The 57,671-nt window shown below is 60.4% G+C and carries 50 protein-coding genes (1 of these 50 only partly in view); 30 read left to right on the forward strand and 20 right to left on the reverse strand.

All coding sequences use genetic code 11. From position 1 onward, the window contains the following. Window positions 1-277: 277 nt before the first annotated feature. Window positions 278-835 (reverse strand): NADPH-dependent FMN reductase, encoded by a 558-nt coding sequence (locus AOA62_RS15880; protein ID WP_017136924.1) that lies wholly within the window; start codon window positions 833-835, stop codon window positions 278-280. 228 nt (window positions 836-1,063) lie between these two features. On the opposite strand from AOA62_RS15880, the gene AOA62_RS15885 reads away from it, so the two are divergent. After that, a complete protein-coding gene (locus AOA62_RS15885) occupies window positions 1,064-1,300 on the forward strand; it encodes a hypothetical protein (protein ID WP_017136925.1) in 237 nt (78 codons plus the stop codon). Between the two features lie 60 nt (window positions 1,301-1,360). Here AOA62_RS15885 and AOA62_RS15890 read toward each other — a convergent pair whose 3' ends face one another. Both AOA62_RS15890 and gspG read right to left on the reverse strand, forming a co-directional pair. Beyond that, window positions 1,361-1,705, reverse strand: coding sequence for a hypothetical protein (locus AOA62_RS15890; RefSeq protein WP_026013696.1), 345 nt, complete (start codon window positions 1,703-1,705; stop codon window positions 1,361-1,363). 103 nt (window positions 1,706-1,808) lie between these two features. Further along, complete coding sequence (gene gspG, locus AOA62_RS15895; protein ID WP_099549127.1) at window positions 1,809-2,255, reverse strand: type II secretion system major pseudopilin GspG; 447 nt, start codon at window positions 2,253-2,255, stop codon at window positions 1,809-1,811. Between the two features lie 153 nt (window positions 2,256-2,408). On the opposite strand from gspG, the gene AOA62_RS15900 reads away from it, so the two are divergent. After that, a complete protein-coding gene (locus AOA62_RS15900) occupies window positions 2,409-3,314 on the forward strand; it encodes a LysR substrate-binding domain-containing protein (RefSeq protein ID WP_099549128.1) in 906 nt (301 codons plus the stop codon). Between the two features lie 155 nt (window positions 3,315-3,469). Beyond that, entirely contained in the window at window positions 3,470-7,687 is a 4,218-nt protein-coding gene (locus AOA62_RS15905; RefSeq protein ID WP_099549129.1) for a glycosyltransferase family 32 protein, read from the forward strand. Between the two features lie 49 nt (window positions 7,688-7,736). Here AOA62_RS15905 and AOA62_RS15910 read toward each other — a convergent pair whose 3' ends face one another. The 5 genes from AOA62_RS15910 to AOA62_RS15930 form a co-directional block, all read right to left on the reverse strand. After that, window positions 7,737-8,318: a GNAT family N-acetyltransferase gene (locus AOA62_RS15910; protein WP_026013697.1), complete on the reverse strand. Its 582-nt coding sequence runs from the start codon at window positions 8,316-8,318 to the stop codon at window positions 7,737-7,739. A gap of 8 nt (window positions 8,319-8,326) precedes the next feature. After that, window positions 8,327-10,582 (reverse strand): arginine/lysine/ornithine decarboxylase, encoded by a 2,256-nt coding sequence (locus AOA62_RS15915; protein ID WP_099549130.1) that lies wholly within the window; start codon window positions 10,580-10,582, stop codon window positions 8,327-8,329. A 201-nt stretch (window positions 10,583-10,783) separates the two neighbouring features. Continuing rightward, on the reverse strand, window positions 10,784-11,524 hold the full coding sequence (gene dnaQ, locus AOA62_RS15920; RefSeq protein ID WP_169987818.1) for a DNA polymerase III subunit epsilon: 741 nt from the start codon (window positions 11,522-11,524) through the stop codon (window positions 10,784-10,786). A gap of 79 nt (window positions 11,525-11,603) precedes the next feature. After that, complete coding sequence (gene rnhA / locus AOA62_RS15925; protein WP_017136932.1) at window positions 11,604-12,056, reverse strand: ribonuclease HI; 453 nt, start codon at window positions 12,054-12,056, stop codon at window positions 11,604-11,606. 31 nt (window positions 12,057-12,087) lie between these two features. After that, window positions 12,088-12,846 carry a class I SAM-dependent methyltransferase gene (locus tag AOA62_RS15930; protein WP_017136933.1) on the reverse strand — a complete coding sequence of 253 codons (759 nt, stop codon included), beginning with the start codon at window positions 12,844-12,846 and terminating at the stop codon, window positions 12,088-12,090. Between the two features lie 65 nt (window positions 12,847-12,911). On the opposite strand from AOA62_RS15930, the gene gloB reads away from it, so the two are divergent. The 18 genes from gloB to AOA62_RS16020 all read left to right on the forward strand — a co-directional run bounded on the left by gloB (window position 12,912) and on the right by AOA62_RS16020 (window position 38,042). Then, the gene (gloB, locus tag AOA62_RS15935; RefSeq protein ID WP_099549131.1) at window positions 12,912-13,679 is read left to right on the forward strand and encodes a hydroxyacylglutathione hydrolase; all 768 of its coding nucleotides are present in this window, start codon (window positions 12,912-12,914) and stop codon (window positions 13,677-13,679) included. 98 nt (window positions 13,680-13,777) lie between these two features. Next, window positions 13,778-15,184 carry a transglycosylase SLT domain-containing protein gene (locus AOA62_RS15940; RefSeq protein WP_056859491.1) on the forward strand — a complete coding sequence of 469 codons (1,407 nt, stop codon included), beginning with the start codon at window positions 13,778-13,780 and terminating at the stop codon, window positions 15,182-15,184. A 236-nt stretch (window positions 15,185-15,420) separates the two neighbouring features. Continuing rightward, on the forward strand, window positions 15,421-17,250 hold the full coding sequence (locus AOA62_RS15945) for an extracellular solute-binding protein (RefSeq protein ID WP_017136935.1): 1,830 nt from the start codon (window positions 15,421-15,423) through the stop codon (window positions 17,248-17,250). Then, window positions 17,247-19,079 (forward strand): extracellular solute-binding protein, encoded by a 1,833-nt coding sequence (locus tag AOA62_RS15950; protein ID WP_099549132.1) that lies wholly within the window; start codon window positions 17,247-17,249, stop codon window positions 19,077-19,079. Before AOA62_RS15945 ends, AOA62_RS15950 begins: the two co-directional genes overlap by 4 nt. Beyond that, the gene (locus AOA62_RS15955) at window positions 19,080-20,153 is read left to right on the forward strand and encodes a microcin C ABC transporter permease YejB (protein WP_099549133.1); all 1,074 of its coding nucleotides are present in this window, start codon (window positions 19,080-19,082) and stop codon (window positions 20,151-20,153) included. It begins immediately after the preceding gene. Between the two features lies 1 nt (window position 20,154). Continuing rightward, entirely contained in the window at window positions 20,155-21,174 is a 1,020-nt protein-coding gene (locus tag AOA62_RS15960) for an ABC transporter permease (RefSeq protein WP_012723835.1), read from the forward strand. A 1-nt stretch (window position 21,175) separates the two neighbouring features. Next, complete coding sequence (locus tag AOA62_RS15965; RefSeq protein WP_099549134.1) at window positions 21,176-22,786, forward strand: ABC transporter ATP-binding protein; 1,611 nt, start codon at window positions 21,176-21,178, stop codon at window positions 22,784-22,786. A gap of 235 nt (window positions 22,787-23,021) precedes the next feature. Beyond that, the gene (locus tag AOA62_RS15970; protein ID WP_010210937.1) at window positions 23,022-23,303 is read left to right on the forward strand and encodes a peptidylprolyl isomerase; all 282 of its coding nucleotides are present in this window, start codon (window positions 23,022-23,024) and stop codon (window positions 23,301-23,303) included. A 130-nt stretch (window positions 23,304-23,433) separates the two neighbouring features. Continuing rightward, window positions 23,434-25,296 carry an extracellular solute-binding protein gene (locus tag AOA62_RS15975; protein ID WP_099549135.1) on the forward strand — a complete coding sequence of 621 codons (1,863 nt, stop codon included), beginning with the start codon at window positions 23,434-23,436 and terminating at the stop codon, window positions 25,294-25,296. Continuing rightward, the gene (locus AOA62_RS15980; protein ID WP_056859497.1) at window positions 25,296-26,354 is read left to right on the forward strand and encodes a microcin C ABC transporter permease YejB; all 1,059 of its coding nucleotides are present in this window, start codon (window positions 25,296-25,298) and stop codon (window positions 26,352-26,354) included. Before AOA62_RS15975 ends, AOA62_RS15980 begins: the two co-directional genes overlap by 1 nt. Beyond that, the gene (locus AOA62_RS15985) at window positions 26,354-27,376 is read left to right on the forward strand and encodes an ABC transporter permease (RefSeq protein ID WP_056859498.1); all 1,023 of its coding nucleotides are present in this window, start codon (window positions 26,354-26,356) and stop codon (window positions 27,374-27,376) included. Before AOA62_RS15980 ends, AOA62_RS15985 begins: the two co-directional genes overlap by 1 nt. A gap of 10 nt (window positions 27,377-27,386) precedes the next feature. Continuing rightward, complete coding sequence (locus AOA62_RS15990; RefSeq protein WP_017136941.1) at window positions 27,387-28,958, forward strand: ABC transporter ATP-binding protein; 1,572 nt, start codon at window positions 27,387-27,389, stop codon at window positions 28,956-28,958. A gap of 101 nt (window positions 28,959-29,059) precedes the next feature. Beyond that, a complete protein-coding gene (locus AOA62_RS15995; RefSeq protein ID WP_099549136.1) occupies window positions 29,060-30,466 on the forward strand; it encodes a sigma-54-dependent Fis family transcriptional regulator in 1,407 nt (468 codons plus the stop codon). Between the two features lie 289 nt (window positions 30,467-30,755). Beyond that, complete coding sequence (locus tag AOA62_RS16000; protein WP_099489563.1) at window positions 30,756-32,147, forward strand: GntP family permease; 1,392 nt, start codon at window positions 30,756-30,758, stop codon at window positions 32,145-32,147. A 7-nt stretch (window positions 32,148-32,154) separates the two neighbouring features. Next, window positions 32,155-32,928, forward strand: coding sequence for a 3-hydroxybutyrate dehydrogenase (hbdH, locus tag AOA62_RS16005; RefSeq protein WP_099549137.1), 774 nt, complete (start codon window positions 32,155-32,157; stop codon window positions 32,926-32,928). A 161-nt stretch (window positions 32,929-33,089) separates the two neighbouring features. Further along, window positions 33,090-35,048, forward strand: a complete 1,959-nt coding sequence (locus AOA62_RS16010; RefSeq protein ID WP_099549138.1) for an acetoacetate--CoA ligase — start codon at window positions 33,090-33,092, stop codon at window positions 35,046-35,048. Window positions 35,049-35,185: 137 nt separating this feature from the next. Next, a complete protein-coding gene (locus AOA62_RS16015; RefSeq protein WP_099549139.1) occupies window positions 35,186-37,723 on the forward strand; it encodes a PAS domain-containing protein in 2,538 nt (845 codons plus the stop codon). Window positions 37,724-37,766: 43 nt separating this feature from the next. Continuing rightward, the gene (locus tag AOA62_RS16020; protein WP_010564624.1) at window positions 37,767-38,042 is read left to right on the forward strand and encodes a peptidylprolyl isomerase; all 276 of its coding nucleotides are present in this window, start codon (window positions 37,767-37,769) and stop codon (window positions 38,040-38,042) included. A gap of 120 nt (window positions 38,043-38,162) precedes the next feature. Here the strand turns inward: AOA62_RS16020 and AOA62_RS16025 are convergent, their stop codons facing one another. The 8 genes from AOA62_RS16025 to AOA62_RS16060 form a co-directional block, all read right to left on the reverse strand. After that, window positions 38,163-39,068 carry a sugar kinase gene (locus tag AOA62_RS16025; RefSeq protein ID WP_099549140.1) on the reverse strand — a complete coding sequence of 302 codons (906 nt, stop codon included), beginning with the start codon at window positions 39,066-39,068 and terminating at the stop codon, window positions 38,163-38,165. A gap of 118 nt (window positions 39,069-39,186) precedes the next feature. Next, window positions 39,187-40,395, reverse strand: coding sequence for an amino acid deaminase (locus tag AOA62_RS16030; protein ID WP_099549141.1), 1,209 nt, complete (start codon window positions 40,393-40,395; stop codon window positions 39,187-39,189). A 9-nt stretch (window positions 40,396-40,404) separates the two neighbouring features. Continuing rightward, window positions 40,405-41,169 carry an IclR family transcriptional regulator gene (locus AOA62_RS16035; protein ID WP_017135913.1) on the reverse strand — a complete coding sequence of 255 codons (765 nt, stop codon included), beginning with the start codon at window positions 41,167-41,169 and terminating at the stop codon, window positions 40,405-40,407. Between the two features lie 166 nt (window positions 41,170-41,335). Further along, window positions 41,336-41,725: a RidA family protein gene (locus AOA62_RS16040; protein ID WP_010210958.1), complete on the reverse strand. Its 390-nt coding sequence runs from the start codon at window positions 41,723-41,725 to the stop codon at window positions 41,336-41,338. A 15-nt stretch (window positions 41,726-41,740) separates the two neighbouring features. Then, window positions 41,741-42,523, reverse strand: coding sequence for an amino acid ABC transporter ATP-binding protein (locus AOA62_RS16045; RefSeq protein ID WP_017135914.1), 783 nt, complete (start codon window positions 42,521-42,523; stop codon window positions 41,741-41,743). Next, window positions 42,520-43,182, reverse strand: coding sequence for an amino acid ABC transporter permease (locus AOA62_RS16050; RefSeq protein WP_099549142.1), 663 nt, complete (start codon window positions 43,180-43,182; stop codon window positions 42,520-42,522). Before AOA62_RS16050 ends, AOA62_RS16045 begins: the two co-directional genes overlap by 4 nt. 11 nt (window positions 43,183-43,193) lie before the next feature. After that, the gene (locus AOA62_RS16055) at window positions 43,194-43,856 is read right to left on the reverse strand and encodes an amino acid ABC transporter permease (RefSeq protein WP_017135916.1); all 663 of its coding nucleotides are present in this window, start codon (window positions 43,854-43,856) and stop codon (window positions 43,194-43,196) included. 52 nt (window positions 43,857-43,908) lie between these two features. After that, the gene (locus AOA62_RS16060) at window positions 43,909-44,757 is read right to left on the reverse strand and encodes a transporter substrate-binding domain-containing protein (protein ID WP_017135917.1); all 849 of its coding nucleotides are present in this window, start codon (window positions 44,755-44,757) and stop codon (window positions 43,909-43,911) included. Window positions 44,758-45,133: 376 nt separating this feature from the next. Between AOA62_RS16060 and AOA62_RS16065 the strand changes: the two genes are divergently transcribed. Continuing rightward, entirely contained in the window at window positions 45,134-45,481 is a 348-nt protein-coding gene (locus AOA62_RS16065) for a co-chaperone YbbN (RefSeq protein WP_017135918.1), read from the forward strand. Here the strand turns inward: AOA62_RS16065 and AOA62_RS16070 are convergent. From AOA62_RS16070 to rpiB, 3 genes are all read right to left on the reverse strand, one after another. After that, entirely contained in the window at window positions 45,429-47,006 is a 1,578-nt protein-coding gene (locus tag AOA62_RS16070) for a TerC family protein (protein WP_099549143.1), read from the reverse strand. The two genes, AOA62_RS16065 and AOA62_RS16070, sit on opposite strands and share 53 nt — an antisense overlap. Before the next feature lie 369 nt (window positions 47,007-47,375). Then, a complete protein-coding gene (locus AOA62_RS16080; RefSeq protein WP_017527998.1) occupies window positions 47,376-48,356 on the reverse strand; it encodes a sugar-binding transcriptional regulator in 981 nt (326 codons plus the stop codon). 63 nt (window positions 48,357-48,419) lie between these two features. Continuing rightward, complete coding sequence (gene rpiB / locus AOA62_RS16085) at window positions 48,420-48,881, reverse strand: ribose 5-phosphate isomerase B (RefSeq protein WP_016969738.1); 462 nt, start codon at window positions 48,879-48,881, stop codon at window positions 48,420-48,422. Between the two features lie 283 nt (window positions 48,882-49,164). Between rpiB and AOA62_RS16090 the strand changes: the two genes are divergently transcribed. The 7 genes from AOA62_RS16090 (at window position 49,165) to dhaL (ending at window position 56,554) form a co-directional block, all read left to right on the forward strand. Beyond that, window positions 49,165-50,652 (forward strand): sugar ABC transporter ATP-binding protein, encoded by a 1,488-nt coding sequence (locus AOA62_RS16090; RefSeq protein ID WP_099549144.1) that lies wholly within the window; start codon window positions 49,165-49,167, stop codon window positions 50,650-50,652. Next, window positions 50,649-51,626: an ABC transporter permease gene (locus AOA62_RS16095; protein WP_017135922.1), complete on the forward strand. Its 978-nt coding sequence runs from the start codon at window positions 50,649-50,651 to the stop codon at window positions 51,624-51,626. The genes AOA62_RS16090 and AOA62_RS16095 overlap by 4 nt, the downstream gene beginning before the upstream one ends. Before the next feature lie 34 nt (window positions 51,627-51,660). Then, window positions 51,661-52,668 (forward strand): substrate-binding domain-containing protein, encoded by a 1,008-nt coding sequence (locus AOA62_RS16100; protein WP_017135923.1) that lies wholly within the window; start codon window positions 51,661-51,663, stop codon window positions 52,666-52,668. Window positions 52,669-52,807: 139 nt separating this feature from the next. Continuing rightward, a complete protein-coding gene (locus tag AOA62_RS16105; RefSeq protein ID WP_099549145.1) occupies window positions 52,808-53,563 on the forward strand; it encodes an SDR family oxidoreductase in 756 nt (251 codons plus the stop codon). A gap of 27 nt (window positions 53,564-53,590) precedes the next feature. Then, window positions 53,591-54,706: an alcohol dehydrogenase catalytic domain-containing protein gene (locus tag AOA62_RS16110; RefSeq protein WP_099549146.1), complete on the forward strand. Its 1,116-nt coding sequence runs from the start codon at window positions 53,591-53,593 to the stop codon at window positions 54,704-54,706. Between the two features lie 195 nt (window positions 54,707-54,901). Continuing rightward, the gene (locus AOA62_RS16115) at window positions 54,902-55,903 is read left to right on the forward strand and encodes a dihydroxyacetone kinase subunit DhaK (RefSeq protein ID WP_099549147.1); all 1,002 of its coding nucleotides are present in this window, start codon (window positions 54,902-54,904) and stop codon (window positions 55,901-55,903) included. A 3-nt stretch (window positions 55,904-55,906) separates the two neighbouring features. Continuing rightward, window positions 55,907-56,554, forward strand: a complete 648-nt coding sequence (dhaL, locus tag AOA62_RS16120) for a dihydroxyacetone kinase subunit DhaL (RefSeq protein ID WP_017135926.1) — start codon at window positions 55,907-55,909, stop codon at window positions 56,552-56,554. Here dhaL and AOA62_RS16125 read toward each other — a convergent pair. Beyond that, window positions 56,511-57,410, reverse strand: a complete 900-nt coding sequence (locus AOA62_RS16125; RefSeq protein ID WP_099549148.1) for a LysR family transcriptional regulator — start codon at window positions 57,408-57,410, stop codon at window positions 56,511-56,513. The two genes, dhaL and AOA62_RS16125, sit on opposite strands and share 44 nt — an antisense overlap. 150 nt (window positions 57,411-57,560) lie before the next feature. Between AOA62_RS16125 and AOA62_RS16130 the strand changes: the two genes are divergently transcribed. Further along, on the forward strand, window positions 57,561-57,671 hold part of the coding region annotated (locus AOA62_RS16130; RefSeq protein ID WP_099549149.1) for an MFS transporter (this coding region is incomplete at its 3' end). The annotated region continues 1,344 nt past the right edge of the window; 111 of 1,455 annotated nt are visible.

The raw sequence follows: 57,671 nt of genomic DNA on the forward strand, positions 1-57,671 counted from the left end.
TCGCCCCGTCAACCACGCTGGCCGAACGCAGGCTTGAATCCGTGGGCAACCCGGCAGGACGCCGGGTTAGCCGCGCTGGGCCAAGGATGGCCCATCGCGGCGGCCCACGGATTCAAGCCTTCGTTCTGGCACACCGAGCCTAAGCGAGGTGCCGAGTGGTGGGGCGAGGACTTTTTGGTTACCTTTTTGGTCCTTCAAAAAGTGACCCGCCGTCAGGGCGGAACCCTAAGTAGCCGTTACCGCAGCAACGGATATGTACACCGCCCTCCCATAGCTATCAACCCAACTGTTTCTCAACCCACTTACCATACCCATCAATAAAAGCCTGCAAAAACGGCCTGGTCTTCTCCGACACCTTACCCGCCTCATCAAACACGCTCCCCGCCCCGCCCAGGTACGCTTCGGGCTGCTGCATGCAAGGTACATCCAGAAACACCAGCGACTGACGCAAATGATGGTTCGCCCCAAACCCACCAATAGCCCCCGGCGACACACTGATGATCGCCCCAGGCTTACCCCCATAGACACTTTGCCCATAAGGACGAGACCCAACGTCAATGGCATTCTTCAACGGGGCCGGCACGGAGCGGTTGTATTCCGGTGTCACAAACAACACCGCGTCGGATGAGCGTACTTGCTGACGGAAAGTACTGTAGGCTGCGGGCGGCGCAGTACCGTCGATGTCTTCGTTGTAGAGCGGCAAATCGCCAATTTCCACAATGTTCAACTTGAGGTTGGCAGGGGCCAGTTCGGCCAATGCCAACGCGACCTTACGGTTGATCGACTCTTTTCTAAGGCTGCCAACCAGGACGGCAATCGTATAGACCTTGCTCATTGAGGTTTTCCCGACATCTGACTAAAGGAGCCTTTAGTTATAGAGCCTTCGTGACGCGTTAACCAGCGGGTTTTGATAATCCCGAAGCTGTTTGCCACGCACTCACCAGCGTAGGAAGCGTCTGAAAACATCAACGAATAGTATTTTTTTCCCATAGGTAAACTACCCCGCTCCATGACGGTCTACAGAACCGCAAATCGAGTGTTTATCTCCAGAGGTTCTAAACAGATGGCTGCAGTACTTGTCGGACAGTTCCATGCCAGAGACGCGGAAGGACGCGTGTATTCGGTGCATGAGTTCCAGGAATCCAACCCGGCGCAGGACAGCCAGGCTGGCTCGACGCCTACCACCACCTACAAGCTGGCCATTGGCGACCGTGTAGAAAAATTGGAAGGCGATGAATTCAAATTGATCCAGTCGGGGACTATTATCGTCCGCGAATCGCAAACCACCCTCGCGTCATAAGATCCCGCCTTATCGACCTGCTCAGTCCTGGCCATTACTGGCGTTGACTGGGCCGGGGGATCACGGCCGGCGCATCTGCGTTACCTCCACGTCCTGCTCACCGTCCAGCTGCTTGAGCGTTACCAGCAACCGCCCCCGCTCCCCTTCAACGGCATACAGCGAACGCTTGTAGCCCGGCGTGCCGTAAGCGGGATACGCCACCACCTGCCTGACCAGCGCAATCTCCAGCACAGCCCCCACCTGCTCGCTCACCTGTTCCTGGGAACGGATAAACGCCTCAAGGGCGTGGTTTTCCGGGGTGCGTTCGTCTTGATTATTGAGGAGATAAGCAGCCACGCAGCCAATGGTCACCAAGACCAGCAGCTGTTTGGCCCTTACCCCGAAAAACGTCGAGGGTAGAGGCATGTGAGACCAGACCTGTTGTTGTTTTAAGTGCCGGGTGAGCGGCATTGGTCGTTGATGATCAGATGCGTCATTCTAATCAGGTCGATGGGGAATGCCAGGTGATTCAGTGGTCGCCGTAGGTAATATCCTTGTTATCGCCGACGCCGCCCAGGGTTCGGTCCTTGCCGAATGAAAACAGGTCGAAGGGGGTGTTGGGCTGGGTCGCCGGGTAGTGGTACTGATAGGCAATGCCCCAAGGGTCGGTCAATAACTCATCCTTGACGTAGGGTCCTTTCCCATTGGCTGATACCGCAGGTTGCACGGTCAGCACCTCCAGGCCCTCCTCATCCGTAGGATAGCGGCCGGTATCCTGATGGAACTGCTCGACAGCCTTGCCCAGCTCAGCCACCTGCGCCTTGGCAGTGGCGATTTCCGTCAGCGTTACATCCCCAAACAAGCGCGGCCCCAGCGCCAAGGCCAACAAGCCAATAATGACCAGCACCACCAGCACCGCCCAGCGCGTGAAGCCGCGCTGGGTGAGTATTTTTCCGCTTAAGCGACTTGATGGCATGTTGAGGCTCCCCTTTCCCTCGATTGATACACTCGTTGTATACCCTGCCCGTGACAGTGACATACCCACTAACGGTAGCCAACACTCACCCATGCCTGTGCTCTTTTTTACCCAGGCATTGAAACCCCATCGCACTGAACATAGACTCCGGCGATGCGTTTACGTCATATCGAAGTGATTCAGGCCATCTTGCAGACCGGACATCTCGGCACCGCCGCCGAATGGTTGCAACTCCCCGTGGGCGATGTGGACGCAACCCTCAAGGACGCTGAGCAGCAATTGGGCTTCATGCTGTTCGCCAGTGTGCGCGGGCGCTTGCAAGCGACGCGCGAAACCCTTGAGCTGCAGGCTGAAATCGCCCACCTCTATGAAGCGCTGGAGCCGTTGCAACGCCTGGCCGGGCGCCTCAAACATCATCACGCCCCGCCCTTGCGCGCCTTGTGCACGCAGCCCTTGGCTAACCAATTGTTGCCGCAAAGCCTGGCTATGCTGCGCCGGCGCTTTCAGGACACACCGTGCACCCTGTCGAGCCAACCGACCCGGGAGATCGTCAGGAGCCTGCTGCTGCGCGAAGCCGACGTGGGCCTGAGCCTGCATGATCCGCAGCACCCACAAATCCAAAGCACCGTACTGGCCCAAGGCAAGCTGCAACTGCTCGCGCCCCATGGCTGGCTCAAACCCAAGCAAAAGTACATTGCACTGCAGGACCTGGCCGGGCAGTCAATGATCGGGCTGGAAGGTCACGACCCGCTAAGTCGTCTGCTGGACGCAAAACTGCAAGCCCTGCGCCCACTGCCGTTGGTGCAGACACGGGTGCAGACCTACCAGATGATGCGCAGCATGGTGGAGGCCGGAGCGGGTCTGGCGATTGTCGATCCGTTTACCGCCTTCGGCGCGCGGGAAGCTGGGCTGGATGCGTGCCCGTTATCGCCGCCGATGCCTGTGGTCCTTTACGCATTGACGTTGAAGGAATCTGAACCTGCTCCGGCGTTGAATGCACTGTTGGAAATCGTCGCCGACAAGGCCGAAACCTTGCTGACCGTTACTGCATCCACCTGACCCCGCCCTGCGCACCATCTAGTGCGCTTTCACCGACATAAATTCTAAAAACTCCCGCTGGAACCTTGTTCTAGAAGCGTCGCACTCACAGAAGCAGAAAGCACAGCCGAGTGCTTTCCACTGGACGACATACTCTAAACAAGGAAGCGTTTTCTATGACTACCCTCCATTCTGTCCTTACTGATCGAGCCCTTCAAAACCCTGCCAGTCTCAACCCACCGCAGGACGCCGGTGCGTTAACTAGCGCTCAACCGAATTCGATTGAAGCCTCAGCCAACGATGCAACCCCTGGCACCCTGGACAACCCGGCAGCGCTTAAAAAAGCTTTTGCCGATCGGTGTAACTGGGAAACCCTGGCGGCAAAACTGCGCACAAGCCTGGAAGAACTGCACGCCGCCTTCCCGCCCCCCCTTTCCAGTGAGCAACAAAGCCTGCTCGAAGGCCGGCTGACGTCGCACTGGAACAGCGCCTCAATACCGGTCTGTGAAGGCTCCAGCTACTATCAAAAGCACAATCTGGCGCCGACCAGCATCGTCAAATTGGGCACATACCTCAGCGGCAGCGACTTGCCCCTGCCCAAAACCCTGAACGCGTTGCAGGCCCTTTATCAGCTAGCGACAAAGCACGTTCAGACCCCGCCCCTGGGCAACTTCAGCGGCGCGCTGTCCTGGCCGATCCCGCTCTCGGCGCAAGACAAACAAGCCATCATCGACCTGCTGAACGCTCCTGACTCAACGCTGCCGGAACTGCCACTGACTGATCCAAAAGGCGTGCTGGGCTATCTGTTGTCCGCGTGCGAGTTGTCCAGCAATGATTTCAAATTCACCAGCAGCGCAGTAGAAACGCTGCTGGGATCGGCCAAGGCGCAAGCGCTGGGCCAGGCCATTCAAACCCGGTTGGGCGGCATTGCAACGAACACCAGCGTCAATGACTATTTGTTGGCTGCGATTCATCTGGGGCTGAATCCCCAATCCGTGGGCACTCCGGCGCGTAACCGCGTTGCCGGCTTTGATCTTGGGCAACGCCAGCATTGGTACCGACCGGCCACGGTCGTCATCGAGGGTTTGAGCCGTCATCTGGTGGCAACAGGCCGAGCCTCTGCGGCATCGGCTCAACTGGCGGCCCGCATGTTGTTGGCCCACTGCGCCCCTGAATACCTGGTCAAGGACATTCCGGCGAGCGTGACCTACGGCAGCATTCCCTGGACACAGTTGACGATCGCCGCCGCCAAGCTGGAAGCTGAATCGCCGGGGCGCACACTCACAATGACCTACAGCGAAGTGCTCGCCGCCGCAGAGGGCATCGACATCGGCACACCGCTCTCGCAGCATATCCATCGCGAAGCGTTGCACAATTGGGGTGAAGTCAAAGGCTACTTGAATGCAGGCACGACGCCCGACGACACGCAGATGCACACTGTGCAAAGTACCTTTAGCGCCCAGCAGCAAACCTTGCAAGACATCAGCCGGGCACTCGCAACCCCCATCCCGATGCGTGAAGACCTGGGAATGGATCTGCTCAGGGAGAAATTTCCAGGCATATCCGATGAGGTCTTCAAGGCGAAAAACCTCACGAAAGCCCGACTGATCGAAGGACGCCCCGGTCGCTTCCCCGGAACATATTCAATGCTCGATGTCGTCATGCACGGCGACAAAGTCAATAATGATGACAGCGAACATTGGGTCACCAATGACAAGCGTATCCCCATCAAGCAATTTTGCGCGCTTTCCGATAGCGGCGAACTTTCCGTCGCAGACACCTTTACCCAACGCTACACATCGGCCATAGCAGAGTTGGAAAAAGGCCACTCGGGGATGACCCAATACCTGATTTCGACGGTGACACCCGAAGATAAAGAAAACTTCGATGATGGAAAACTCGAGTTTTTTCATACCGACAGCTACCTCATCGGCCTCGATTTCTCGACCAAAAGCCTGATCCAAAAAGGCCATACGCTGGATGTGAAAATCACCCGTGGGGGACAGGTCAATATTTACCGCATCGATACACGCGCCGGGACCATTTCCAAACACAATTACCTGGCTCACATTTACTCGCCACCCTACACCCGGCTCGATAATCGAGACGCCAACACACTGCATAGAACCGTACGATTCAACCCGTTCGAAGACGAGCATGCCGAGCAGGCCAAGGAAAAGCCGGCGACCACAGTAACACCACAGGTCTTCGATTCAGACCGCACCCGCTACATCGCCAAAATACTCACCAAACGCATGGACTTGCAGGGCGATGAGCTACTGCAACATGCCCGAGGAACAACGTCTTACGACAAAACCAGTGCCGCCAACAAGGCCATCGGGGAGTTTTTCCTGAATATGATTCCGTTCAGGTCTGCGATTGTTAACTTCACGCAGGGCAATATCGGTGAGGGTTTGCTTGACCTTGGCATGGACGTGATCGGTCTGGTGACTCTGGGCGCCGGCAAGGCAGCACATGCGAGTAAAGCCCTCGCCAAAGGCGTGGCCGGCCTCAAGGGTGCAGCAAGAACCGCCCGGTTTCTGGGTACCGTCGCAATCGACGCGCTCAACCCGTTGGGTGGTGCGGGCGATTTGCTCAAAGGTATCAGCCGCTGGACCTGGTCCAAGGGAAAGAGCGTATTCAATACCCTCAAGGGCGCCAGCGGCAGCTACGACGTGCTCAAAGCCGCCAGCACACAGCATGGCTTGGTTGCCATAGGCTCCTCCAGGGTTGCTGGTGAAATGCTGGAAGGTGATGCGTTGTTCCAGGGCGGTAAATGGTATGCCTTCGATGCAGCCAAGGGGCGTCCCTACGGTTCACCGTTGAAAGATTTCCAGCCTGCGGCGGCGGCGGCCGGTGAGAGCGTCAAAGTCTTTGATAGAACCTCGCTGCTTGAATATGAGGCCATCGTTTCCCCGGACCTGCTGCAGGTTAAAGGCTTGCAGGCGAATATCTACGTCGGCCCGAACAACAAAGAATATATAAAAGTCAACGGCAAGCTTTATCAGTCCACCATCAAGGATGGCCAGCGGGTTATCCAACACCCCAGTGCCGCCCGAGACAACATTGTGGTCCGGGACCTGGGCAGCGCCGGCTGGGAGCCTCGCGCCACTGCCAATCGCTTATTGGGTGGTAACTCCCCGTCACCCTGGAAACTCGATGAAAACACCTACGTCGTACCGGTAGACGACGTAAAAATAACCACGGGTTCCTCATACCCCTTCACCATCAATTACCGAGGCATAAACTATGTCACCACCTTTGATACCAAGGTGGGTGCCTGGATGGCCGGTTCGGGTAACGCCAACGGCGTCACCACCGAGTACTTCTGGAGAAGCGCAAAGAACAAGTGGCAGATGGGACCCTTGGAGGAATATAAAAATGCCCAGAAGATCCCCGAGCACAACTTCAGGTTTATCGATGCAACCCCACCGGCTATCTTGCAGAAGTCCAGCAATATCAGGCCCATCCCAACCAACATTCACTACTTCTGGGCCGGCGGCGAAATACCCGACAAGCTGATCAAGAATATCGCGACCAACGCCGAAAAAATGCCCGGTTTCAAATCCATTGTGCACGTCGACGCCGACACGCCAGAGTTGCTGCAGACCATCAAACTCAAGCTGGAAAAGGATGCGCCCGGCGTCACCGTCATGAATTTGCATGAAGAAGACTTTTTCCAACCCTTGAAGAACACCGAACTGTATGCCTACTTCCGCAGAGGCCAAGGAAAAAACCTTGCCGCCACTTCCGATGTAGCTCGCTATCCGTTGATGAATAAATATGGTGGCATTTATCTCGACACCGACGACACCATCAAAGGCGCGGTGGGATCCGCCGGTTTGAACGCGGGTGACTCGGATATGCTGCTCAGCAAACCAGTCGCTCACAAAATCACTGACTACAAACCCTTCTACAACACCAGTAACTTCGCCACGCAACCGGATAACCCGGTGGTCACCGAAATGATCGCCGAGATGAACCGGCGCTTCACTGAAAACAAAGCGTATTTTGCGGCCAACCGCCCGACACTTTCCAGAGAGGTCAACGGCGGGTTCACCTACACTTCAGATTTTCTGGAGTACGAAGGCAAGATCTTTGAGACCGTCGGCCCGAACCTGCTTGACGATGTACTGAGGTCCAAGCGACCGGACATTTACGATGCGGGATTCGATGGAATGAGCAAAGAAAAAATGCAGCAGGTCAAACATGGCGCGGTGCCCGGTATACCGTTCAGCCTGGAAGACGACATTCACCAGTACTACGCCAATAAAGGCCTGAGTGAGCCGGATGGGCTAAAACAGAGTCTGGAGCAAGCCAAGAAGCACTACCGCTCACTCCGTGACCAGTTGCAGGTTACCATTGGTGCCGAACATTCGTGGATCGATTCATGACTTAGCCTGCCGCACCTCAACGCGGCCTGAACGCCAGGGGCAAGGGCATTCAGGCCGTCTGCCGCTCAGACGTGAACAACCGATACCAGAAAATTGCCACTTCGCGGGTTTGCGGGTCAATCCCGCGATAGCGCAATTGATCGATCCCACCCATCACATACCCGCAGCGCTCATACAAACGGCAAGCGCCGAGGTTATTGTTCTGGGTTTCGAGCATCATGCCCGGCAAGTTCTTCTTGCGGCTCCAGAACTGCGCCACATCCAGCAATGCCTTGGCTACACCATGGCGCCGTGCAGGCATGGCCACCGCCAGCTCGTCGACATGGGCAAAACCATTCCAGTTGGTGCTGACCACAATGTGCCCCACCGCGCGATCATCCAGGTACGCCATAAAAATCGCACTGTCGGGAGCATCGCGGAAACTGGCGAACTCTTCCGGGTCGATGCCGTAACACTTGCGGTACGGCAGAATGCGCTCCAGCGCCCATTGGTCGACGCGCTTGCCCATCTCCGGTACGCCATAGGCGCTGACCTCAAAGCTGAAATCATTGCCCCACACGTAGGCGTCAAAGCCTTCGTCGGCGACCCGAACGCTGAGCCCCGGATACTTCGGGTTCATTACAGCTTGCATAAACATCCTTAACCCTTGATGCAATCGACGGTGTAACAACGGCCACTGCCGTCATCTTCGTGTTGCAACCCATGAACATCGGCGACAAAACCGGGGAAACTGCTATCGAACGTACGGGCAAATGCCAGATAGTCGATGATCGAGCGTGTCGACTCGGTAAAGCGCTCGCCCGGCATGATCAACGGGATGCCCGGCGGATAAGGCACCAGCATCACGGCTGCGATGCGTCCTGGCAAGGCGTCAATGGAAACGGCTTCGACTTCACCCCTGACCAGTTGGTCGTAGGCATCGGCCGGTTTCATCGCAATTTCCGGCAACACGGTGTACATCCGCTTGAGGTGCTTGGCGGTGGCGTTGCTGCGGTAACAACTATGCAATTGGTCGCACAGGTCACGCAAACCCAGGCCTTGATAACGTGCCGGGCCTTCTTTGAACACCGAGGGTAAACAACTGGCCAGGCTGGCATTGGCGTCGTAGTTGCGCTTGAACTCCAGCAATTCGGTGAGCAAGGTACTCCATTTGCCTTTGGTAATGCCCATGGAGAACAACACCAGGAAGGAATACAAACCGGTCTTTTCCACCACCAGCCCCCGTTCCCAGAGGAATTTGCTGACCACTGCGGCGGGAATTCCGCAGTCGCTCAAGGCGCCACCGGCGTTGAGGCCGGGCATCACCAAGGTGACTTTGATCGGGTCCAGCAACACATAGTCTTCGGCCACATCGCCAAAGCCATGCCAGTCATCCTGCGGGTGCAACAGCCAATCCGCGGTGGCGACCCGGTCGATGCCGGCCACCGACGGTGGTTGCCAGATGGAGAACCACCAGTCTTCGGCAGCAATATGCTGGCGCAGGTTGGCCAGGGCACGGCGAAAGCTCAGGGCTTCGTCGAACATCTCCTGCAACAGCGAGCGCCCGGCCGGGCCTTCCATCATCGCCGAAGCCACATCCAGCGAGGCGATGATGCTGTATTGCGGCGAAGTGGAGATGTGCATCATGAAGGCTTCGTTGAAGCGGTCGCGGTCCAGCTGGCGCGCGCCACCGTCCTGCACGTGGATCATCGACGCCTGGCTGAAGGCCGCGAGCAATTTGTGGGTCGAGTGGGTAGTGAATACCAGCGGGCTGTCGGCAGTGCGCGAAGTACCCATGCCATAGCGGCCGGCGAAAAACTCATGAAAGGCCGCGTAGGCGTACCAGGCCTCGTCGAAATGCAACACCTCGACACTGTTGCCCAGTTGCTGTTTGATCAGTTCGGCGTTGTAGCACAGGCCGTCATAGGTGGAGTTGGTGACCACCGCCAGTTTCACTTTCGCCGGCCGACCACGGGTCAAGGGGCTGGCTTCAATTTTGGCGCGGATCGACTCGGGGCTGAATTCGCTTAAGGGGATTGGGCCGATAATCCCCAGTTCATTGCGCTCCGGGCACAGGTACAGCGGGATCGCGCCGGTCATGATGATCGAATGCAGCACCGACTTGTGGCAGTTTCGATCCACCAACACCAAGTCATCGCGCCCGACCATGGAATGCCAGACGATCTTGTTGGCCGTCGAGGTGCCGTTGATCACAAAGAACGTGTGATCGGCGCCAAAGTTACGCGCCGCGCGGGCTTCGGCTTCGGCCAAGGGCCCGGTGTGATCGAGCAATGAACCCAGCTCCGGCACCGACACGGACAAGTCCGAACGCAGGGTGTTTTCGCCAAAGAATTGATGAAACGCCTGCCCCACCGGGCTTTTGCGATAAGCCACACCGCCGCCATGGCCGGGGGTGTGCCAGGAATAGTTGGAATCGGCCGTGTGCTGCACCAGCGCTTTGAAGAACGGCGGCAACAAGCCATCAAGGTAGGCGCGTGCAGCGCGAGCCACTTGGCGGGCCAGAAACGGCACGGTGTCTTCGAACAGGTACAGAATGCCGCGCAGTTGGTTGAGCTCGCTCATGGCATCGGCCGGCGCGTTTTCCAGGGTGACCTGCTCGCCCAGGGCAAAGATCGGCAGGTTGGGCGCCCTCACCCGCGCCAGGCGAATCAGCTCGACCATGTTTTGCAGCAGGTGGGTGTTTTCGCCAGCGCCCTCGGCGGCAATCAACATGCACGCCAGGCCATGATGGGTAGAAGCCACCAATCGGCCTTCGGCGTAATCCACCGCAGAAAAAATACTGAAGCCCTCTTGTTCCAACTCCCTGGCGATGCCTCTGACCCTATCACCGGCAACGGTGTCGGCCTTGATGTCACGGTGCACGATAAGAACAGGGAACTTCAGGTCTTTGTACATGAGTGCTTTGAGTCCTGAGGGCTATGCACTCAGGGTAGAAGCTGGGAGGGGATGTGGCGAATGAAGATTTTACAGACGACGCAAATCTACTGTGGGAGCTGGCTTGCCTGCGATGCAGGCACCTCGGTACTTCAGGCACACCGAGTTGATGCCAACGCAGGCAAGCCAGCTCCCACATTTTTTAATCGTGTTCAGCCGTGATTATTGCTGAGTCAGTTGCGACCACAACGCCGGCGCGCCCGCCGACTTGGCAATCGCTTCCAGGCGCGCCGCATGCTCAGCCAGATCCTGCTCGCTGGCACGGATGATGGTGGTCGGCTTGCGATCCGCCGCCAAACGGCGGATTTCCGAAGGACGGTTGCCCGAACCTTCCGCCGAGCCGCTGCCATCGGAAGCATTACCGGCCAGGGACAGGCTGGTCTGCCCGCCGGTCATGGTCAGGTAAACGTCGGCGAGAATCTCGGAGTCGAGCAAGGCGCCGTGCAATTCACGGCCAGAGTTATCAACCCCATAACGTTTGCACAACGCATCCAGGCTGTTGCGCTGGCCGGGGTGACGCTCACGGGCCATCATCAAGGTATCGAGAATCGAGCAGTGCTGGGAGATATCCGCACGCTCGGTCTGCCCCATCAGGGCAAACTCGTTATTGATGAACCCGACGTCGAACGCCGCGTTATGGATGATCAGTTGAGCGCCGTTGATGAACTCGAAAAACTCGTCCGCCACTTCAGCAAAGCGCGGCTTGCCCTTGAGGAATTCATCCGTAATACCGTGGACGCCAATTGCGCCCTCGTCACTGTCACGATCCGGTTGCAGGTAGACGTGAAAGTGACGCCCGGTGAGGCGGCGACCCATCAATTCGACACAGCCGATTTCAATGATCCGGTGACCATCGGTCACCGGCATGCCGGTGGTTTCGGTATCGAGTACAACAGATCGGATGGCCATCAGGGTTCAGCTCTCAACGGTGGTGTGCAGTGTGATGTGAATCAAGGGGCGCGATGTTAACACGTCAGTCGGCTCAGCTCTGTTTGTAGCCCCGAACTTCATCCACGCCACGGTTGGCCAATTGATCGGCGCGCTCGTTGCCCGGGTGGCCGATGTGCCCGCGTACCCATTTCCAGGTGATGTCATGGCGGTTGCATTGCTCATCGAGGAGTTGCCACAGGTCGGCATTCTTTACCGGCTCTTTGGCCGCGGTTTTCCAGCCGCGCTTCTTCCAGTTGACCATCCACTCGTTGATGCCCTTCATCACGTATTGCGAGTCGGTCACCAACAGCACGTCACAGCGACGCTTGAGTTCTTCCAGGCCGCGAATGGCGCCCATCAGCTCCATGCGGTTGTTGGTGGTGTTGGCTTCGCCGCCCCACAGTTCCTTCTCCACACCTTTGCACACCAGCAACGCGCCCCAGCCGCCGGGGCCAGGGTTGCCCTTGCAGGCGCCATCGGTGAAGAGTTCTACGGTATCGGTCATCAGTTGCTCGGTCTTCAATCAAAAAGAGGGGTTACGGTTCGCTCTGCTTGCGGTTGACCTTGGCCATCGGCATCGGCACCAGCTTGCCCATGGGCTGACGCGCCACCTGACGCACCGGCCGCAGCCCGACCACGATCTTGCGCGCGACCAATAAATAGAAGCCACCGCCCGACAGTTGCCAGGCACCCGCCCGGCGCTCCCAGCCGGCCAGCCGCCCTTGCCACTTGGCAGACGCAAGCGGCGGACGATAGCACCCGAAGCGGCGTTTCTCCAGCGCGAAGCCCAGCAGGTTCAACCAGTCGCCCACCCGCGACGGCGCGATGCAACGCGCCTGGCGCAAGCCGTCATGGGCGAACACATGGCGCAGGCCCCAACTGCTCCAGGGGTTGATGCCGATGATCAGCAAATGGCCACCTGGGCGCACGCTGCTGGCGGCCTCGCGCAGCAAACCGTGGGGCGACAGGCAGAAATCCAGGCCGTGCTGCAGCACCACTACATCGGCGGCATGTTCGCTCAGCGGCCAGGCCTGTTCCTCGCACACAATCTCGACCCCAGGCAACGGCGCGCCCAGGCGCACATTGCGTTGCACCTGCGGCGCAGCGGGCGGCGTCTGGGCCGACGGGCCGTAGTGCACCAGGTAGCCACCAAAGAACCGGCCCAGCTCGTCTTCGAGCATGCGCCGCTCTTCGTCCAGCAAAAATTGCCCGATCGGCCCGGACAGCCAATCACGGGCTGCGCTGATCAGGGCCAGCCATTCAGGATCGGCCTGGGCGAACGCTTTATCAGTCATTGCATTCTCCAATTCGCCTAGACGTTCTAAGATGCACCAAAGTGTTCAGCTTGGCGAATCGAAGAATGATACAGATCAGTGCCCTGCCCGCCTTCACCGATAACTACATCTGGTTGTTACAAGACCCTGATACCCTACGCTGCGCCGTGGTCGACCCCGGCGATGCCGCGCCGGTGCTGGCCTGGCTCAAGCAAAACCCTGGGTACAGGCTCAGCGACATCCTGATCACCCACCACCACCATGATCATGTCGGCGGCGTCGAACAGCTCAAACATGAAACCGGCGCCAAGGTTTACGGCCCGGCGAACGAAAAGATCCCGGCGCGGGACGTGGCCCTGCACGATAACGCGCGCATCAACGCGCTCGGCTGGGACTTCGACGTTTATAGCGTGCCCGGCCACACCCTCGGCCATATCGCCTATTACCACCAGGGCGTGCTGTTTTGTGGCGATACCCTGTTTGCCGCCGGCTGCGGGCGCCTGTTCGAAGGCACCCCGGAACAAATGCACGCCTCGCTAGCGCGCCTGGCCGCCCTGCCCGCCGACACGCTGGTGTACTGCACCCATGAGTACACGCAAAGTAACCTCAAATTTGCCCACGCCGTGGAACCGGACAATGCCGATATCGCCGAACGCGTCGAGACCGTCAAGCAATTGCGCGCCCGTGGTGAAATGACACTTCCCTCCAACCTGGCCCTGGAAAAACGTACTAACCCTTTCCTGCGTACCGCCGAAACATCCGTTAAACAAAAAGCGGACGAACGGAACGGTCGCGACAACCGCACTGGGGCCGAGGTGTTTGCTAGCTTGAGGGCTTGGAAAGATAAGTTCTAAGCGGATGCAATCTGATACGGAATTTCTGAATGGTTGACCGGAACCAAAGCGCTTTCTAGAATCGCCCGACATTTTTGCCCGGAACTTACTTCCAGCCAATGTCGTCATCTATTCGTAAATCCATTTCTTCAGACGCATTGACCCGCCTGGCTCAAGCCGTGGCGGTGGCCGTTTCCGCGACTCTGGCGGGCTGCCAATCGACCAATTTCGCTGCACAATCCACCGTGCAACCCAAACCCAATCTTGCTGCCAAGATCAAGCAAAAACCTATTTGGCTCTCAGAGAAGCCTAGCCCCGAAGTGCCCCAGGATGTCTGGGAACGCATGCGCCGGGGCTTTCAATTGCAGGACGGCCTGGGTGTGAACCCGCGCATCGAGCAACAACGCTTGTGGTTCGCCAGCAACCCGTCCTTTTTAGAGAACGCCGGAGAACGCGGCAGCCTCTACATTCATTACATCGTCGAACGCCTTGAAGAACGCAACATGCCCCTGGAGCTGGCGCTGCTGCCAGTGATCGAAAGTGCCTACAACCCGATGGCCTATTCGCGCAGCGATGCGGTCGGCCTGTGGCAGTTCATCCCCTCCACCGGGCGCTACTTCAACCTGCGCCAGACCCGCGCCTACGACGGCCGCCGCGATATCACCGCCTCCACCACCGCCGCCCTGGACTATCTGACGCGCCTGCATGACATGTTCAACGGCGACTGGCTGTTGGCCCTGGCGGCCTACAATGCCGGCGAAGGCACGGTCAGCCGGGCCATCGAGCGCAACGAAAAGCTCGGCCTGCCCACCGACTACTGGAACCTGCCCCTGCCTCAGGAAACCAAGGACTACGTGCCCAAGTTCCTGGCGCTGTCCCAAGTGGTGCTGGCCCCCGAGGCCTATGGCGTCAACCTGAGCCCGATTGCCAACACGCCGTACTTCGAAGTGGTTGAAGTCAAGCAAAGCATGGACCTGTCCCGGGTTGCCGCGCTGGCCGAGATCGACGAAGACGAACTGTTCCAGCTCAACCCGGCCCTGAAACAACGCACCACCCTGGACGGCCCGCAGCATTTGCTCGTGCCAAGCTCCAAGGCGCAGTTGCTCACCAGCACCCTTTCGACGATGAAGCCCGAAGAATTGCTGGCGATGCGCCCGAAAAAGCAGGTGTTCGACGAAGTTGAGAGCACACGGGTGGCCGGGCGTACCCGCAACTACAAGGTCCGCAGTGGCGACAACCTCACGCTGATCGCCAAGGCGAACAAGGTCGATGTACATGACCTGCAGCGCTGGAACAAACTCAATGGCCAGGCCCTAAAGGTCGGCCAGACCCTGGTGATGCAGGACACCCGCAAACTGGTGGCCAGCAGCAAGAAACCGGTGCAGTACAAGGTCAAGAAAGGTGACTCGCTGTACATCGTCGCCAAGCGCTTCAACGTCGAGATGCAACATCTCAAGCGTTGGAACCCGCGTACTGGCCAGGCACTCAAGCCAGGCCAGATGCTGGTGGTTTCCGGGCCTAGATAAAGTCCCGTGGGGACTGGCTTGTGTGGGAGCTGGCTTGCCTGCGATGCAAACACCTCGGTGTGTCAGGCACACCGAGTTGATACTATCGCAGGCAAGCCAACTCCCACATTTGATCTTCACCCAATCCGATACCTTCCCAACCCTGACCCCAGTGTTTTCAGCGACCTTTTTCCAACCGGAACAAGCTGTTACTGTACCGATCATAAAGCCCAAGCCGCCTGGATCGGATCTCTGACTTGAAGCGTCCCCTCCTTCTACTAATAAGTCTGGCCTTGAGCTTTGCTGCGAACGCGACGATTACCGAGAGCCACGGTTACACGCAGTTCGGCACACTCAAGTACCCGGCCAAATTCACCCACTTCGACTGGGTAAACCCTGCAGCGCCCAAAGGCGGGACATTGCGGGTCATGGCATTTGGCACCTTCGACACCCTCAACCCCTACACCTTCAAGGGCACCAGCCCGGTTTCCACGCCCAATTTCCTGCAATACGGCGTCAACGAGCTGAACGAGCCGCTGATGGTCGGCACCGGCCAGTACGCGCCGTCCGGTGACGAGCCCACCTCCAGCTACGGGCTGATTGCCCAATCGGTGGAGTACAGCGAGGACCGCAGTTGGGTGGTGTTTAACCTGCGCCCGGAAGCGCGCTTCCATGATGGCAAGCCGATCACCGCTTATGACGTGGCATTTTCCTATCGCACCCTGCTCACCGAAGGCCACCCGCAGTACCGCACCAACCTGCAGGAAGTGGCGCGGGTCGACATTCTCAACCGCCATCGCATCCGTTTTGTGTTCAAACGCGCCGGCAACCCACTGCTGATCCTGCGCCTGGGCGAACTGCCGGTTCTGCCCCAGCATTACTGGAAGAACCGCGACTTCAAGGCCACCACCTTCGAGCCGCCTTTGGGCAGCGGGCCGTATCGCATCACCAAGGTCACCCCGGGCCGCCAGCTGGTGTTCGAGCGGGTCAAGGATTACTGGGGCAAAGACCTGCCGGTCAACCAGGGGTTCTACAACTACGACAAGGTCGAAGTGGAGTTCTACCGCGACAGCGACGTGGCCTTCGAAGCCTTCAAGGCCGGTGAATTCGACCTCTATATCGAACACCAGGCCAAGAACTGGGCCACCGGCTACAACTTCCCCGCGGTCAACCGCGGCGACGTGATCAAGGCGCAGATCGCCCACCAGATCCCGACCCAGAGCCAGGGCTTGTTCATGAACACGCGGCGGCCGATCTTCAGCCAGACCAAAGTGCGTGAAGCCCTGGGGTTGATGTTCGATTTTGAATGGACCAACCGCACCCTGTTCAGCAGCGCCTATAAACGCACGCTCAGTTACTACCCCAACAGTGAGTTTTCTGCGACCGGCGTGCCAGTGGGGCATGAATGGCTGATGCTCTCGCCCTACCGCGACCAGTTGCCGCCCAACCTGTTCACTCAAGCCTTCAGCCTGCCGCAGACCGACGGCCGCGGCATCCCGCGCGAGACGTTGCGCCGCGCCCTGGCCTTGCTCGGCGAAGCGGGCTGGAAACTCTCAGACCAGCGGCTGCTCGACAGCAAGGGCCAACCGCTGCGCTTCGAGATTCTGCTGGTCAACCCGAACCTTGAACGCATCCTGCAGCCCTACGTCGAAAACCTCAAAAGTATCGGCATCGACGCGCGCCTGCGCACGGTTGACCGGGCGCAATACAAGCAGCGCCTGGATCAGTTCGACTACGACATGATCCTGATCACCCTCAACCAGACCTTGAGCCCGGGCCTTGAGCAGTGGCAGTACTTCCACTCCAGCCAGGCGGCCATCAAGGGCAGCAAAAACTACGCCGGCATCGCCAACCCGGTGGTCGACCACCTGCTCGACCAACTGCTGGCGGCGCAGACCCGCGAAGAACAATTGGCCGCCGGCCGCGCCCTCGACCGGGTGCTGCTGTGGCAGCACTACAGTATTCCCAACTGGTACCTCAACTATCATCGCTTGGCGTACCGCAACCGGTTCGCCTTTGTCACCACGCCGCCCTATAGCCTGGGTTTGAGCGCGTGGTGGCTGAAAGCTTCGGAGAAAGCCCAATGATGACCTTGCGCACCGCCCTGTTTGGCGCCTTGTTAGCGTGCGGCGCAGCCAATGCCGCGCCGCAACATGCGCTGACCCTGTACAGCGAGCCACCCAAGTACCCCGCCGACTTCAAGCATTTCGACTATGTAAACCCCGACGCGCCCAAGGGCGGCACCTTCCGTGAATCGAGCATGGGCGGCTTCGACAGCCTCAACCCCTACATCAGCAAGGGCGTGCCCGCAGACAACCTGCCGCTGATCTACGACACCCTGGCCATGCAAAGCCTGGACGAGCCCGTCACCGAATACGGCCTGGTGGCCGGCAAGATCGAAAAGGCTCCGGACAACAGCTGGGTGCGCTTCTACCTGCGCCCCGAAGCGCGCTTCCATGATGGCCATCCGATCCGGGCCGAAGACGTGGTATTCACCTTCCAGGCGCTGATCAAGGACGGTTCGCCGCTCTACCGCAACTATTACGCCGACGTCGACGAAGTGGTCGCCGAAGACCCGCTGCGTGTGCTGTTCAAGTTCAAACGCACCAATAACCGTGAATTACCGCTGATCCTCGGCCAACTGCCGGTATTGCCCAAGCATTGGTGGGCAACGCGCGACTTTGCCAAGGGCAACCTGGAAATACCGCTGGGCAGCGGGCCGTACAAGGTCGCCGAGGTCAAACCGGGACGCATGGTGCGCTATGAGCGGGTCAAGGATTACTGGGCCAAAGACCTGCCGGTGACCCAGGGCTTCTACAACTTCGATAACCGCATCACCGACTACTACCGTGACAGCACCGTGGCGCTGGAAGCCTTGAAAGCCGGGCAGTTCGACTATTGGCTGGAATTCAGCGCCAAGAACTGGGCCAACGCCTACAACATTCCGGCCGTGGCCCAGGGCCGGTTGATCAAGGAAGAAATTCCCAACGGCAACCCCACCGGCATGCAGGGGTTTGTGTTCAATACGCGCAAACCGATGTTCCAGGATGTGCGGGTGCGCAAGGCCATCAGCCTGCTGCTGGATTTCGAGTGGAGCAACAAACAGCTGTTCAATGGCGCCTACACCCGCACCCGCAGCTACTTCGAAAACTCGGAGATGGCCGCCACCGGCCTGCCCGGCCCGGCGGAAACCGCCATCCTGGCGCCGTTTCGCGACAAGCTCCCCGCCGAAGTCTTCACCCAAGCCTTCGAGCCGGCCAAAACCGACGGCAGCGGCATGATCCGTACCCAGCAGCGTGAGGCTTACCAGCTGTTGCAGGAGGCTGGCTGGAAGATCGTCGACGACAAGATGGTCGACGCCACCGGCAAGCCGGTAAACATCGAGTTTCTGTTGACCCAGACCGATTTCGAACGGGTGCTGCTGCCCTTCAAGCGCAACCTGGCAGACCTTGGGATCAACCTGGTAATCCGCCGCGTTGACGTTTCGCAATACATCAACCGCCTGCGCTCGCGGGACTTCGACATGCTGGTAGGCAGCTTCCCGCAGTCCACCTCGCCGGGTAACGAGCAGCGCGAATTCTGGTCGTCCGCCGCCGCCGACAAATCCGGCAGCCGCAACTACATGGGCCTCAAGGACCCGGTGGTCGACCAACTCGTCGAAGAACTGATCAACGCCGACTCGCGCCAAAGCCTGGTCGACCATGCCAAGGCGCTGGATCGGGTCTTGCAGTTTGGCTACTACGTGATTCCCAACTGGCACATCAAGACTTACCGCGTGGCGTACTGGGATCACTTGGGTCACCCCAAAGTCCCGCCACGCTACGACGTCGGCACGGCCACCTGGTGGGCCAAACCTGAAGTCAAACCTGCCGTCGACACTGTCCAGAGCGCCGATCCGGCGAGCGGAGGCGATTAAATGCTGGCCTATATTGTTCGCCGCCTGTTGCTGATCATCCCCACGCTGTTCGGGATCCTGCTGATCAACTTCATCATCATCCAGGCCGCCCCCGGTGGCCCGGTGGAGCAGATGATCGCCAAACTCGAAGGGTTCGACGGCGCCACCAGCCGCATTGCCGGTGGCGGCGCCGAGGTCTCGGTGGCCGGCTCCAGCTACCGCGGCGCCCAGGGCCTGGACCCGGCGCTGATCAAGGAAATCGAAAAGATGTACGGCTTCGACAAGTCGGCGCCGGAACGCTTGTGGATCATGGTCAAGAACTACGCACGGCTGGATTTTGGCGACAGCTTCTTTCGCGACGCCAAGGTCATCGACCTGATCAAGGAAAAGATGCCGGTGTCCATCTCCCTCGGGTTATGGAGCACGCTGATCATGTACCTGGTGTCGATCCCGCTCGGCATCGCCAAGGCTACCCGGCACGGCAGCCACTTTGACGTGTGGACCAGCTCGGCAATCATCGTCGGCTATGCCATCCCGGCGTTTTTGTTCGCGATTTTGCTGATCGTGGTGTTTGCCGGCGGCAGTTACCTGGACTGGTTCCCCTTGCGCGGGCTGACCTCCAACAACTTCGAAGAACTGAGCTTTGGCGGCAAGATTCTCGATTATTTCTGGCACCTGGCCCTGCCCGTCACCGCGCTGGTGATCGGCAACTTCGCGACCATGACCCTGCTGACCAAAAACAGCTTCCTCGACGAAATCAACAAACAGTACGTGGTCACCGCCAAAGCCAAAGGCCTGACCAACCACCGCGTGCTCTACGGCCATGTGTTTCGTAACGCCATGCTGCTGGTGATTGCCGGTTTCCCCTCGGCATTTATCGGGATTTTCTTCACCGGTTCGCTGTTGGTCGAGGTGATCTTTTCCCTCGATGGCCTGGGCCTGATGAGCTTTGAAGCGGCGATCAACCGCGATTATCCGGTGGTGTTCGGCACGCTGTTTATCTTCACCTTGCTGGGGCTGATCGTGAAGCTGATCGGCGACCTCACCTACACCCTGGTCGATCCGCGTATCGACTTTGCCAGCCGGGAGCATTGAGATGAACCTGTCCCCCCTCAATCGCCGCCGGTTCGAGCGTTTCAAAGCCAACAAACGTGGCTGGTGGTCGCTGTGGCTGTTCCTGATTCTGTTCGTGCTTAGCCTGGGCGCCGAGTTGATCGCCAACGATAAACCGCTGGCAGTCCATTACGACGGTGGCTGGTATTTCCCGGCGCTTAAACGCTACCCGGAGACCACGTTTGGCGGCGAATTCCCGCTGGAGGCCAACTACAAAAGCCCGTATATCCAGGAACTGCTCAAGGCCAAGGACGCCTGGACGCTGTGGGCGCCCATCCCGTTCAGCTACCAGAGCATCAACTACGACCTGAAAGTCCCCGCGCCAGCGCCGCCGTCTTCGGTGAACCTGCTGGGCACCGACGACCAGGGCCGCGATGTGCTGGCGCGAGTGATCTACGGCTTTCGTGTGTCGGTGCTGTTTGCCCTGACGCTGACCGTGCTCAGCTCGATCATCGGCGTCATCGCTGGCGCCTTGCAGGGTTTCTATGGCGGCTGGGTCGACCTGGCCGGCCAGCGTTTCCTGGAGATCTGGTCGGGTTTGCCGGTGCTGTACCTGCTGATCATCCTCGCCAGCTTTGTGCAGCCCAACTTCTGGTGGCTGCTGGGCATCATGTTGCTGTTTTCGTGGATGAGCCTGGTGGACGTGGTGCGCGCCGAGTTCCTGCGCGGGCGCAACCTGGAATATGTACGTGCCGCCCGAGCGCTGGGCATGCAGAACGGCGCGATCATGTTCCGGCATATCCTGCCCAATGCCATGGTCTCGACCATGACGTTCATGCCGTTCATCCTCACCGGTGCCATTGGCACCCTCACCGCCCTGGATTTTCTCGGTTTCGGCCTGCCGGCCGGTTCGCCGTCCCTGGGCGAACTGGTGGCCCAGGGCAAATCCAACCTGCAAGCGCCGTGGCTGGGCATGAGTGCGTTTGCCGTGTTGGCGATCATGTTGAGTTTGCTGGTGTTTATCGGCGAGTCCGCTCGCGATGCCTTCGACCCGAGGAAATGAGATGAATCAGGACAATCTGATCGAAGTCCGCGACCTCTGCGTCGAGTTCGTCACCGGCGAGCATCACCATCGCGTGGTCAACAATGTCAGCTTCGATATCAAGCGCGGCGAAACCCTGGCACTGGTCGGCGAAAGCGGCTCAGGCAAATCGGTGACCGCCCATTCGATCCTGCGCCTATTGCCCTACCCGCTGGCGCGTCACCCGGCCGGCACCATCAGCTATTCCGGGCATGATCTGCTGACCCTCAAAGAGAAAACCATCCGGCATATTCGCGGCAACCGCATTGCGATGATCTTCCAGGAGCCAATGACCTCGTTGAACCCGCTGCATTCGATCGAGAAGCAGATCAACGAAGTGCTCGGCCTGCACAAAGGCCTGACCGGTAAAGTCGCGACCCGGCGCACCCTGGAACTGCTTGAGCTGGTGGGCATCCCCGAGCCGCACAAGCGCCTCAAAGCCCTGCCCCACGAACTGTCCGGCGGCCAGCGCCAGCGGGTGATGATCGCCATGGCGTTGGCCAACGAGCCCGAACTGCTGATCGCCGACGAACCGACCACGGCCCTCGACGTCACCGTGCAATTGAAGATCCTGGAACTGCTCAAAGAGCTGCAGGCCCGGCTGGGCATGGCATTGCTGCTGATCAGCCATGACTTGAACCTGGTGCGGCGCATCGCCCATCGTGTGTGTGTGATGCAGCAGGGTTGCATCGTTGAACAGGCTGATTGCGAGACGCTGTTTCAGTCGCCCCAGCACCCTTACACCCAGGAACTGCTGGCGGCGGAGCCCAGCGGTGGGCCAGCCAGTAACGAGGTCGGGCCGCCACTCCTGGAAGTCGACGACCTGAAGGTCTGGTTCCCGATCAAAAAGGGCTTTTTGCGCAACACCGTCGATTACGTCAAGGCGGTGGACGGCATCAACTTCAGCCTGCCCCAGGGCCAGACGCTGGGCATCGTCGGTGAAAGCGGCTCGGGCAAGTCCACCCTGGGCCTGGCGATTTTGCGCTTGATTGCCAGCAAAGGCGGGATTCGCTTTGAAGGCCAGCAGCTTGACCGCTTGACTCAGCAACAGGTGCGCCCGCTACGGCGGGAGATGCAGGTGGTGTTTCAAGACCCGTTCGGCAGCTTGAGCCCGCGAATGTGTGTGAGCGAGATCGTTGGCGAAGGCTTGCGTATCCACAAAATGGGCACGCCGGCCGAGCAGGAACTGGCGATTGTTGCAGCGCTCAAGGAAGTGGGCCTGGACCCGGAGTCGCGACATCGTTACCCCCATGAGTTTTCCGGTGGGCAGCGTCAACGCATCGCCATCGCCCGTGCCTTGGTGCTCAAGCCCCGCTTGATACTGCTCGATGAACCGACGTCCGCGCTGGACCGCACGGTGCAGCGGCAAGTGGTGGAATTATTGCGGGGGCTGCAGGCCAAGTACAACCTGACGTACCTGTTTATCAGCCATGATTTGGCGGTGGTGAAGGCCTTGAGTCACCAGTTGATGGTGGTCAAGCATGGGCAGGTGGTGGAACAGGGGGACGCGGCGGGGATCTTTGCGGATCCGCAGCATGCTTATACGCGGCAGTTGTTGGAAGCTGCGTTTTTGGTGCCTGCTGTTGTGGTTTGATCGTGTACATATCCGTTATTTAGGTAACGGCGGCCTATGGTTCCGCTCTTACAGCGGGTCACTTTTGCAGGGCGTGCCAAAAGTGACCCGCCGTAAGGGCGGAACCCTAAGTGGCCGTTACCGCAGCAACGGATATGTACTCAATCAACCCAACCCACCACAAGATGGAACTTTGCCAACAAAAAACCACCTGAATCCGGTAGGCTCACCCTTTTTACTTCAAGGAGTTACCCCCATGGCCAAAGCCACCGCCCGCCACATCCTCGTTTCCACCGAAGACAAGTGCAACGAACTCAAGGCCCAGATCGAAGGCGGCGCCGATTTCGCAGAAATCGCCAAAGCCAACTCCAGCTGCCCATCCAGCCGCGACGGTGGCAACCTGGGTTCGTTCGGCCCAGGCCAGATGGTCAAGGAATTCGACACCGTTGTCTTCAGCGCCCCCGTCAACACCGTGCAAGGCCCGGTAAAAACCCAGTTCGGCTACCACCTGCTGGAAGTCACCAGCCGCCAGGACTGATCCCGTACGCGCTGATGCTATAAACAACGGCCCGCCTTTTGGTGGGCCGTTGTGCATCAAGTGACTGGCAACCCATAAGCCGTTAACGTACAAATCCCTATTACTGTTCACCCGGCGCTCAAGGCTGATAATGCGATTGGTTTTTTCCACAAAACTCTTCAGCTCCACCCTGGCCCTGCTACTGGCCAGCACCGCCGTGATCGCGGCCCCGCAAACCTACCTCACGGTCTACGGCGAACCGGCCAAGTACCCCACCGGCTTCACCCATTTCGACTACGCCAACCCCAACGCGCCCAAAGGCGGCAGCCTGCGACGCTCAGCCATCGAAATCGGGCGCTTCGACCATGTATTGCCGTACATAGACAAAGGCATCGGCGTCTCCCAGGTCGACGGCTGGCTCTACGCCCCGCTGGCCCAGCGCTCCCTGGATGAGCCCTACACCGTTTACGGCCTGGTCGCTGAAAAAATGGAACGCGCCGACGACGGCCTGTCGCTGCGCTTCTACCTCAACCCCAAGGCACGCTTTGCCGATGGCACGCCGATCACCGCCGAAGATGTACGCTACAGCTTCGACCTGCTGATGACCCAAGGCAGCCTGCGCTTTCGCACCCTGTTCGCCGACGTCAAACACGTCGAAGTCGAAGGCGAGCGCCAGGTGCGCTTCGACTTTTCCAGCAATGAAAACCGCACCCTGCCTCTGGATATCGCCACCCTGCCGGTATTCCCCGAGCATTGGTGGAAAACCCGCGACTTCGCCAACGGTGGCGGCTACGAAGCGCCGCTGGGCAGCGGCCCGTACAAAATCAGCAAAATCGACTCCGGCAGCACCATCACTTTCACCCGCGACCCCGACTGGTGGGGCAAGGACTTGCCCGTCAGCCGGGGCCTGTACAACTTCGACCACTTGAGCCTGGAGTACTTCGGCGACACCGAGGTGGCCCGACAGGTGCTGCGTGGCGGCGCCTATGACTTCAACCGCGAGTTCTCCGCTACGGGCTACTCCATCGGCTACAACGGCCCGGCCCTCGACGATGGCCGCCTGCAACGTGCGCACTTGGCCAAGGAGATGCCGCAACCGGCCCAGGGCTACGTGTTCAACGTGCAAAAACCGATGTTCAAGGACCGCCGCGTGCGCCAGGCGCTGGCGATGCTGTGGGACTTCGAATGGGCCAACCGGCAGATGATGCGCAATATGTACATCCGCCAGCAGAGCTTCTTCTCCAACAGCCCGCTGGCTGCAAGCCAACCGCCGACCCCAGAGGAACTGGCGATTCTTGAGCCACTGCGCGGCCAGGTGCCGGACGAAGTGTTCACCCAGGTGTTCAAGGCGCCGGTCACCGACGGCAGCGGCATGATCCGTGACAAACAGCTGCAAGCCCTGGCACTGCTGGAAGCCGCCGGCTGGACACCCAAGGGCGACAAGCTGGTCAACGCCGACGGCGAGCCACTGGAGTTCACCTTCCTCAACGCCCAGGCCGGCCTTGAGCGCCTGTTGCTGCCGTACAAGCGCAACCTGGCGCAGATCGGCATCACCCTCAATATCCGCCGCATCGACTCGTCCCAGTACGTCAACCGCATCATGGCCCGCGACTACGACATGATCGTCATCGGCTTCCCGGTCACCACCTCGCCGGGCATGGAGCTGTATAACTACTTCGGCTCGCAGGCCGCCTACGACCCTGGCGCGAACAACTACATGGTGCTTAAAGACCCCGCCGTCGACAGCCTGATCAGCGGGCTGGTCAAAGCCAACACCCAGGCGCAGATGCTCACCTATGCCCATGCCCTGGACCGCGTGCTGCAATGGAACTACCTGTGGATCCCCAACTATTACCCGCCCGGCACTTCCGCTGCCTGGTGGAACCGTTTCGGTCGCCCGGCCATCGAGGCCAAGAACGACGAAGCGCTGGAAACCTGGTGGGAAATCAGCCCCACCCCACTGACCAATGAACAGATGAACGCCGAGCTGAAAAAACGTGGAGGTGCCCGCTGATGTTTGCCTATATCGTGCGGCGCCTGCTGCTGATCATCCCCACGCTGGTGATCATCCTGCTGGTCAACTTCGTGATCGTGCAGGCCGCGCCCGGCGGCCCGGTCGAACAGGCCATTGCCCACCTGCAAGGCATCGGTGGCGGCGGCATCGGCGGTGGTGGCGGCGAAGCCGTCAACGGCTCGCGCGCCAGCCGTGGCCTGGACCCCAAATTGATCAAGGACATCGAAAAGCAATACGGCTTCGACAAGCCCGCGCCGGAACGCCTGTGGCTGATGCTCAAGAACTACGCCCGGCTGGATTTCGGCAACAGCTTCTTTCGCGGCAAAAGCGTGATCGACCTGATCCTGGAAAAAATGCCGGTGACCATTTCCCTCGGTTTATGGGCCACCCTGATCACCTACCTGGTGTCGATCCCCTTGGGGATTCGCAAGGCGGTGCGCCACGGCAGCAGTTTTGACGTATGGAGCAGCACCGCGATCGTCATCGGCTATGCCATGCCGGCCTTCCTGTTTGCGATGTTCCTGATCGTGCTGTTCGCCGGTGGCACCTCGCTGAACTGGTTCCCGGTGCGTGGGCTGGTCTCGGAGAACTTCGACGAACTCAGCACAATCGGCAAAATTGCCGACTATTTCTGGCACCTGGTGTTGCCTGTCAGCGCGTTGGTGATCGGCGGTTTCGCCACGCTGACCATCCTGACCAAAAACTCATTTCTCAATGAAATCACACGCCAGTACGTGGTCACCGCCCGCGCCAAGGGTTTGAGTGAACGCCGTGTGCTCTACGGCCATGTGTTTCGCAACGCCATGCTGTTGGTAATCTCGGGGATTCCCCAGGCCTTTATCAGCGTGTTTTTTGCCGGCTCCCTGCTGATCGAGGTGATCTTTTCCCTCGATGGCCTGGGCCGCATGAGCTACGAAGCCGCCGTATCCCGCGACTACCCGGTAGTCTTTGGTTCGTTGTTTATCTTCACCCTGTTCGGGCTCTTGATAAAACTCATCGGTGACCTCTGCTACACCCTGGTGGACCCGCGTATCGACTTCGCCGCGAGGAACGCCTGATGCTTAATCTGTCTCCGGTGGCCCGTCGGCGTTTCGAGCGCTTCAAGAAGAACCGCCGTGGCTGGTGGTCACTGTGGCTGTTTATCGGCCTGTTTATCCTGACCCTGGGCGGCGAGTTGATCGCCAATGACAAACCCTTGGTGCTGAGCTTCAAGAACGAACTGTATTTCCCGGTGTTCAAGCGCTACACCGAGCAGCAGTTCGGCGGCCAGCTGCCGTTCCAGGCCGACTACCGCAGTGACTACGTGCAAAAGCTGATCAAGCAGGACGGCGGCTGGATGCTGTTCCCGCCGATCCCGTTCAGCGACGACACGCCCAACTACGAACTGACCCGCCCTGCCCCCAGCCCGCCCTCGACGGTGAACTGGCTGGGCACTGACGATCAATCCCGCGATGTGCTGGCGCGCGTGATCTTTGGCGCACGGGTGTCGATCCTGTTTGCCCTGGCGCTCACGGCCATCAGCGCCGCCATCGGCATTGCCGCCGGCGCCTTGCAGGGTTACTACGGCGGCTGGGTCGACCTGCTCGGCCAGCGCATTCTGGAAGTGTGGTCCGGGCTGCCGGTGCTGTACCTGTTGATCATCCTGTCGGGTTTTGTCGAGCCGAATTTCTGGTGGCTATTGGGGATCATGGCGTTGTTTTCCTGGCTCGCCCTGGTGGACGTGGTGCGCGCCGAGTTCCTGCGTGGGCGCAACCTGGAATACGTCAAGGCCGCACGCGCCCTGGGCCTGGGCGACGGCAAGATCATTCGCCGGCATATCCTGCCCAATGCCATGACCGCCACCTTGAGCTACCTGCCATTTATCCTGACCGGGGCGATTTCGACCCTTAGCGCCCTGGATTTTCTCGGGTTCGGCATGCCCGCCGGCAGTGCGTCCCTGGGCGAGCTGATCGCCCAGGGCAAGCAGAACCTGCAAGCGCCCTGGCTGGGCCTGACGGCGTTTTTCACCCTGGCGCTGATCCTGTCGCTGCTGGTCTTTATCGGCGAGGCATTACGTGATGCCTTCGACCCACGCTCATGAGTAATTGCGTATGAACCTGATCGAGATCCGCGACCTCAGCGTCGCCTTCAGCGGCCAGACCGTGGTGAGCAAACTGTGCCTGGACGTGCGCCCTGGCGAATGCCTGGCCTTGGTCGGCGAGTCGGGTTCGGGCAAGTCGGTAACCGCCCACTCGATTCTGCAATTGCTGCCAGACGCGGGCACGCACACCACAGGCTCGGTGAAGTATCGCGGCCAGGAGCTGATCGGCGCGTCGACGGCCACCTTGCAAAAGCTGCGCGGCAACCGTATTGCGATGATTTTCCAGGAGCCGATGACCTCGCTCAACCCGCTGCACAGCATCGAAAAACAGATCGGCGAAACCCTGCTGCTGCACAAGGGCCTGGGCGGCAAGGCGGCGCAGTCACGCATTCTTGAGCTGCTCGAACTGGTGGGCATCCAGAAACCCCAGGAGCGCCTCAAGGCTTACCCGCATCAACTCTCCGGCGGCCAGCGCCAGCGGGTGATGATCGCCATGGCCCTGGCCTGCGAGCCGGAGCTGCTGATTGCCGACGAACCCACCACCGCGCTGGACGTGACCGTGCAGCGCAAGATCCTGCTGCTGCTCAAGTCGTTGCAACAACGCCTGGGCATGTCGCTGCTGCTGATCAGCCATGACCTCAACCTGGTGCGCAGCATTGCCCAGCGTGTGTGTGTAATGCGCGCCGGGGAGATTGTCGAGCAGGCCGACTGCGAGACGCTGTTCACTGCGCCGCAACACCCCTACAGCCGCCTGCTGCTGGATGCCGAGCCGTCCGGCGATGCGCTGTGCAGTGATGAACGTGAGACGGTGTTGCAAGTCGACGACCTGAGCGTGCAATTCCCCCTCGGCGGCGGGCTGTTCAGGCGCAAAACCTGGCTGCGCGCAGTCGACGGCATTAGCCTTAGCGTGCAGCGCGGCAAAACCTTGGGGATTGTCGGCGAGTCCGGCTCGGGCAAATCCACCCTCGGCCAGGCGATCCTGCGCTTGCTCGATTCCACCGGCAGTATCCGTTTTCAGGGTGAAGCCCTCGACCCGCTGAACAACCAGCAGATGCGCCCATGGCGCAAGCAGATGCAGGTGGTGTTCCAAGACCCGTTCGGCAGCCTCAGCCCGCGCATGTCGGTGCAACAGATCATCAGCGAAGGCCTGGAAGTGCACGCGCCGTGCAGCCTGGCCGACCGCGATGCGCAAGTGATCCAGGTGCTCAAGGACGTGGGCCTCGACCCCGCCAGCCGTCATCGTTACCCCCATGAGTTTTCCGGTGGCCAGCGTCAACGCATCGCGATCGCCCGCGCCTTGGTGCTCAAGCCTGCGCTGATGCTGCTGGATGAACCGACCTCAGCCCTCGACCGCACCGTGCAGAAACAAGTGGTGGCGCTGTTGCGTGAACTGCAGGAAAAATACGGCCTGACCTATCTGTTTATCAGCCACGACCTGGCGGTGGTGCGGGCCATGGCCCACGACATGATCGTGATCAAGGACGGCAAGGTGGTGGAGCGCGGCGCGAGCCATGTGGTGTTCGACGCGCCGCAACATCCCTACACCAAAGAGCTGCTGGCGGCGGCGCACATTCCCTTGTAGGCGCTGGCTTGCCTGCGATGGCGATCTTGAGGACGCCATCGCAGGCAAGCCAGCTCCCACAGGACCGTATTCCAATCATATTTTGCGTTGGCAGTGTGAGCATGAACATCAGCGACAGCCTCAAGGACTACCAGCAGGTTCGCGGCCTGGCCATCCAGTCGCTGTTCGAGATCATCGAGCAGTCCAGCGAAGGCACGGTGATTGTCGATCGCGACGCGAATATCGTGTGGATGAACGAGCGCTACGCCAAACGTTTTGGTCTTAAAAGCGCCGATGAAGCCATCGGCCAGCCGTGCGAGCAGGTGATTTCCAATAGCCTGTTACGCCAGGTGGTGCGCAACGACCAGCCGATTCTGCTGGATATCCAGGACACGCCCAAAGGCCCGCTGGTGGTGATGCGCCTGCCGATCCACGATGACGCAGGCGTGGTGATCGGCGCGATTGGATTTGCGCTGTTCGATGAGCTGCGCAACTTGTCGCCGCTGATCGAGCGCTACCTGAGCATGCAGCAGGAGCTGGCCTCCACCCGTTCGCTGCTGCGCTCGCGCCAGAGCAAATACAACTTCGCGCATTTTATTGGCACCAGCGCCGCCAGCCTGGAAGTCAAACGCCGGGCACGACGCAGTGCGAGTGCGGAGTCGCCCGTGTTGCTGCTGGGCGAAACCGGCACCGGTAAAGAGTTGCTGGCCCAGGCCATCCACGGCGCATCAACGCGCGCCCATAAAGCATTTGTCAGCATCAACAGCGCGGCCATTCCCGGCGACCTGCTCGAAGCCGAGTTCTTCGGCACCGCACCGGGCGCCTTCACCGGCGCCGACCGCAAGGGCCGCCCCGGCAAGTTGCAAATCGCCCAGGGCGGCACGCTGTTCCTCGATGAAATCGGCGACATGCCACTGCCGCTGCAAAGCAAACTGCTGCGGGTGTTGCAGGAAAAGGAATACGAGCCGGTGGGCTCCAACGAAATGGTGCACAGCGATGTGCGGGTGATCGCGGCCACGTCCATGGACCTGGAAGCGGCGATCAAGCGCGGCGAATTCCGGGCGGACTTGTATTACCGCCTGAACGTGCTGCCGATCCAGGTGCCGCCGTTGCGTGAGCGCCTGGAAGATATTCCGGCGTTGAGCGAGGCGATTCTTGAAGAGTTGCGCAGCCAGCATGAGCTTGACCGCGAAGCCTTGGCGTTGCTGGCGCAGCACGCGTGGCCGGGGAATATCCGTGAACTGCGCAACGTACTGGAACGCGCGGCGTTGTTGAGTGATGACCTGGTGCTGGATGCCGAAGAGATTCGCGCGGCGATCGGCACGTTCAGCCCGGTGGCCCGTGGGCGGGTGGAGACGGTCGAGGGCGAGACATTTGCGGCGGCGCGGGAGCGCTTTGATCGGCAGGTGATTGCGGCGGCACTCAAGGCCTGTGAAGGCAATGTGGTGGAAGCCGCCAAGCGGTTGGGGCTGGGTAGATCGACCCTGTACAAAAAAATGGTGGCATTGGACATGAGCGAGTCTCAATAAATAGACACAATTCCACAAACAAAGACAGCCCACTGTGGGAGCTGGCTTGCCTGCGATAGCGGCCCATCAGTCAATACCTATTGAGCTGAACCACCGCTATCGCAGGCAAGCCAGCTCCCACTTTTGATCCTTGCCAGTCTCAAAAAAGAGACAATCTCAAGAATTGCACCCGCACAAAATAATAATATCTATATATTTCAACAACTTAGTCAATTGGCACACATCTCGCTATAGCCCCTCTCCAACGCACCACCCCCACAAAAATAACAATTCGATCTGGAGACACACCATGAGTGTGATCATTGCCCTGGCAGCCCTCGCGCTGCTGATGCTGGCCGCCTACCGTGGCTACAGCGTGATCCTGTTTGCCCCCATCGCCGCCCTCGGCGCCGTGCTGCTCACCGACCCCTCCGCCGTCGCCCCCGCGTTTACCGGGGTGTTCATGGAGAAAATGGTCGGCTTCATCAAACTGTATTTCCCGGTGTTCCTGCTCGGCGCGGTGTTCGGCAAGCTGATTGAGCTGTCGGGCTTTTCGCGCTCGATTGTGGCCGCCGCCATCCGCTTGCTTGGCACGCGCCAGGCGATGCTGGTGATTGTGCTGGTCTGCGCCCTGCTCACCTACGGCGGCGTGTCGCTGTTTGTGGTGGTGTTTGCGGTGTACCCGTTTGCGGCGGAGATGTTCCGCCAAAGCAACATTCCCAAGCGCCTGATCCCGGCGACCATCGCCCTCGGTGCGTTTTCGTTCACCATGGACGCCCTGCCCGGCACGCCGCAGATCCAGAACATCATCCCCAGCACCTTTTTCAACACCACCGCCTGGGCGGCGCCGTGGCTGGGTTTGATCGGCACGGTCTTCGTGTTCTGCACCGGCATGCTCTACCTGGCGCGCCAGCGCAACAAGGCACAACGCGCCGGTGAAGGTTATGGCACCGAGCTGCGCAACGAGCCGGAAACCGCCGACAACCTGGCGCTGCCCAACCCGTGGGTCGCGCTGTCGCCGCTGATTCTGGTGGGCGTGATGAACCTGCTGTTCACCCACTGGATCCCGCAGTGGTACGGCAAGACCCACAGCCTCAGCCTGCCGGGCATGAGCGCGCCGGTGACCACCGACATCGCCAAGCTCACGGCGATTTGGGCGGTGCAGGCGGCGTTGCTGGTGGGCATCGTCATGGTGCTGGTGTTCGGCTGGTCGGCGATCAAAAGCAAACTCGCCGAAGGCAGTAAAAGCGCGGTCAGCGGCGCGCTGCTGGCGGCCATGAACACCGCCTCGGAATACGGCTTTGGCGCGGTGATCGCCTCGCTGCCGGGCTTTCTGGTGCTGGCGGACTGGCTCAAGGGCATCCCCAACCCGCTGGTCAACGAAGCGATTACCGTGACCCTGCTGGCCGGTATCACCGGCTCTGCCTCCGGCGGCATGAGCATCGCCTTGGCGGCCATGTCCGAGAGCTTTATTTCGGCGGCCCATGCGGCCAATATCCCCCTTGAAGTGCTGCACCGGGTTGCGGCCATGGCCAGTGGCGGCATGGACACCCTGCCCCATAACGGCGCGGTCATCACCCTGCTCGCGGTCACCGGGTTGACCCACCGCGAAGCCTACAAGGACATCTTCGGCATCACGATCATCAAGACCCTCGCGGTGTTCGTGGTGATCGGTACTTTCTACGCCACTGGCATTGTGTGAGGTTTTCATGACGACTTTGAATGGCAAGACCGCCCTGGTTACCGGCTCTACCAGCGGCATCGGCTTGGGCATCGCACTGAGCCTGGCCAAGGCCGGCGCCGACCTGATCCTCAACGGCTTCGGCGACGCCAGTGCGGCGGTCGCCCAGGTGCAGGCGTTCGGCGGCAAGGTCGGGCATCACCCGGCGGACGTCAGCGACCCGGCGCAAATTGCCGACATGTTTGCCTACGCCGAGCGCGAGTTCGGCGGCGTCGACATTCTGGTCAACAACGCCGGTATTCAGCACGTGGCGGCCGTGGAAGACTTCCCGGTGGAACGCTGGGATTCGATCATCGCGATCAACCTGTCGTCGGTGTTCCACAGCACGCGCTTGAGTTTACCGGGCATGAAGGCCAAGGGCTGGGGGCGCATCGTCAATATCGCGTCGGTGCATGGTTTGGTCGGTTCGGTGGGCAAGGCGGCCTATGTGGCGGCCAAACACGGCGTCATCGGATTGACCAAGGTGGTGGGCCTGGAGACCGCCACCGGTAACGTCACCTGCAATGCCATCTGCCCAGGCTGGGTGTTGACGCCGCTGGTGCAAAAGCAGATTGATGATCGCGCGGCCAAGGGCGTTGATCCGCAGCAGGCGCAGCATGATTTGCTGGCCGAGAAACAGCCGTCGCTGGAGTTTGTGACGCCGCCACAGCTGGGTGAGTTGGTGTTGTTCCTGTGCAGTGAAGCTGGCGCCCAAGTGCGCGGCGCCGCGTGGAATATCGACGGTGGTTGGCTGGCCCAGTAAATCAGGCACTGAAGATCACTTGTGGGAGCTGGCTTGCCTGCGATAGCGGTGGGTCAGTAACCAATGAGCTAACTGACCCACCGCTATCGCAGGCAAGCCAGCTCCCACAGTTTCGACCTGTGTTGGCTGGAGGTTTTGTACAAAAACAAGAGATTGCGCAAATGTCCGAGATCCTCTGGCAACCCTCCCCCGAACGCATCGCCAACACGCGAATGGACCAGTTCCGGCACTACATCAACCAACGCTACAGCCTGCAGCTGCGTGACTACCCCGCCCTGCACCAATGGAGCATCGACCAGCGCGCCGACTTCTGGCAGGCGATCGTCTCGTTTTTTGAGGTGCAGTTTCGCAGCCCGCCCAGCACCACGCTGATCGAAGGCGCGGCAATGCCCAGCGCCGAGTGGTTCCCAGGCGCGACCCTGAACTTTGCCGAACACCTGCTGCGCCGTCGGGATGCTCACCCGGCGGTGGTGGCGGTCAGCGAAGAGGGCCAGCGCGAACAACTGACCTATGCCGAACTGGCCGAGCATGTCGCAGGCTTGCAGCGCAGCTTGCGGGCGGCCGGTGTAACCCAGGGCGACCGCGTGGCTGCGTGCATGCCCAACACCTGGCAAACCCTGGTCGGCATGCTTGCCACCACCAGCCTGGGCGCGATCTGGTCGTGCTCCTCGCCGGACTTCGGCACACAAGGCGTGATCGACCGTTTCGGCCAGATAGAACCCAAAGTGTTGATCACCTGCGCGGGCTACCGCTACGCCGGCAAAAACATCGACCAAAGTACCAAACTCAATGAAATCCTCGAACGCCTGCCGTCCCTGGAACAGTTGATCATCGTGCCGTATGCCCGGCCCCAGGCGCGCAGCGAGGACTACCGCACCCACGCCAGGGTTGTACTGTGGAACGACTTCTACTCACCCGGCGGCGAGCCTGAATTTGTCCCGGTACCGTTCGATCATCCGCTGTATATTCTTTACTCCAGCGGCACCACCGGCGTGCCCAAGTGCATCATCCACGGCACCGGCGGCGTGTTGCTCACCCACCTCAAGGAACACGGCCTGCACGCCGACCTGTCGCGCGAAGACTGCCTGTTCTACTACACCACCTGCGGCTGGATGATGTGGAACTGGCTGGTGTCAGTGCTGGCCCTGGGTGCCACGGCGGTGCTGTATGACGGCTCGCCGTTTCACCCCGGCCCCGAGCGGCTGATCGACCTGATCGACGCGGAAAAAATCAGCGTATTCGGTACCAGCCCCAAGTTTCTCGCCACCCTGGAAAAGGCCGGCCTGCAACCGCGCCTGAGCCACGACTTAGGCAGCCTCAAAGGCCTGATCTCGACCGGCTCGCCGCTGTCGCCGCAGAGTTACGACTATGTGTACCGCGAGATCAAGGCCGAGTTGTGCCTGTCGTCAATGTCAGGCGGCACCGATATCGTCTCCTGCTTTGTGATCGGCAACCCGGTGCTGCCGGTGCGGCGCGGCGAAATGCAGTGCAAGAGCCTGGCCATGGCCATCGAAGTGTGGGACGACCAGGGCCAGCCGCTGGTCGGGGAAAAAGGCGAGCTGGTGTGTACCCGGCACTTTCCGGCCATGCCGATTGGCCTGTGGAATGACCCCGACCAGAAAAAACTGCGGGCTTCGTATTTCAGCCAGTTCCCCGGCGTGTGGGCCCAGGGCGACTACGCCGAACAGCGCCCCAATGGCAGCCTGCTGATTCATGGGCGCTCCGACGCGGTGCTCAACCCCGGCGGTGTGCGCATCGGCACCGCAGAAATTTATCGCCAGGTGGAAAAAGTCCCGCAGGTCCTGGAAAGCCTGGCCATCGGCCAACGCTGGCAGGACGATGTGCGGGTGGTGTTGTTTGTGCGGCTCAACGAAGGCATCACGCTGGATGACGCGCTGGAGCAGCAGATTCGTCAGGTCATCCGCGCCAACACCACGCCGCGCCATGTCCCGGCGAAGATCCTCGCCGTCGGCGACATACCGCGCACCATCAGCGGCAAGATCGTCGAACTGGCGGTGCGTAATGTGGTGCATGGCGAGCCGGTCAAAAACACCGATGCCCTGGCAAACCCGCAGGCGCTGGAACAGTTTCGCAATCGCCCTGAGCTGGCGGACGGATGAAAGGTTTCAGCTCTGACGCACTGATTTGAAGACAACCCCTCAATGCATGCTATTTTTCGAGGGGTAGTCAGCCGTTCCCGTCTCGCGGGATAATCGGCTGTTGTCGTATTTCAAAGTGTCAGGTGCAGGGCTTTTTCATGAATGGAACATCCACCGGTAGCGAAGCCGCCGCATTGATTGCGCGGCTGAACTGGGCGCAAAGCCCGCTCGGTGAGGCCGATGACTGGCCGCAAAGCCTGCGCACAGCCGTCGATATCGTCGTTCATTCACCGATGCCGATGCTGCTGTTGTGGGGCAGCCAGCTCACCCAGCTCTATAACGACAGCTTCGCCGTGCTCGCGGGCAACAAGCATCCCGAGGCGCTGGGCCGACCGGCCCATGACACCTGGCCGGAGCTTGAGAGTTTTACTGCGCCGATCTACGACGCGGTGCTCGGCGGCCAGGTGCGCACCTTCAGCGAACAGCGCTTTGTGCTGCAACGCAATAACCGCGACACCGAAATCTGGCTCGACCTGACCTACAGCCCGGTGCGCGACGAAGGCGGCAGCGTGGCCGGGATTCTGGTCACCGCCATCGAGACCAATGAGCGGCGCAGCAAAACCCTCGAACTGCAACAGCGCTCCGAAGACAGCCTCAAGGCCCAGCACAACAGCGAACAACGCCTGCAACTGGCACTGGCGGCAACCGATGCGGTGGGCACCTGGGACTGGGATATCGGCGAAGACCGCTTTATCGCCGACGCCCACTTTGCCCACTTGCACGGTGTCGACCCGCAAGACGCCGGCCTGCTCCCCATCAGCGACTACCTGCACGGCGTTCACCCCGAAGACCGCGGCATGGTCGCGCGCAGCATCAAGCATTGCATCACCTTCGGCACCGAATACGCCGAGGAATACCGCCTGCTGCAGGCCGATGGCGAGGTGCGCTGGGTGTTTGCCCGCGGCCGCTGCTACAAGGACCACCAAGGCCGCCCGGCGCGTTTCCTGGGGGCAGCGCTGGACCTGACCGAACGCAAGCAGACCGAACAGGCGCTGCGTCAAAGCCAGACCGAGCTGCAACTGATCATCAACGCCATGCCGGTGCTGATCGGTTATGTCGACCACGAGCAGCGCTTTCGCCTCAACAATAGCGCCTACCTCGATTGGTACGGCATGACGCCCCAGGAGCTGTACGGCAAAAGCATCCGCGAAGTACTCGGCGACGAGGTGTATGCCGGGCGCGCGGACAAGATCGACGCCGCGCTGCGCGGCAAGGCCTGCAGCTTCATGACCATCACCCCGCACCGCGACGGCCGGCCGCGCCATGCGCTGATGAAGTACTTGCCGCGCTTCAGCAATGACGGCTCGGTGAATGGTTTCTACATTTTTGTGATCGATGAGACCGAACGCAAACTCACCGAAGAAGCCCTGCGCCACCTCAACGAAAACCTTGAAGAACGCGTGGCCCAGCGCACCCAGGCATTGGCCGAGGCCAACCAGCGCCTGCAAAACGAGATGTTCGAGCGTGAGCGCGCCGAAGACGCACTGCGCCATGCACAAAAAATGGAAGCGGTCGGCCAGCTCACCGGCGGTATCGCCCATGACTTCAACAATATGCTCACCGGCATTATCGGCAGCCTGGACTTGATGCAGCGCTATATCGCCGCCGGGCGCAGCGACGAAATCGGCCGTTTTACCGATGCGGCCGTGTCGTCCGCCCATCGCGCGGCCGCCCTCACCCACCGGCTGCTGGCCTTCTCCCGCAGGCAGTCGCTGGACCGCCGGCCACTGGACCCGAACGAGCTGGTGGCGTCCCTGGAAGATTTGTTCCGTCGCACCAAAGGCGCGCATATCACGCTCAAGGTGCAATTGGGCAAAGATATCTGGCCGGTCAACACCGATGCCAGCCAGCTGGAAAACGCCTTACTCAACCTGGTGATCAATGCTCGCGACGCGATGCCCGACGGCGGCGAATTGCGCATCGAAACTGCCAACAGTTACCTGGACGGCACCGACATCACCACGCTGGAGCCGGTCAAGGCCGGCGACTACGTGATGCTCGGCGTCTGCGACAACGGCACCGGCATGGCGCCGAAGATTCTCGCCAAGGCCTTCGACCCGTTCTTCACCACCAAGCCCATCGGCCAGGGCACCGGCCTGGGGTTGTCGATGATCTACGGCTTTGCCCAGCAATCCGGCGGCCATGTGACCATCCAAAGCGAACCCGGCCAGGGCACCTGCGTGCGCCTGTACCTGCCGCGGTTGCACGGCACCGCGCTGGAAAGCAACCTGCCGCCGCATTTGGGCGAAGCGCCGCTGGCACTCGCCGGTGAAGCGGTGGTGGTGGTCGAGGATGACCCGGCGGTGCGCATGCTGGTGGTCAATGTGCTCGCCGAGCTGGGCTACACCGCTCACCAGGCGGCAGATGCGCGCACCGCGCTGCCGCTGCTGGAATCGGACCTGCGCGTGGACCTGCTGGTCACCGATGTCGGCCTGCCGGGCATGAACGGCAGGCAACTGGCCGAAATCGCCCGTCAGCACCGGCCGGGCCTGCGCGTATTATTCATGACCGGTTACGCTGAACAAGCCGCCGAGCGCCAGGGCTTCCTGGAGGACGGCATGGACATGGTGGCCAAGCCGTTTTCCATTGATCTGCTGGCGACTAAAATCCGCAGCATGATCAACGTCGACGAATGAGTTCAGGCATAATCGCGCGCCGTCGCACACCTGGTAGAACCTTATGAAAGCCCAAGCCCGTCATATTCTGGTGAAAACCAGCGAAGAAGCCGAACAGCTCAAACAGCGCATTGCCAAGGGCGAAGCGTTTGATGTGCTGGCCAAAAAGTACTCCACTTGCCCCTCCGGCAAGCGCGGCGGTGATTTGGGTGAAGTGCGGCCTGGGCAGATGGTGGGGGTTATTGATGCGGTGATCTTCAAGAAGCCGGTGAAAGTGGTGCACGGGCCGATCAAGAGCAAGTTTGGTTACCACCTGGTGCAGGTGTTTTACCGCGACTGAGGGGTTGGCTCAGGACCGCTATCGCAGGCAAGCCAGCTCCCACACTTGAGCGCATTTCAACTGGAAAAATGCAGTCAAATGTGGGAGCTGGCTTGCCTGCGAACCGCCGCAGGCGGCCATTCACCGCGCAATCAAAGCCCCGGGCACCTGAATCACCCTACTCGCCAACCGATGCCCGGCCAACGCCGCCTGTTCAGGCGAGCCGCCCTTGAGCCGACTGGCCAAATACGCCGCACTGAACGAGTCCCCCGCCGCCGTCGTATCCACCACCTTCTCGACCTTCAGCGCCGGCACCGCAAAGCGCTCGCCATTACAACGGATCAAGCACGCATTCGCCCCGCGCTTGAGCACCACTTCTGCAATCGCCGGGTACGCCGCGAACACCTGCTCGCTGTTGGCATAACCAAACAACGCGCGCTCGTCATCCTCGGTCAGCAGGGCGATATCCACCTCGGCCAACACCTGGTGATACGCCGCGCGCGCCGCGTCGACACTCGCCCACAGGCGCGGGCGATAATTGTTGTCGAACACCACCTTGCCACCGCGCCGGCGCGTTTCGATCAGGGTTTGCAGCAAGCGCTCACGCCCGACTTCACCCAGTACCGCCAGGGTGATGCCGCTGAAATACACCACGTCGTAGTCCGGCAACGCCGCCAGGATCGGCTCGGCTGCCGGCGTGGTAAAGCAGTCGCGCACAGCGGCTTCGTTGCGCCAGTAGAGGAATTTGCGTTCACCGTTGGCGTCGGTCTGGATGCAGTACAACCCCGGTAGACGCCCGGGCAGGCGCTGGACCATGCCCAGGCCAAGGCCTTCGGCGGTCCATTGCTGGCACATGGCATCGCTGAAACTGTCATCGCCCAGGGCGGTCACGTAGTCGACCGTGCCAACGGTGCCCAACTCGCGGCGCAGGTACACCGCCGCGTTCAAGGTGTCGCCGCCGAAGCTCTGTTGCAGGCTGCCATCGGCGCGGTGTTGCAGTTCGATCATGCATTCGCCGATCAGGGCGATGCGGGGAGTTGTGTTCATGCCTGGGGACTCTTGGTGTGTGGGAGGGCCTCATCGCAGGCAAGCCAGCTCCCACAGCTGGAATGCATTTCAACTTCAAAGGTGGGAGCTGGCTTGCCTGCGATGGCCACGACGCGGTCTAGAAGCAGGTATCCAAGGATTCAACGACCTGCAACCGCTCATCCACCAGGCAACCCACCTGCCACTTGTCAAAGGTCAGGCACGGGTGCGAAGTGCCAAAGGAGATGATGTCGCCGATACGCAACTCAACCCCCGGCGCCACCGTCATGAACGCATGCTGGTCCATCACCGCCGTGACTTTGCACGCGGTTACATCATCGCCTTCAGCCGGCACAATCCCGGCCTTGTAGCGCTTGAGCGGCACCGGCAAACCGGCGTCGTAGGCCACGTCACGCTTGCCCAGGGCAACCACCGCAAAGCCAGGCTCGGGCATCGATTGCACGTGGGCCCAGACTTCCAGGGCCGGGCGCAGGCCTTCGTTGAGGTCGCCGCGACGATCAAGCACGCAGCACTGCGCTTCTTTGTAGATGCCATGGTCGTGGGCCACATAGCTGCCGGGGCGCAACACGCTGAGGAAGCGCCCGGCGGCGTTTTGCGCTTCGAACGACTCGGCGATCAGGTCGTACCAGGCCGACCCCGAGGCGGTGATGATCGGCTTGGGCAAGTCGAACGAGCCATTGTTTTGCAGGTCCACGGCCAGGCGCACCAGGCTGGCGGCGAAGTCACGGATGCCGCTGACGGCGTGTTCGCCGTGGATCACACCTTCGTAGCCTTCAATACCCGTCAGGGCCAGGGCCGGTTGGGCCTTGATTGCCTTTGCCAGCTCGCGCACTTCCTGCTCGCTGCGGCACCCGCAACGGCCACCGACCACGCCGTATTCGATCATCACGTTCAGGCGCAGGCCACGGGCGGCGAAAAACAGCCCCAGGTCAGCGACGTTGTCCGGATGATCAACCATGCAGTGAAAGTCAAAATCCGGGTCCGCCAGCAGGTCGGCGATCAGCGCCATGTTCGGCGCGCCCACCAGCTGGTTGGCCATCAATACGCGGCGCACGCCACCGGCATAGGCGGCGCGGGTCTGCACGGCGTTAGCCAGGGTGATGCCCCAGGCGCCCGCCTCGATCTGACGCTGGAACAGCGCCGGCATCATGCTGGTTTTGCCATGGGGCGCGAGCTCTGCACCGCTGTTGCTGACAAATGCCTGCATCCAGCGGATGTTGTGTTCCAGTGCATCGCGGTGCAGCACCAGGGCCGGCAGGCTGACGTCGCGGACCAGATGGGCGCCAATGGCGGCGGCGCCTTTTTCAACGGCATTGAGGGCAGACATGAAGTACTCCTATTCGTTGATACGCCGGGCCAGGTTATTGGCGCTGTCAATCAACACCCGGCGATAGTCGTTGTAGTTTTTGGTCGCATCGGCGCGCGGTGCAACGATGCACAAGGTCGCAATGCTGATGCCCTGCGCGTCCCGCACCGGGGCGGCAAAGCAATGGGTGAAGGTGTCGGCCACGCTGTCGAAGGAGAAAAACCCATCGAGGGTGGCTTGACGGATTTGCGCCAGGAAGGTTTCCAGCGGCAGGCGCTGGCCGTCCGGCAGGATGAAGTCGTCGTAGTCGATCAGGTCGATGATCTGCTGGTCGCTCAAGTGCCCCAGCAACAAGCGCCCGGAAGCGGTCCAGGGGATTGGCGCGTTTTCGCCGATGTCCGAGGAGATACGAAAATGCCGCTCGCCTTCGCGCATCAGCGCCACCGTGTATTTGCGCCCGTTAAGCAGGCACATCTGCGCGGTTTCATGGGTCTGGCTGACGATCTCCTGCAAGGCGTGGTCGGCCTCGCGGGTCAGGTCGAAATGGCGCAGGTGCGCCTGGCCGAGAAAGTACAGCTGGCGGCCGAGGTAGACGTGACCGTCCTTGCCCACCGTTTCCAGAATGCGCCGCTCCAGCAACGACGCGACCAGTTCATAGACGGTGGATTTGGGGCTGCCGATGCCGCTGGCAATATCATTCGGGCGCAGGGGCTGGCCGATCTCCTTGAGAAAATCGAGGATATCGAATGCACGGTCCAGTCCTTTGGCGCGGCGTTTGATGGTGTCTTCGGTCATGGCAGTCGTCGATCCGGTCATAGTGGTAATGCTGCACAGTGATACCCTGTGGGAGCGGGCTTGCCCGCGATGGCGGTGGTTCAGTTACCCAGGGCTGCCTGACACGCCGTCATCGCAGGCAAGCCAGCTCCCACATTGGATTTCAGTGATCTCAAGAGAGTGGCATTTAGCCTTTTTTCTTGTAGGCCACGCAATCGATCTCGACCTTGCAGTCCACCATCATGTTGGCCTGCACACACGCGCGTGCCGGGGCGTGTTCCGGGGTGAAGTATTCGCCGAACACTTTGTTGAAGCTCCAGAAGTCCCGTGGGTCTTCCAGCCATACGCCGACGCGCACCACGTCTTTGAGTTCGTAACCGGCCTCCTCCAGAATCGCCACCACGTTGCGCATGGTCTGGCGGGTTTGCTCGATGATGCCGCCGGTGATGATTTCACCGTCTACCGCCGGCACCTGGCCCGACACGTAGAGCCAGCCGTCAGCTTCCACGGCGCGGGCGAAAGGTCGCGGCTGGCCACCACCGGCGGTGCTGCCGGCGCCGTAACGAGTAATGCTCATAAAAATTGCTCCTGATTAAAAACGAATGTTCTTCAAAAATTCCGCCAGGCGCGGCGATTGCGGGCGTTCGAAGATGTCTTTCGGCGCGCCCTGCTCTTCAATGCGGCCCTGGTTCATGAAGACGATCTTGTCCGACACTTCATAGGCAAAGCGCATTTCGTGGGTGACCAGCAACATGGTCATGCCCTCTTCCGCCAACCCCTTGATCACACTGAGCACTTCGCCCACCAGTTCCGGGTCGAGGGCCGAGGTGACTTCATCAAACAGCATCAGGCTGGGGTTCATGGCAATGGCGCGGGCAATCGCCACGCGCTGTTGCTGACCGCCGGAAAGTTGACCGGGGAAGTGATTGCGGCGTTCCAGCAGACCTACGCGGTCCAGCCATTTTTCGGCCAGGGCCACAGCCTCGTCCTTGCCCATCTTCTTGACCTTGAGCAGGCCAAGGGTGACGTTTTGCAACGCGGTCAGATGCGGGAACAGGTTGAATTGCTGGAAGGCCATGCCGGTCATCGCACGGTGCTGGGCAATCACCCGCTCGGGGTGGCGCACGCGTTTGCCGGCGATTTCGCTGTAGCCGATGGACTCGCCGTCCAGGCTGATCTGCCCGCCCTGGAACTCTTCGAGCAGGTTGACGCAACGCAGCAAAGTGGTCTTGCCCGAGCCGCTGGAGCCGATCAACGTCACCACGTTGCCGCGCTGCATGGACAGGTCGACGCCCTTGAGCACCTCGACCTGGCCATATTGTTTGCGCAGGCCACGAATGTTCAGCAGCGGTTGGTTGGTTTGAGGTTGGTTCATGGCAAGGCCACCCGCTTTTCAATGTAGCAACCGAATAACTCGATGGCGTAGTTGATGACAAAGAACAGAAACCCGGCGAACAGGTAGAACTCCAGGGTCATGAAGGTACGTGCGATGACTTGCTGGGTGCTGAGCAGCAGTTCGGCCACGCCGATCACCGAGAGCAAGGTCGAGGCCTTGACGATTTCGGTGGAGGAATTGACCCAGGTCGGCAGGATCTGGCGCAACGCCTGGGGCAACAGCACGTAGGTCAGCGATTGTTTGAACGTGAGCCCAATCGCCTTGCCCGCTTCCAATTGCCCACGGGGAATGGCTTGCAGCGCGCCGCGCACGATTTCCGCCACGTGGGAGCCGCAAAACAGCGTCAACCCGACGGCGCCGGCCTGGAACGCGCTGATCTGCCAACCGAGCGCCGGCAGCATGTAAAAACACGCCAGCACCAGCACAAACACCGGCGTACCGCGCACCAGGTCGACGTACAGACGAAACGGCGCGCGCATCCAGAACTTGCCGTAGGTGAGGATCAACCCGGCAAAGATACCGATCAGCGTGCCAAAGATAATCGCCAGCACCGAGCAATAAATACTGGTTTGAAACCCCGCCCAGAGCGTATCCCGGGCGATCCACAACTCATGCAGCCAGCTTGGGGACTCGTACATGCAAACCCTCCTTAACGACGGATCGCCAGACGCTGTTCCAGGTAACGGAGCAGCATGGCAATGAAGTAACAGGCCGCCACGTAGAGCGCGGTCGTGACCATCCAGGTTTCAATCACCCGGTAGCTTTCGACGTTGATCTTGCGGGCGTAGTAGGTCAGCTCCGGCACCGCAATCGCGGCCGCCAGCGACGTGTCCTTGAACAGCGAAATAAAGTTGTTCGACAGGGCCGGCAACACGTTGCGCAGCATCACCGGCACGGTGATGTAGGCGCGGATTCGCCACTCACCCAAACCGATGGCCAAGCCGGCTTCACGCAAGCCCTTGGGAATATTCAACAGCCCGGCGCGGAACACTTCGGTCAGGTAAGCACCGGCATACAGCGACAGAGTGATGATGAACGAGGGGATCTTGTCGAGCCGGATCCCCAGTGTGGGCAAGGCAAAGTAGATCAACAGGATCAGCACGAGGATCGGCGTATTGCGGATCACCGTCACATACACCGAGGCGAAGATTCGCAACGCCCGGTGCTTGGACAGCATGGCAAACGCCATCATCAGGCCGATCACGCAACCGATGGCGATCGACAGCAAGGCCAGTTCGAGGCCCAGGCCGAGCCCCGCCAGCAAGCTGGGGAAATCACGCCACACGGCGGCAAAGTTCAACTGATAGTTCATGGTCGGCAGTACCTGCTCGGGGCGCCGTCAGCGACGCCCCAGGATTTACGATTTACTTGAACTCAACCGGGAAACCGATCGCAGGTTCTGGCAAATCCACACCGAACCATTGCTTGAACGAGGCTTTGTAGGCCGGGAATTCCACGCCGGTCATGGCTTCATGCAGCGCGGTGTTGACGAAGTTCAGCCAGTCCTGATCGCCACGCTTGACCGCGCACGCGTAGGTTTGCGGGCTCCAGGCGTAGGTCGGGCTGCGGTAGCGGCCCGGGTTTTGCACCATCAGGTATTTGACCGAGGACTGGTCGGTGGCGGCGGCATCGGCACGGCCGGAGTTCACCGCCTGGTACATCAGGTCGACGCTGTCGTACTGGTCAACCTTGGCCTTTGGCAACGCCTGGTGCACCAGCTCTTCGGCATACACGTTTTGCAGCACGGCCACGGTCACGCCATCGCCCGCCGCTTGCAGGTCTTCGATTTCCTTGTATTTGCTGTTGTTCGGCAGCAACAGGCCCACACCTTCGCGGTAGTAAGGCAGGGTGAAGGCAACCTGCTGTGCACGGCTGGCGGTGACGGTGATGAACTGGCAACTCATGTCGACCTTGTCGGTCAGCAGGTTGGGAATACGCGCGTCAGAGGACTGCACCACAAACTCGACCTTGCTTGGGTCGTTGAACAAACCTTTAGCCACGATTCGGCCGATGTCGATATCAAAACCCTGCAACTTGCCATCCGCTCCCTGGAAGTGCCACGGCGCATTGGTACTGCCTGTACCCACAATGAGATGCCCACGTTTGAGCACATCATCGAGCTTGCTGTCCGCCGCGTGCACAACGCTTGCGAGGGAAGCCGATGCGGCGAAGAGAAAAACACACGCTTTAAACACGGAAGGTCGGTGATGCATGACAAGCACTCCAGGAGTTGTGTATTCCGCTATACCGGAACTTGGTATGTAACAACGGAATAGACAGCAGAAAGTGTGCCACACGCGCTAACGGAAAAATATGTCAGGGATAAATTCTTTTTAAATCATATGGATAGTTAACTGGCCAGGACGCGGCGTTACGCCACCCTTTCGAATCGGCTTGCTACCCAAGACCCCACACACCGGTGACAACCCTCAATCGAGTGCGCCAGAACAGTGTTACCGCGCACCCTTGCAGTGCGCGCGCCATGGATGCGTGAGCATGTCTACCTGTGAAGGTTGACAGTAGACGGCCCTGCCCGGCAGTTCTAGCGTATGTACCCAACGTCTATGAGCGGGCACGCAAGGAAATCCTATGGGCATTGCAAGCATGACTTACAGCGATCTGGAGGACTACGAGGCGCAACTGAAAAAATATGCGGCGGCCATCGTGTTATTCACTCATCCCGATTGCCCGGGCTGCGTTGGACTCGACGAGAGGTTCGAGACCATCGCCAAACAATACGCTGGCCCTGTAACAGCACTGATCGTGAATACCGACCGAAATCCGAGGGTGCCCAGCGTATCGGGCACCCCGGCGACGCTGGTGTACCAGTTTGGCAAGGTGCAGGAGCAGCTTGTTGGCCGCCCCTTAGACGCTGATGCGTTTTTCAGCGACCTGTTTGAGGATTATTCATCAAGGGAAATAACAGCACCTGTATGACCCGACGCTCCTCAACCGCCGCGACGGTCAAGCGCCAGCCCTCATGCTCCAGGCTATCACCCACCACGGGCAGGCGGTCGAGCAGGCTCATCACCAACCCGGCGAGGGTTTGATAGTCCTGGGTTGCGGCAGCCTTGAAGCCGGTACGCTGGCGCACCAGGTTAAGGTTCAAGGCGCCATTGGCGCGGTAGCCCTCGCCCTCCTCGACAATATCCGGCCCTTCGATTTCGCTGGCGTCCGGCAACTCACCGGCGATGGACTCAAGGATGTCGGTCATGCTCAACACGCCCATGAAGTCGCCGAATTCGTTGATCACGAACGCAATGTGAGTTGACTCCTGGCGCATTTGCTCCAGGGCGTTCAGGATCGAAAAGCTCTCCAGCAAATTGACCGCCCGGCGCGCCAGATGCTCAAGGTTAGGCTCATTACCGGCCAGGTACTCCTTGAGCAGTTCCTTTTTGTGCACAAAACCCAATGGCTCATCCACAGCGCCGTTACGGATCAACGGCAGGCGCGAATAGGACGAATGCATCAGTTTTTGCCGGATGCTGTCGGCGTCGTCCGCCAGATCGATACAGTCGACCTTGGCTCGCGGCGTCATCAAGGTGCGGATCGGCCGCTCGGCCAATTGCAGCACGCCGCTGATCATCACGCGCTCACGTCGATCAAACAGCGGGCCTTGGCCGGCATCCGGCTCGCCCAGCAGGTCAGCAACGTCGTCATCCACGCCCTCTACCGCCAAACTGCGGCCACCGAGCAAACGCATCACCGCATGGGCGGTACGCTGGCGCACTGGCAAGGTGCCCTGCGCCGACTTCTTGCGACGGGCGCGGGCAATCTGGTTGAACAGCTCGATCAGGATCGAGAAACCAATCGCCGCGTACAGGTAGCCTTTGGGAATATGGAAGCCCAGGCCTTCGGCGGTCAGGGCGAAACCAATCATCATCAAAAAGCCCAGGCACAACATAATGACCGTCGGGTGCGCGTTGACGAAACGGGTCAGCGGCTTGCTCGCCACGATCATCAGGCCGATGGACACGATCACCGCGATCATCATCACGGCCAACTCATCCACCATACCCACGGCGGTAATCACCGCGTCGAGGGAGAACACCGCGTCGAGCACCACGATCTGCGCCACGATCGGCCAGAACATGGCGTAAGCCACATTGCCCGTGCGCTGCGCCACATGGCCTTCAAGGCGTTCGTGCAACTCCATGGTGGCCTTGAACAACAGGAACACACCACCAAACAACATGATCAGGTCACGCCCAGAGAAGCTCTTGTCGAACACCTCGAACAGCGGCTGCGTGAGCGTCACCAACCAGGAAATACTCGCCAGCAGGCCCAAACGCATCAGCAATGCCAGCGACAAACCGATCAACCGCGCACGGTCGCGCTGCTCCGGCGGCAATTTGTCCGCCAGGATCGCGATAAACACCAGGTTGTCGATGCCCAGCACCAGTTCCAGCACAATCAAGGTCAACAGGCCGAGCCAGGCCGTTGGATCCGCTAACCATTCCATTTAATAGAGTCTCTTTAAAGTTTTCAGAACGCCGGACACGGCAAGGCGCGATCAATGGACCGGGACAAGGTTAGCAGTCGGAATACGGGGTGCTTCAGCGGGAACAGCGACAGTGAGTGCCTTGGGGAAAGACGACTGGGAGGCTCCGAGAGGGTGTTCATGCAAGTCCTGCAGTGAGAAAAGGACTTGAATCGTACAGTCGAAACTCAAATTTCCCACACTGCAAAACTATTACAAAATCTGTAAGCCCAACACATAACCCCTGTGGGAGCTGGCTTGCCTGCGATAGCATCACCTCGGTGTTACTGAAAGACCGAGTTGTCTGTATCGCAGGCAAGCCAGCTCCCACAGTTTTTGACCTTTGTACATTCAGGACTTACGCGTCGCATCATCCAGCGCCAGAATCGTGTGCGCATTCGTCACCGTGGTCGCCAACGTATTAATCACCCCCGAGCGCAACGCGCCAAGCGTCGCCGCCGCCTTGGTGTTCTCGCTGGCAATCGCCACCACATCCGGGATGCGAAACAACTCCTGCACGGTCAATCCGATCACCCGACCTTGAATCGCGTTGACCGCCGGCTGGCCGTGGATGTCGATAAAGTCATACCCCATCATGTCGCCCACCGTGCCGGACAAACGCGCCTGCGCGATCTCCTGCGGCGAGAACCAGCCCATGCGCACCATGTTGCTGTTCTCGCTCATGTCACCGATGCCGATCAGCGCGATGTCTGCACGCCGCGCCCGATCAAGGGTTGAGCGCACGGTGTCATTGTTGATCAGTACGCCGCGCAATTCCGGGTTGGCCACCAGTGCCGGCGCATACAGACTTTCACTCTCGCCACCAAAACGCAGGGCCAGGCGTCGGCAGATATGGTCGGGGTTCATGTATTCGCCCGCCTTGAGCGAACCACCAATCGCGCAAACAAATGTGCAGTTGCGCGTCACCGGCAAGAACACGTTATCGGCGACCGCGCCGACGTTACGGCCCATGCCGACGGCGACGATCATGCCGTCGCTCAAGGTTTTGTTCAGGTAGTTGGCCACCAGGCTGGCGACGGCCGAGCGCTGGGTGTCGGGGTCGCTGTGGTCGACGGCGATCAACGCACGGTCGAGCTTGAAGCGCTCCACCAGCGCGCGCTCCAGCTCGTTGTTCATCGCCGGGTGCTGCAACACCCGCACCTCGACAATCCCTTCATCGCGCGCACGCTTGAGCAAGCGGCTGACTTTGGCCCGCGACAGGTCGAAGCGCTTGGCAATGGCCTCCTGAGTGACGTTCTCAAGGTAATAGAGCATCGCCACTTCGGTCATCTGATCGATATCGCTGGCAATGCGCTGGGTACTGTCACTCATGGGGACGGGCTTCCGTTTCGGCGTCAAAAACCCATTCTCCCGACTCTTGCCCCGTCCCGTCCACTACTGATGCCCATCGCGCTCGATCGCGTTGATACGCTCGACCTTGGCCCCGGAACGCGCCGCCTCAAACTCCGACTCCAGAAACGATTTGACGATGCTTTTGGCCAGTTCGGCGCCGATCACCCGTGCGCCAATAGAGAGGATTTGTGCATCGTTGCTCTTGCGGGCGCGCTCCGCCGAATAGGTGTCGTGGGCCTGGGCCGCACGAATGCCCAGCACTTTATTGGCCGAGATGGCCATGCCAATCCCGGTGCCGCATACCAGCACGCCGAGGCGTTGCTGCCCAGCATTGATGGCGGTGGCCACCGCCAGCGCGATGTCCGGGTACAGCACCGGCGCGGTGGAGTGGGTGCCGAAGTCGGTCACCGGGTAACCCAGCGCCTCGATATGGCGCTTTAACAGCTCTTTGAGCTCAAAACCCGCTTCATCGCATCCGATAGCCACCGGGAAAGGTGTGTTCATGGCGTCTGGCTCCGCTGCCGTTTAGGTGCTTTAGACTGATCATTTGATCAGTCAATGAAATTTCGCTCAGTTATTTCTCGGGTATTGCAGCCCTTCTGTCAAGCGAGTTTTAGCTGACCTCCTAGTCAAAGCCGTCTAAACAGGCTTGATTTGCGCAAACAGGCGTATTTATAACTTTTTAGTGAAAGCGATTGACTGATCAGAATTTCATTTGATACACATATGATCACAGCAAAACATGACTGTGCGACCTAATAAGAATTCACAGCACGAGGACACGCCGATGGCCACGCCATTACTGCTCCAGGCTGAACACGTCGCCAAGGCTTACGCCGGGGTGCCTGCCCTGCGCGACGGGCGCCTTTCTCTGCGGGCCGGCAGCGTGCATGCGCTGTGCGGCGGCAATGGCGCCGGCAAGTCGACCTTCCTGAGCATCCTGATGGGCATCACCCAGCGTGACGCCGGGACCATCCTGCTCAACGGCACGCCCGTACAGTTCAACCGCCCAAGTGAAGCCCTGGCAGCGGGGATCGCGATGATCACCCAGGAACTGGAGCCCATCCCTTACATGACCGTCGCCGAAAATATCTGGCTGGGCCGCGAACCGCGCCGCGCCGGTTGCATCGTCGACAGCAAGACCCTCAACCGCCGCACCCGCGAGCTGCTCGAAAGCCTGGAATTCGAGGTCGATGCCACCAGCCCCATGCACCGCCTGAGCGTGGCGCAGATTCAACTGGTGGAAATCGCCAAGGCGTTCAGCCATGACTGCCAGGTGATGATCATGGACGAACCGACCTCGGCAATCGGCGAGCGCGAAGCGGAAACCTTGTTCAAGGCCATTCGCCGCCTCACCGCACGCGGCGCCGGCATCGTCTACGTGTCGCACCGCTTGAGCGAGCTGGCGCAGATCGCCGACGAGTACAGCATCTTCCGTGACGGCGCCTTTGTGGAAAGCGGGCGCATGGCCGATATCGACCGCAACCACCTGGTGCGCGGGATTGTCGGCCAGGAGCTGACACGCATCGACCACAAGGTCGGCCGCGAATGCGCCGCCAATACCTGCCTGCAAGTCGACAACCTGAGCCGTAATGGCGAGTTCCACGACATCAGCCTGCAACTGCGCCAGGGCGAAATCCTCGGCATCTATGGGCTGATGGGTTCGGGGCGCAGCGAGTTTCTCAACTGCATCTATGGGCTGACGGTTGCGGACTCCGGCAGCGTGACCCTGCAAGGCAAGCCCATGCCCATCGGCCTGCCCAAAGCCACGATCAACGCCGGCATGTCGCTGGTCACCGAAGACCGCAAAGACAGCGGCCTGGTGCTCACCGGCAGCATTCTTTCCAACATTGCGCTGTCGGCCTACAAGCGCCTGTCGAGTTGGTCGCTGATCAATGCGCGCAAGGAAACCCAACTGGCCGAGGACATGGTCAAGCGCCTGCAGATCAAGACCAGCTCACTGGAACTGCCGGTGGCGTCCATGAGCGGCGGCAACCAGCAGAAAGTCGTGCTCGCCAAATGCCTGTCGACCGAGCCGGTGTGCCTGCTCTGCGATGAGCCGACCCGTGGCATCGATGAAGGCGCCAAGCAGGAGATCTACCACCTGCTCGACCAGTTCGTGCGCGCCGGTGGCGCTGCCATCGTGGTGTCGTCCGAAGCCCCGGAACTGCTGCATTTAAGTGATCGCATCGCCGTATTCAAGGGCGGCCGACTGGTGACCATCAGCACCGACACCGCCCTTTCCCAGGAAGCCTTGCTGAGTCTTGCCTCATGAATGCCAAAACCATCGCACCGCCCATGACCACCGCGCCGCGCAATCGCCTGCGCTTGTCCCTCGATCGCTTCGGCCTGCCGCTGGTGTTTATCCTGCTGTGCGTGGTGATGGCGTTTTCCAGCGAATACTTCATGACCTGGCGCAACTGGATGGACATCCTGCGCCAGACCTCGATCAACGGCATCCTGGCCGTAGGCATGACCTACGTGATCCTCACCAAGGGCATCGACCTGTCGGTGGGCTCGATCCTGGCCTTTGCCGGGCTGTGCAGCGCCATGGTTGCGACCCAGGGTTATGGCCTGCTGGCGGCAGTCAGTGCGGGGATGTTTGCCGGTGCGATGCTCGGTGTGGTCAATGGTTTTATGGTCGCCAACCTGTCGATCCCGCCGTTCGTGGCCACCCTCGGCATGCTCAGCATCGCGCGGGGCATGACCTTCATCCTCAATGACGGCAGCCCGATCACCGACCTGCCCGACGCCTACCTGGCGCTGGGCATCGGCAAGATCGGCCCGATTGGCGTGCCCATCGTGATCTTCGCAGTGGTCGCGCTGATCTTCTGGATGGTGCTGCGCTACACCACTTACGGCCGCTACGTGTACGCGGTGGGCGGCAATGAAAAGAGTGCGCGCACCTCGGGTATCGGCGTGCGCAAGGTGATGTTTTCGGTGTACGTGGTCTCGGGTCTGCTCGCCGGATTGGCCGGCGTAGTGCTCTCGGCACGCACCACCTCCGCCCTGCCCCAGGCCGGGGTTTCTTATGAGCTGGACGCGATTGCCGCCGTGGTAATCGGCGGCACCAGCCTGTCGGGCGGCACCGGCAGCATTGTCGGCACGCTGTTTGGTGCGCTGCTGATCGGCGTGATCAACAACGGGCTGAACCTGCTCGGCGTGTCCTCCTATTACCAGCAGGTCGCCAAGGGCCTGATCATCGTGTTCGCAGTACTGATCGACGTGTGGCGCAAGAAAAAACGCTAGAGAACGACCCACAACAATAACCGGAGTTCTACTCATGAAACTTGGTACCACTTTGGCCGCCGCGGCGACCCTCACCCTGCTCGCCAGCAGCATTGCCTTTGCCGCCGATGGCAAGACCTACAAGATCGGCGCGGCCGTCTACGGCCTCAAGGGCCAGTTCATGCAGAACTGGGTCCGCGAGCTGAAAGAACACCCGGCGGTCAAAGACGGCACCGTGCAACTGACGGTGTTCGACGGCAACTATGACGCCTTGACCCAGAACAACCAGATCGAAAACATGGTGACCCAGCACTACGACGCCATCCTGTTCGTGCCGATCGACACCAAGGCCGGTGTCGGCACCGTGAAGCAAGCCATGAGCAACGACGTGGTGGTCATCGCCTCCAATACGAAAGTAGCCGATGCCTCCGTGCCTTATGTGGGTAACGACGACGTGGAAGGCGGCCGCCTGCAGGCCCAGGCCATGGTCGACAAGCTCAACGGCAAAGGTAATGTGGTGATCATCCAGGGCCCGATTGGCCAGTCGGCGCAGATCGACCGGGAAAAGGGCGAGCTGGAAGTGCTGAGCAAGCACCCGGACATCAAGATCATCGAGAAAAAGACCGCCAACTGGGACCGCGCCCAGGCCCTGACCCTCACCGAAGACTGGCTGAACGCGCACCCCAAAGGCATCAACGGCGTGATCGCGCAAAACGACGATATGGCCCTGGGTGCCGTGCAGGCGCTGAAGTCCCACGGCTTGACCTCCAAAGACGTGCCGGTCACCTCTATCGACGGCATGCCGGACGCGATCCAGGCGGCGAAGAAAGACGAAGTCACCACCTTCCTGCAAGACGCCCAGGCCCAATCCCAAGGCGCGCTGGATGTGGCGTTGCGCGCACTGGCCGGCAAGGACTACAAGCCGCAATCGGTGATCTGGGAGCGCTACGGCAAGGACGTGAAATGGGGCGATGGCACCGCCAAGAACTACATCCTGCCGTGGGTGCCCGTCACTAACGCGAATGCCGATGCGCTGTACCAACAAGTCAGCGGCGGCAAGTAGCTTGATCGTTCCCACGCTCCGCGTGGGAATGCATCCCGTGACGCTCCGCGTCACCCAACATCGGGACGCAGAGCGTCCCAGGCGGCATTCCCACGCAGAGCGTGGGAACGATCAACTGCTTTCGAAAATGGAGTCATTCATGTCTGGATTCTGGAACCAAGCCTTCGACCTCACCGGCCGTTGCGCGGTGATCACCGGCGGCGCCGCCGGCATTGGCCTGGCCTGCGCCCACCTGCTGGTGGAGCGCGGCGCCCGCGTGGCCTTGCTCGACCGCGACCCGGCGGTGGTGCACGTCGCGGCCAGCCTGGGCGAAGGCCACCTGGGTATTGCCGTCGACCTCGGCCAGATCGGCCAGATACAGCGCACCATCGACAGCGTATTCGAACACTTCCAGCGCCTGGATTACCTGATCAACAGCGCCGGCGTGGTGTTGCTGGACAAGGCCATCGACGTCAGCGAAAGCGCCTGGAACACCACCCTGGACATCAATCTCAAGGCCAGCTTCTTTGTGGCCCAGGCCTGCGCCAGACACATGTTGGCGCAGGGCAGCGGGCGCATCGTCAACCTGGCCTCCCAGGCCGCCGTGATTGGCCTGGACCGTCACGTCGCCTACTGCGCGAGCAAGGCCGCCATCGTCGGCATGACCAAAGTGCTCGCCATGGAATGGGCGCCACAGATCAACGTCAACGCCATTTCCCCGACCATCGTCGAGACCGCCCTGGGCAAGAAAGCCTGGGCCGGTGAAGTGGGTGAAAAGGCCAAATTGCAGATCCCGGCCGGCCGCTTCGCCCAGCCGGAAGAAATCGCCGGGCTGGCGCTGTACCTGCTCAGCGACGCCGCGCAGATGATCACCGGCGCCAACATGGTGATCGATGGCGGCTACAGCATTCAGTAATTCATCTTTTGTCGTGAGGTTTTTACCATGTCCACCGCCACCGAACGCACACCTGAACACCTCTCCCCGGTCATCCCGAAAACCATGCAGGCCGTGGTCTGCCACGGCCCGGAAGACTATCGCCTGGAAACTGTCGACGTGCCCACGCCCGGCCCCGACGAGATTCTCACCAAAGTCGAGCTGTGCGGCATCTGCATGGGTGACATCAAGACCTATCGCGGCGCGCCGTCGTTCTGGGGCGATGCCGAGCAACCGCGCTATGTGAAGCCGCCGATGATTCCGGGGCATGAGTTCGTCTGCCGTGTGGTTGCCCTCGGCCCAGGCGCAGAAAAACGTGGCGTGGCAGTCGGTGACCGAGTGATCTCCGAGCAGATCGTGCCGTGCTGGGGCTGCCGTTTCTGCAACCACGGCCAGTACTGGATGTGCCAGAAGCACGACCTCTACGGTTTCCAGAACAACGTGCAGGGCGCCATGGCCCAGTACATGATCTTTACCAAGGAAGGCATCATCCACAAAGTCCCGGAATCCATCGCCCCGGATGAAGCCATTTTGATCGAGCCGCTGGCCTGCTCGCTGCACGCGGCCGAGCGCGCGAATGTCAACCATGACGACGTGGTGGTGGTCGCCGGTGCCGGCACCTTGGGCCTGGGCATTATCGGCGCGGTGCGCCTGCGCAACCCGAAAAAGCTCATCGTGCTGGACATGAAACCCGAACGCGCCGCCCTCGCCCTGCGCATGGGCGCCGACGAGGTGTGGAACCCGGCCGAAGTCGACGTGATGGCCAAGATCCGCGCAATGACCGACGGCTATGGGTGCGACATTTATATCGAAGCCACCGGGCACCACAAGGCGGTGAACCAGGGCCTGGCGATGCTGCGCAAGCTGGGGCGTTTCGTCGAATTCAGCGTGTTTAATGACGAGGCCACGGTAGATTGGTCGATCATCGGCGACCGCAAGGAACTGGATATCTTGGGTTCACACCTGGGGCCGTACATGTACCCGCGCGCCATCGATTTTATCGGCAACCGCAAGATCGACATGCGCGACGTGGTGACTCACAAGTTTGCGCTGGCGGACTTCAAGGAAGCATTTGCGGTGATGGAACGCGGGGACAAGTCGCTCAAAGTAGTCCTGCAACCCTGATTTCAACAACACCACCTCACCCTGTGGGAGCCGGGCTTGCAGTGGCGAGGGAGCTTGCTCCCGCTGACTGCGCTGCGGTCTGCGGCTTTTTGGGGGCGCTTCGCACCCCAGCGCAAGCAAGCTTGCTCGCCACAATAAGCCAGCTTTCACAATTAAAAGTGTTGCCCTTCAAGAACAAGAACAGGAACCCGCGTTATGAATCGAGTCATCAACGATCCGGACCAAGTGGTCGAGGACATGCTGCGCGGCATCCTGGTCGCGCACCCCGAGCTGCGTCAGTATGAAACCAACCCAAGGGTCATCACCAAGGCCAAGCCATCGGCAGCCGGCCGCGTCGGCATCGTCACCGGCGGCGGCTCCGGCCATGAACCGGCCTTCCTCGGTTACGTCGGCCCAGGCCTGGTGGATGCCGTGGCCGTCGGCGAGATTTTCTCTTCACCCACCGCCAAAAGCTTTTTCGACGCCTTCCGCGCCGCTGACCATGGCGCGGGCGTGGCCTGCCTGTACGGCAACTACGCCGGTGACAACATGAACGTGAAGCTGGCAATGAAAATGGCCGCCAGCAAAGACATGCGCATCCGCACCGTGGTCGCCAATGACGACGTGGCTTCCGCGCCCAGGGCCGATATCGCCAAGCGCCGTGGCGTGGCCGGCGAAATATTCATGTGGAAGATCGGCGGCGCTGCGGCTGCCCAGCATTACGACCTGGATGGCGTGATTCGCGTCGCACAGAAAACCGTGGATAACTGCCGCTCCATCGGCATCGGCCTCACGCCCTGCACCATTGCGGCAGTGGGCAAGCCGAACTTCCAGATTCCCGATGGCCAGATGGAACTGGGCATCGGCCATCACGGCGAACCGGGCATTGAAGTGATCGCCATTGAACCGGCTGCCGCCATGGCCGAGCGCATGCTCGCGCCGATCCTCGCCGACCGTGATTTCAGCCAGGATGACAGTGTGGTGGTGCTGGTCTCGGGCCTGGGCGCCACGCCGGTGATGGAGCTGTATGTGTTCTACGCCGAGGTCGAAAGCCAACTCAAGGCCAAGGGTTTGAAGATTCACCGTTGCTACGTCGGCAACTACTTCACCTCCCTGGAAATGATGGGCGTGACCCTGACCCTGCTCGGCCTCGACGCGGAGCTTAAAACCCTGATCGACCAACCCTGCCGTTCCATCGGCATGACCCAGGCGGAGTGAACCATGAGCCAGCATTTTTCCACCCGCGACGGCAGCGCCATTGTTGCCGATCTGGTCAGCGTGATCGTGGCCAACCGTGAATACCTCAGTGAAATTGACGGCGCCATTGGCGACGGCGACCACGGCATCAACATGGCCAAGGGCTTTGCCCATTGCGGGCGCAGCCTCGAAGGCCGCCAACTGACCCTGGCCGAAGCCCTGGATGAACTGACCCTGAGCCTGATGGAAGGCATCGGCGGCTCCATGGGGCCGCTGTATGGCAGCCTGTTTATCGGCATGGCGGATGAGGTGCGCAGCAGCGACGACATCGACGCGGCAACCTTTGCCCACCTGCTGCGCGGCGGCCTGACCTCGTTGCAGGACATCACCGAAGCGGGCGTGGGCGACAAGTGCTTGATGGACACGCTGATCCCGGCAGTTGAAGCCTTTGAGCGTGCGCATGCCAGTGGCGCGTCGTTTAATGATGCGCTGGAGGCGATGAAAACCGCCGCGTCCCAAGGGCGCGATTCGACCAAAGACCTGATCGCCAAAATCGGTCGCGCCAGCCGCCTGGGCGAGCGCTCGCTGGGTGTACTGGATGCGGGGGCGGTGTCGTGCTGCCTGATTCTTACGCGCCTGGCCGATTCCGTGCAGCCCCGGCTGACTGCTTGACCTGCTGGATATAACGCGCCACCGCCGGCGCTTTTTCAAAGCGCCGGTGAATCAGCGACAGCCACGACAACGCTGCATCATCCTGATGAATCGTGCGGTAGACCACGCCCGGCAAACCCACATGCCCGACCATCGATGCCGGCACCACCGCCACGCCCTGCCCTAACGACACCAACGCCACCACCGCAACCAACCCGCCCGGCTGCGGCCCCAGGCGCGGCGCGAAGCCGCCTTGGGCCGCCACGTGCAAGGTGCCGTTGATTTGTTCCGGCAATATAAACGTCTCGTTTTGCAGGTGTTCGCAGCCGATGACCTTAAGCCCCAGCAGCCAGGAGTCCTGAGGCAGCGCCAACACAAAGCCTTCGCTGTCCAGGCGCACTGCCTCCACGCCGTCGGGCAAGGTCATGGGCGAGCGGATATAGCCGATGTCATAACGCCCGTCGGCCACCGCGCCGGGCAAGGACGCCATGGCGCATTCGCGCACATTCACGCTCACATCGGGAAACGCCTGGCTGAACGCCTGCATTTGTTTTTGCAGCAGCCCCGAATACACCGCCGAAGCCACATAGCCCAATTCGATATGCCCGATTTCTCCCCGCCCGGCGCGCTGGGCGTTGCGTTGGGCGAACTCGAACTGGCGCACGGTGGCTTCAGCCTCGATCAGCAAGGCGGCGCCGGCTTCGGTGAGGCTGACTTCACGTTGCTGACGGATAAACAGGCGCGTGCCCAGCGTGGCTTCCATGTCCTGAATTTGGCGGCTCAAGGTCGGCGGCGCGATGCCCAGTTGCTCGGCAGCGCGGGTGAAATTGCGCTGCCTGGCGACGGCGAGGAAGTAGCGGAAATGGCGGATTTCCATTTTTGAATTAGCTCAAAGGTAATGAAGTGCGGCGCTCCAGCTAATAAAACAGACCATAGTCGGAGATAAGCTCAGCGCACACCTACACTAGAGAGCCCTTGCGATGCACGTCAACTGTCTTTCCAACATTACCTGTAAGGCAATCAAGACATGAGCCGGGTCAGCCCGCGCCTCACCCTGCTGACCGCCTCCGGCGTCTGCTCGCTGATTGTGCTCGACACCAATATCGTCGCCGTCACCCTGCCAAGTATTGCGCGCGAC

Source organism: Pseudomonas sp. 2995-3 (assembly GCF_002742565.1).
Classification (GTDB): domain Bacteria; phylum Pseudomonadota; class Gammaproteobacteria; order Pseudomonadales; family Pseudomonadaceae; genus Aquipseudomonas; species Aquipseudomonas edaphica.

Bases quoted from the DNA above. Each gene is read 5' to 3' on its own strand.
- AOA62_RS15880 (WP_017136924.1), bottom strand. From the start codon at position 835: ATGAGCAAGGTCTATACGATTGCCGTCCTGGTTGGCAGCCTTAGAAAA.
- AOA62_RS15885 (WP_017136925.1), top strand. From the start codon at position 1,064: ATGGCTGCAGTACTTGTCGGACAGTTCCATGCCAGAGACGCGGAAGGA.
- AOA62_RS15890 (WP_026013696.1), bottom strand. From the start codon at position 1,705: ATGCCTCTACCCTCGACGTTTTTCGGGGTAAGGGCCAAACAGCTGCTG.
- gspG (WP_099549127.1), bottom strand. From the start codon at position 2,255: ATGCCATCAAGTCGCTTAAGCGGAAAAATACTCACCCAGCGCGGCTTC.
- AOA62_RS15900 (WP_099549128.1), top strand. From the start codon at position 2,409: ATGCGTTTACGTCATATCGAAGTGATTCAGGCCATCTTGCAGACCGGA.
- AOA62_RS15905 (WP_099549129.1), top strand. From the start codon at position 3,470: ATGACTACCCTCCATTCTGTCCTTACTGATCGAGCCCTTCAAAACCCT.
- AOA62_RS15910 (WP_026013697.1), bottom strand. From the start codon at position 8,318: ATGCAAGCTGTAATGAACCCGAAGTATCCGGGGCTCAGCGTTCGGGTC.
- AOA62_RS15915 (WP_099549130.1), bottom strand. From the start codon at position 10,582: ATGTACAAAGACCTGAAGTTCCCTGTTCTTATCGTGCACCGTGACATC.
- rnhA (WP_017136932.1), bottom strand. From the start codon at position 12,056: ATGACCGATACCGTAGAACTCTTCACCGATGGCGCCTGCAAGGGCAAC.
- AOA62_RS15930 (WP_017136933.1), bottom strand. From the start codon at position 12,846: ATGACTGATAAAGCGTTCGCCCAGGCCGATCCTGAATGGCTGGCCCTG.
- gloB (WP_099549131.1), top strand. From the start codon at position 12,912: ATGATACAGATCAGTGCCCTGCCCGCCTTCACCGATAACTACATCTGG.
- AOA62_RS15940 (WP_056859491.1), top strand. From the start codon at position 13,778: ATGTCGTCATCTATTCGTAAATCCATTTCTTCAGACGCATTGACCCGC.
- AOA62_RS15950 (WP_099549132.1), top strand. From the start codon at position 17,247: ATGATGACCTTGCGCACCGCCCTGTTTGGCGCCTTGTTAGCGTGCGGC.
- AOA62_RS15955 (WP_099549133.1), top strand. From the start codon at position 19,080: ATGCTGGCCTATATTGTTCGCCGCCTGTTGCTGATCATCCCCACGCTG.
- AOA62_RS15960 (WP_012723835.1), top strand. From the start codon at position 20,155: ATGAACCTGTCCCCCCTCAATCGCCGCCGGTTCGAGCGTTTCAAAGCC.
- AOA62_RS15965 (WP_099549134.1), top strand. From the start codon at position 21,176: ATGAATCAGGACAATCTGATCGAAGTCCGCGACCTCTGCGTCGAGTTC.
- AOA62_RS15970 (WP_010210937.1), top strand. From the start codon at position 23,022: ATGGCCAAAGCCACCGCCCGCCACATCCTCGTTTCCACCGAAGACAAG.
- AOA62_RS15975 (WP_099549135.1), top strand. From the start codon at position 23,434: ATGCGATTGGTTTTTTCCACAAAACTCTTCAGCTCCACCCTGGCCCTG.
- AOA62_RS15980 (WP_056859497.1), top strand. From the start codon at position 25,296: ATGTTTGCCTATATCGTGCGGCGCCTGCTGCTGATCATCCCCACGCTG.
- AOA62_RS15985 (WP_056859498.1), top strand. From the start codon at position 26,354: ATGCTTAATCTGTCTCCGGTGGCCCGTCGGCGTTTCGAGCGCTTCAAG.
- AOA62_RS15990 (WP_017136941.1), top strand. From the start codon at position 27,387: ATGAACCTGATCGAGATCCGCGACCTCAGCGTCGCCTTCAGCGGCCAG.
- AOA62_RS15995 (WP_099549136.1), top strand. From the start codon at position 29,060: ATGAACATCAGCGACAGCCTCAAGGACTACCAGCAGGTTCGCGGCCTG.
- AOA62_RS16000 (WP_099489563.1), top strand. From the start codon at position 30,756: ATGAGTGTGATCATTGCCCTGGCAGCCCTCGCGCTGCTGATGCTGGCC.
- hbdH (WP_099549137.1), top strand. From the start codon at position 32,155: ATGACGACTTTGAATGGCAAGACCGCCCTGGTTACCGGCTCTACCAGC.
- AOA62_RS16010 (WP_099549138.1), top strand. From the start codon at position 33,090: ATGTCCGAGATCCTCTGGCAACCCTCCCCCGAACGCATCGCCAACACG.
- AOA62_RS16015 (WP_099549139.1), top strand. From the start codon at position 35,186: ATGAATGGAACATCCACCGGTAGCGAAGCCGCCGCATTGATTGCGCGG.
- AOA62_RS16020 (WP_010564624.1), top strand. From the start codon at position 37,767: ATGAAAGCCCAAGCCCGTCATATTCTGGTGAAAACCAGCGAAGAAGCC.
- AOA62_RS16025 (WP_099549140.1), bottom strand. From the start codon at position 39,068: ATGAACACAACTCCCCGCATCGCCCTGATCGGCGAATGCATGATCGAA.
- AOA62_RS16030 (WP_099549141.1), bottom strand. From the start codon at position 40,395: ATGTCTGCCCTCAATGCCGTTGAAAAAGGCGCCGCCGCCATTGGCGCC.
- AOA62_RS16035 (WP_017135913.1), bottom strand. From the start codon at position 41,169: ATGACCGAAGACACCATCAAACGCCGCGCCAAAGGACTGGACCGTGCA.
- AOA62_RS16040 (WP_010210958.1), bottom strand. From the start codon at position 41,725: ATGAGCATTACTCGTTACGGCGCCGGCAGCACCGCCGGTGGTGGCCAG.
- AOA62_RS16045 (WP_017135914.1), bottom strand. From the start codon at position 42,523: ATGAACCAACCTCAAACCAACCAACCGCTGCTGAACATTCGTGGCCTG.
- AOA62_RS16050 (WP_099549142.1), bottom strand. From the start codon at position 43,182: ATGTACGAGTCCCCAAGCTGGCTGCATGAGTTGTGGATCGCCCGGGAT.
- AOA62_RS16055 (WP_017135916.1), bottom strand. From the start codon at position 43,856: ATGAACTATCAGTTGAACTTTGCCGCCGTGTGGCGTGATTTCCCCAGC.
- AOA62_RS16060 (WP_017135917.1), bottom strand. From the start codon at position 44,757: ATGCATCACCGACCTTCCGTGTTTAAAGCGTGTGTTTTTCTCTTCGCC.
- AOA62_RS16065 (WP_017135918.1), top strand. From the start codon at position 45,134: ATGGGCATTGCAAGCATGACTTACAGCGATCTGGAGGACTACGAGGCG.
- AOA62_RS16070 (WP_099549143.1), bottom strand. From the start codon at position 47,006: ATGGAATGGTTAGCGGATCCAACGGCCTGGCTCGGCCTGTTGACCTTG.
- AOA62_RS16080 (WP_017527998.1), bottom strand. From the start codon at position 48,356: ATGAGTGACAGTACCCAGCGCATTGCCAGCGATATCGATCAGATGACC.
- rpiB (WP_016969738.1), bottom strand. From the start codon at position 48,881: ATGAACACACCTTTCCCGGTGGCTATCGGATGCGATGAAGCGGGTTTT.
- AOA62_RS16090 (WP_099549144.1), top strand. From the start codon at position 49,165: ATGGCCACGCCATTACTGCTCCAGGCTGAACACGTCGCCAAGGCTTAC.
- AOA62_RS16095 (WP_017135922.1), top strand. From the start codon at position 50,649: ATGAATGCCAAAACCATCGCACCGCCCATGACCACCGCGCCGCGCAAT.
- AOA62_RS16100 (WP_017135923.1), top strand. From the start codon at position 51,661: ATGAAACTTGGTACCACTTTGGCCGCCGCGGCGACCCTCACCCTGCTC.
- AOA62_RS16105 (WP_099549145.1), top strand. From the start codon at position 52,808: ATGTCTGGATTCTGGAACCAAGCCTTCGACCTCACCGGCCGTTGCGCG.
- AOA62_RS16110 (WP_099549146.1), top strand. From the start codon at position 53,591: ATGTCCACCGCCACCGAACGCACACCTGAACACCTCTCCCCGGTCATC.
- AOA62_RS16115 (WP_099549147.1), top strand. From the start codon at position 54,902: ATGAATCGAGTCATCAACGATCCGGACCAAGTGGTCGAGGACATGCTG.
- dhaL (WP_017135926.1), top strand. From the start codon at position 55,907: ATGAGCCAGCATTTTTCCACCCGCGACGGCAGCGCCATTGTTGCCGAT.
- AOA62_RS16125 (WP_099549148.1), bottom strand. From the start codon at position 57,410: ATGGAAATCCGCCATTTCCGCTACTTCCTCGCCGTCGCCAGGCAGCGC.